The sequence below is a fragment of the Candidatus Paceibacterota bacterium genome (assembly GCA_041663045.1).
Classification (GTDB): Bacteria; Patescibacteriota; Minisyncoccia; order Phycocordibacterales; family GWA1-40-21; genus Bog-1340.
In genome coordinates this window covers 173015-228680 of sequence record JBAZRH010000002.1, presented here as the reverse complement: position 1 = coordinate 228680, position 55666 = coordinate 173015, and the positions used below count along the sequence as shown (strand labels likewise).

At 36.4% G+C, this 55666-nt stretch carries 64 protein-coding genes and 5 tRNA genes (2 of these 69 cut by a window edge); 44 read left to right on the top strand and 25 right to left on the bottom strand.

Annotation, left to right across the window (positions count from 1 at the left end; all coding sequences use genetic code 11):
• Nucleotides 1-576, bottom strand: the 5' portion of a protein-coding gene (locus tag WC631_03340; protein MFA6227480.1) for a hypothetical protein. 210 nt of this gene lie to the left of the window's left edge; the window shows 576 of its 786 coding nt (coding positions 1-576); it begins with the start codon at nt 574-576; its stop codon lies beyond the left edge, outside the window.
• A gap of 144 nt (nt 577-720) precedes the next feature.
• Between WC631_03340 and WC631_03335 the strand changes: the two genes are divergently transcribed.
• Together WC631_03335 and xerA are read left to right on the top strand one after the other, a co-directional pair.
• Nucleotides 721-1350: a hypothetical protein gene (locus tag WC631_03335; GenBank protein ID MFA6227479.1), complete on the top strand. Its 630-nt coding sequence runs from the start codon at nt 721-723 to the stop codon at nt 1348-1350.
• A 90-nt stretch (nt 1351-1440) separates the two neighbouring features.
• Nucleotides 1441-2400, top strand: coding sequence for a site-specific tyrosine recombinase/integron integrase (gene xerA / locus WC631_03330; protein MFA6227478.1), 960 nt, complete (start codon nt 1441-1443; stop codon nt 2398-2400).
• Nucleotides 2401-2464: 64 nt separating this feature from the next.
• On the opposite strand, the gene WC631_03325 is transcribed toward xerA, so the two are convergent.
• Nucleotides 2465-2944, bottom strand: a complete 480-nt coding sequence (locus WC631_03325; GenBank protein ID MFA6227477.1) for a hypothetical protein — start codon at nt 2942-2944, stop codon at nt 2465-2467.
• Between the two features lie 5 nt (nt 2945-2949).
• A complete protein-coding gene (locus tag WC631_03320; GenBank protein ID MFA6227476.1) occupies nt 2950-3312 on the bottom strand; it encodes a hypothetical protein in 363 nt (120 codons plus the stop codon).
• A gap of 149 nt (nt 3313-3461) precedes the next feature.
• Here WC631_03320 and WC631_03315 point away from each other — a divergent pair, with 149 nt between their 5' ends.
• From WC631_03315 to WC631_03300, 4 genes are all read left to right on the top strand, one after another.
• Nucleotides 3462-3695 (top strand): hypothetical protein, encoded by a 234-nt coding sequence (locus WC631_03315; GenBank protein MFA6227475.1) that lies wholly within the window; start codon nt 3462-3464, stop codon nt 3693-3695.
• Between the two features lie 232 nt (nt 3696-3927).
• Entirely contained in the window at nt 3928-4206 is a 279-nt protein-coding gene (locus WC631_03310; GenBank protein ID MFA6227474.1) for a hypothetical protein, read from the top strand.
• Complete coding sequence (locus WC631_03305; GenBank protein MFA6227473.1) at nt 4178-4420, top strand: plasmid stabilization system; 243 nt, start codon at nt 4178-4180, stop codon at nt 4418-4420. The genes WC631_03310 and WC631_03305 overlap by 29 nt, the downstream gene beginning before the upstream one ends.
• A gap of 70 nt (nt 4421-4490) precedes the next feature.
• Entirely contained in the window at nt 4491-5294 is an 804-nt protein-coding gene (locus WC631_03300) for an exodeoxyribonuclease III (GenBank protein ID MFA6227472.1), read from the top strand.
• Between the two features lies 1 nt (nt 5295).
• On the opposite strand, the gene WC631_03295 is transcribed toward WC631_03300, so the two are convergent.
• The 3 genes from WC631_03295 to WC631_03285 form a co-directional block, all read right to left on the bottom strand.
• Nucleotides 5296-5556, bottom strand: a complete 261-nt coding sequence (locus WC631_03295) for a type II toxin-antitoxin system RelE/ParE family toxin (GenBank protein MFA6227471.1) — start codon at nt 5554-5556, stop codon at nt 5296-5298.
• A 1-nt stretch (nt 5557) separates the two neighbouring features.
• Entirely contained in the window at nt 5558-5779 is a 222-nt protein-coding gene (locus WC631_03290; GenBank protein MFA6227470.1) for a hypothetical protein, read from the bottom strand.
• Nucleotides 5780-5948: 169 nt separating this feature from the next.
• Nucleotides 5949-6419, bottom strand: coding sequence for a hypothetical protein (locus WC631_03285; protein MFA6227469.1), 471 nt, complete (start codon nt 6417-6419; stop codon nt 5949-5951).
• A 1051-nt stretch (nt 6420-7470) separates the two neighbouring features.
• Between WC631_03285 and WC631_03280 the strand changes: the two genes are divergently transcribed.
• Nucleotides 7471-8241: a helix-turn-helix domain-containing protein gene (locus WC631_03280; protein ID MFA6227468.1), complete on the top strand. Its 771-nt coding sequence runs from the start codon at nt 7471-7473 to the stop codon at nt 8239-8241.
• A gap of 490 nt (nt 8242-8731) precedes the next feature.
• On the opposite strand, the gene WC631_03275 is transcribed toward WC631_03280, so the two are convergent.
• Both WC631_03275 and WC631_03270 read right to left on the bottom strand, forming a co-directional pair.
• A complete protein-coding gene (locus WC631_03275; GenBank protein ID MFA6227467.1) occupies nt 8732-9187 on the bottom strand; it encodes a YraN family protein in 456 nt (151 codons plus the stop codon).
• A 581-nt stretch (nt 9188-9768) separates the two neighbouring features.
• Nucleotides 9769-9839: transfer RNA gene (locus WC631_03270), tRNA-Gly, on the bottom strand.
• A gap of 301 nt (nt 9840-10140) precedes the next feature.
• Here WC631_03270 and WC631_03265 point away from each other — a divergent pair.
• The 8 genes from WC631_03265 (at nt 10141) to WC631_03230 (ending at nt 14725) form a co-directional block, all read left to right on the top strand.
• Nucleotides 10141-10212 (top strand) — tRNA-Arg (locus tag WC631_03265).
• 392 nt (nt 10213-10604) lie between these two features.
• Nucleotides 10605-12143 (top strand): HD domain-containing protein, encoded by a 1539-nt coding sequence (locus WC631_03260; GenBank protein MFA6227466.1) that lies wholly within the window; start codon nt 10605-10607, stop codon nt 12141-12143.
• Nucleotides 12144-12346: 203 nt separating this feature from the next.
• Nucleotides 12347-12420 (top strand) — tRNA-Pro (locus tag WC631_03255).
• An 87-nt stretch (nt 12421-12507) separates the two neighbouring features.
• On the top strand, nt 12508-13215 hold the full coding sequence (locus tag WC631_03250; GenBank protein MFA6227465.1) for a hypothetical protein: 708 nt from the start codon (nt 12508-12510) through the stop codon (nt 13213-13215).
• 1 nt (nt 13216) lies between these two features.
• Nucleotides 13217-13531 carry an RNHCP domain-containing protein gene (locus WC631_03245; protein ID MFA6227464.1) on the top strand — a complete coding sequence of 105 codons (315 nt, stop codon included), beginning with the start codon at nt 13217-13219 and terminating at the stop codon, nt 13529-13531.
• A 54-nt stretch (nt 13532-13585) separates the two neighbouring features.
• Entirely contained in the window at nt 13586-14254 is a 669-nt protein-coding gene (locus WC631_03240; GenBank protein MFA6227463.1) for a helix-turn-helix transcriptional regulator, read from the top strand.
• A tRNA-Gly gene (locus WC631_03235) sits at nt 14240-14310 on the top strand. The genes WC631_03240 and WC631_03235 overlap by 15 nt, the downstream gene beginning before the upstream one ends.
• A gap of 4 nt (nt 14311-14314) precedes the next feature.
• Nucleotides 14315-14725, top strand: a complete 411-nt coding sequence (locus WC631_03230; protein ID MFA6227462.1) for an NUDIX domain-containing protein — start codon at nt 14315-14317, stop codon at nt 14723-14725.
• Here the strand turns inward: WC631_03230 and WC631_03225 are convergent.
• Complete coding sequence (locus tag WC631_03225) at nt 14722-15480, bottom strand: hypothetical protein (protein MFA6227461.1); 759 nt, start codon at nt 15478-15480, stop codon at nt 14722-14724. The two genes, WC631_03230 and WC631_03225, sit on opposite strands and share 4 nt — an antisense overlap.
• 432 nt (nt 15481-15912) lie before the next feature.
• Between WC631_03225 and WC631_03220 the strand changes: the two genes are divergently transcribed.
• The 3 genes from WC631_03220 (at nt 15913) to WC631_03210 (ending at nt 17510) form a co-directional block, all read left to right on the top strand.
• On the top strand, nt 15913-16212 hold the full coding sequence (locus WC631_03220) for a hypothetical protein (GenBank protein MFA6227460.1): 300 nt from the start codon (nt 15913-15915) through the stop codon (nt 16210-16212).
• 1 nt (nt 16213) lies between these two features.
• Entirely contained in the window at nt 16214-16396 is a 183-nt protein-coding gene (locus WC631_03215) for a hypothetical protein (GenBank protein ID MFA6227459.1), read from the top strand.
• Between the two features lie 904 nt (nt 16397-17300).
• Entirely contained in the window at nt 17301-17510 is a 210-nt protein-coding gene (locus tag WC631_03210) for a hypothetical protein (GenBank protein ID MFA6227458.1), read from the top strand.
• A gap of 94 nt (nt 17511-17604) precedes the next feature.
• On the opposite strand, the gene WC631_03205 is transcribed toward WC631_03210, so the two are convergent.
• Nucleotides 17605-17877, bottom strand: coding sequence for an HU family DNA-binding protein (locus WC631_03205; GenBank protein ID MFA6227457.1), 273 nt, complete (start codon nt 17875-17877; stop codon nt 17605-17607).
• A 206-nt stretch (nt 17878-18083) separates the two neighbouring features.
• Nucleotides 18084-19613, bottom strand: coding sequence for a ribonuclease Y (gene rny / locus WC631_03200; protein ID MFA6227456.1), 1530 nt, complete (start codon nt 19611-19613; stop codon nt 18084-18086).
• Between the two features lie 302 nt (nt 19614-19915).
• Between rny and thrH the strand changes: the two genes are divergently transcribed.
• Nucleotides 19916-20521 carry a bifunctional phosphoserine phosphatase/homoserine phosphotransferase ThrH gene (gene thrH / locus WC631_03195; GenBank protein ID MFA6227455.1) on the top strand — a complete coding sequence of 202 codons (606 nt, stop codon included), beginning with the start codon at nt 19916-19918 and terminating at the stop codon, nt 20519-20521.
• Between the two features lie 87 nt (nt 20522-20608).
• Here the strand turns inward: thrH and WC631_03190 are convergent, their stop codons facing one another.
• On the bottom strand, nt 20609-21184 hold the full coding sequence (locus WC631_03190; GenBank protein MFA6227454.1) for an ATP-dependent Clp protease proteolytic subunit: 576 nt from the start codon (nt 21182-21184) through the stop codon (nt 20609-20611).
• Nucleotides 21185-21334: 150 nt separating this feature from the next.
• The gene (locus WC631_03185) at nt 21335-21730 is read right to left on the bottom strand and encodes a hypothetical protein (protein ID MFA6227453.1); all 396 of its coding nucleotides are present in this window, start codon (nt 21728-21730) and stop codon (nt 21335-21337) included.
• A gap of 133 nt (nt 21731-21863) precedes the next feature.
• On the opposite strand from WC631_03185, the gene WC631_03180 reads away from it, so the two are divergent.
• The 6 genes from WC631_03180 (at nt 21864) to WC631_03155 (ending at nt 25280) form a co-directional block, all read left to right on the top strand.
• Nucleotides 21864-22586 carry an RsmE family RNA methyltransferase gene (locus WC631_03180; GenBank protein MFA6227452.1) on the top strand — a complete coding sequence of 241 codons (723 nt, stop codon included), beginning with the start codon at nt 21864-21866 and terminating at the stop codon, nt 22584-22586.
• Nucleotides 22583-23329 (top strand): hypothetical protein, encoded by a 747-nt coding sequence (locus WC631_03175; protein ID MFA6227451.1) that lies wholly within the window; start codon nt 22583-22585, stop codon nt 23327-23329. Before WC631_03180 ends, WC631_03175 begins: the two co-directional genes overlap by 4 nt.
• Before the next feature lie 50 nt (nt 23330-23379).
• Nucleotides 23380-23452: transfer RNA gene (locus WC631_03170), tRNA-Lys, on the top strand.
• A 109-nt stretch (nt 23453-23561) separates the two neighbouring features.
• Complete coding sequence (locus tag WC631_03165) at nt 23562-24215, top strand: hypothetical protein (protein MFA6227450.1); 654 nt, start codon at nt 23562-23564, stop codon at nt 24213-24215.
• Nucleotides 24216-24299: 84 nt separating this feature from the next.
• The gene (locus tag WC631_03160) at nt 24300-24749 is read left to right on the top strand and encodes an NUDIX domain-containing protein (protein MFA6227449.1); all 450 of its coding nucleotides are present in this window, start codon (nt 24300-24302) and stop codon (nt 24747-24749) included.
• 9 nt (nt 24750-24758) lie between these two features.
• Nucleotides 24759-25280, top strand: coding sequence for a GrpB family protein (locus WC631_03155; GenBank protein ID MFA6227448.1), 522 nt, complete (start codon nt 24759-24761; stop codon nt 25278-25280).
• Nucleotides 25281-25316: 36 nt separating this feature from the next.
• Here WC631_03155 and WC631_03150 read toward each other — a convergent pair whose 3' ends face one another.
• Entirely contained in the window at nt 25317-26075 is a 759-nt protein-coding gene (locus WC631_03150; GenBank protein MFA6227447.1) for an HAD-IA family hydrolase, read from the bottom strand.
• A 73-nt stretch (nt 26076-26148) separates the two neighbouring features.
• On the opposite strand from WC631_03150, the gene WC631_03145 reads away from it, so the two are divergent.
• The 3 genes from WC631_03145 to WC631_03135 are packed head-to-tail and all read left to right on the top strand — an operon-like array spanning nt 26149 to nt 29919.
• Entirely contained in the window at nt 26149-27177 is a 1029-nt protein-coding gene (locus WC631_03145; GenBank protein ID MFA6227446.1) for a glycosyltransferase family 9 protein, read from the top strand.
• A complete protein-coding gene (locus WC631_03140) occupies nt 27164-29017 on the top strand; it encodes a glycosyltransferase (protein MFA6227445.1) in 1854 nt (617 codons plus the stop codon). Before WC631_03145 ends, WC631_03140 begins: the two co-directional genes overlap by 14 nt.
• Nucleotides 28999-29919: a glycosyltransferase gene (locus WC631_03135; protein MFA6227444.1), complete on the top strand. Its 921-nt coding sequence runs from the start codon at nt 28999-29001 to the stop codon at nt 29917-29919. The genes WC631_03140 and WC631_03135 overlap by 19 nt, the downstream gene beginning before the upstream one ends.
• A 16-nt stretch (nt 29920-29935) precedes the next feature.
• Here the strand turns inward: WC631_03135 and WC631_03130 are convergent, their stop codons facing one another.
• Entirely contained in the window at nt 29936-30487 is a 552-nt protein-coding gene (locus WC631_03130) for a hypothetical protein (protein MFA6227443.1), read from the bottom strand.
• Between the two features lie 87 nt (nt 30488-30574).
• Entirely contained in the window at nt 30575-31111 is a 537-nt protein-coding gene (locus tag WC631_03125) for an HD domain-containing protein (protein MFA6227442.1), read from the bottom strand.
• A gap of 79 nt (nt 31112-31190) precedes the next feature.
• On the opposite strand from WC631_03125, the gene WC631_03120 reads away from it, so the two are divergent.
• The 4 genes from WC631_03120 (at nt 31191) to WC631_03105 (ending at nt 35223) form a co-directional block, all read left to right on the top strand.
• Nucleotides 31191-31970, top strand: a complete 780-nt coding sequence (locus WC631_03120; protein MFA6227441.1) for a polysaccharide pyruvyl transferase family protein — start codon at nt 31191-31193, stop codon at nt 31968-31970.
• Between the two features lie 77 nt (nt 31971-32047).
• The gene (locus WC631_03115) at nt 32048-33055 is read left to right on the top strand and encodes an aldo/keto reductase (protein MFA6227440.1); all 1008 of its coding nucleotides are present in this window, start codon (nt 32048-32050) and stop codon (nt 33053-33055) included.
• Nucleotides 33056-33067: 12 nt separating this feature from the next.
• Entirely contained in the window at nt 33068-33979 is a 912-nt protein-coding gene (locus tag WC631_03110) for an EamA family transporter (protein ID MFA6227439.1), read from the top strand.
• Nucleotides 33980-34056: 77 nt separating this feature from the next.
• Nucleotides 34057-35223 (top strand): hypothetical protein, encoded by a 1167-nt coding sequence (locus WC631_03105; GenBank protein ID MFA6227438.1) that lies wholly within the window; start codon nt 34057-34059, stop codon nt 35221-35223.
• Between the two features lie 3 nt (nt 35224-35226).
• Here WC631_03105 and WC631_03100 read toward each other — a convergent pair whose 3' ends face one another.
• On the bottom strand, nt 35227-36546 hold the full coding sequence (locus WC631_03100; GenBank protein ID MFA6227437.1) for a hypothetical protein: 1320 nt from the start codon (nt 36544-36546) through the stop codon (nt 35227-35229).
• 70 nt (nt 36547-36616) lie between these two features.
• Here WC631_03100 and WC631_03095 point away from each other — a divergent pair, with 70 nt between their 5' ends.
• Genes WC631_03095 through WC631_03085 form a run of 3 tightly spaced genes read left to right on the top strand, consistent with a single transcriptional unit; the run spans nt 36617 to nt 38839 of the window.
• Nucleotides 36617-36757 (top strand): hypothetical protein, encoded by a 141-nt coding sequence (locus WC631_03095; protein MFA6227436.1) that lies wholly within the window; start codon nt 36617-36619, stop codon nt 36755-36757.
• A gap of 9 nt (nt 36758-36766) precedes the next feature.
• Nucleotides 36767-38434: an ATP-binding protein gene (locus tag WC631_03090; GenBank protein ID MFA6227435.1), complete on the top strand. Its 1668-nt coding sequence runs from the start codon at nt 36767-36769 to the stop codon at nt 38432-38434.
• 24 nt (nt 38435-38458) lie between these two features.
• Nucleotides 38459-38839 carry a hypothetical protein gene (locus WC631_03085; protein MFA6227434.1) on the top strand — a complete coding sequence of 127 codons (381 nt, stop codon included), beginning with the start codon at nt 38459-38461 and terminating at the stop codon, nt 38837-38839.
• Nucleotides 38840-38861: 22 nt separating this feature from the next.
• On the opposite strand, the gene WC631_03080 is transcribed toward WC631_03085, so the two are convergent.
• On the bottom strand, nt 38862-40184 hold the full coding sequence (locus WC631_03080) for a recombinase family protein (GenBank protein MFA6227433.1): 1323 nt from the start codon (nt 40182-40184) through the stop codon (nt 38862-38864).
• 180 nt (nt 40185-40364) lie between these two features.
• Between WC631_03080 and WC631_03075 the strand changes: the two genes are divergently transcribed.
• Nucleotides 40365-41465 (top strand): adenine-specific methyltransferase EcoRI family protein, encoded by a 1101-nt coding sequence (locus WC631_03075; protein ID MFA6227432.1) that lies wholly within the window; start codon nt 40365-40367, stop codon nt 41463-41465.
• Between the two features lie 3 nt (nt 41466-41468).
• The gene (locus WC631_03070; protein ID MFA6227431.1) at nt 41469-42551 is read left to right on the top strand and encodes a DUF262 domain-containing protein; all 1083 of its coding nucleotides are present in this window, start codon (nt 41469-41471) and stop codon (nt 42549-42551) included.
• A 75-nt stretch (nt 42552-42626) separates the two neighbouring features.
• Here the strand turns inward: WC631_03070 and WC631_03065 are convergent, their stop codons facing one another.
• The 7 genes from WC631_03065 to WC631_03035 form a co-directional block, all read right to left on the bottom strand.
• Nucleotides 42627-44462: a hypothetical protein gene (locus WC631_03065; GenBank protein MFA6227430.1), complete on the bottom strand. Its 1836-nt coding sequence runs from the start codon at nt 44460-44462 to the stop codon at nt 42627-42629.
• Nucleotide 44463: 1 nt separating this feature from the next.
• Nucleotides 44464-44673 carry a hypothetical protein gene (locus tag WC631_03060; GenBank protein ID MFA6227429.1) on the bottom strand — a complete coding sequence of 70 codons (210 nt, stop codon included), beginning with the start codon at nt 44671-44673 and terminating at the stop codon, nt 44464-44466.
• Nucleotides 44674-44687: 14 nt separating this feature from the next.
• Nucleotides 44688-45080: a hypothetical protein gene (locus tag WC631_03055; protein MFA6227428.1), complete on the bottom strand. Its 393-nt coding sequence runs from the start codon at nt 45078-45080 to the stop codon at nt 44688-44690.
• A 17-nt stretch (nt 45081-45097) separates the two neighbouring features.
• The gene (locus WC631_03050) at nt 45098-45877 is read right to left on the bottom strand and encodes a site-specific DNA-methyltransferase (GenBank protein ID MFA6227427.1); all 780 of its coding nucleotides are present in this window, start codon (nt 45875-45877) and stop codon (nt 45098-45100) included.
• The gene (locus WC631_03045) at nt 45837-47099 is read right to left on the bottom strand and encodes a DNA methyltransferase (protein MFA6227426.1); all 1263 of its coding nucleotides are present in this window, start codon (nt 47097-47099) and stop codon (nt 45837-45839) included. The genes WC631_03050 and WC631_03045 overlap by 41 nt, the downstream gene beginning before the upstream one ends.
• A gap of 69 nt (nt 47100-47168) precedes the next feature.
• Entirely contained in the window at nt 47169-47699 is a 531-nt protein-coding gene (locus WC631_03040; protein ID MFA6227425.1) for an ImmA/IrrE family metallo-endopeptidase, read from the bottom strand.
• Between the two features lie 10 nt (nt 47700-47709).
• Nucleotides 47710-48081: a helix-turn-helix transcriptional regulator gene (locus tag WC631_03035; protein MFA6227424.1), complete on the bottom strand. Its 372-nt coding sequence runs from the start codon at nt 48079-48081 to the stop codon at nt 47710-47712.
• Nucleotides 48082-48819: 738 nt separating this feature from the next.
• Between WC631_03035 and WC631_03030 the strand changes: the two genes are divergently transcribed.
• The 7 genes from WC631_03030 to WC631_03000 all read left to right on the top strand — a co-directional run.
• Entirely contained in the window at nt 48820-49392 is a 573-nt protein-coding gene (locus WC631_03030; protein ID MFA6227423.1) for a sigma-70 family RNA polymerase sigma factor, read from the top strand.
• A gap of 14 nt (nt 49393-49406) precedes the next feature.
• Nucleotides 49407-49808, top strand: a complete 402-nt coding sequence (locus WC631_03025) for a hypothetical protein (GenBank protein ID MFA6227422.1) — start codon at nt 49407-49409, stop codon at nt 49806-49808.
• A 10-nt stretch (nt 49809-49818) separates the two neighbouring features.
• Nucleotides 49819-50319 carry a hypothetical protein gene (locus WC631_03020; protein ID MFA6227421.1) on the top strand — a complete coding sequence of 167 codons (501 nt, stop codon included), beginning with the start codon at nt 49819-49821 and terminating at the stop codon, nt 50317-50319.
• A gap of 3 nt (nt 50320-50322) precedes the next feature.
• Nucleotides 50323-52227: an HlyD family efflux transporter periplasmic adaptor subunit gene (locus tag WC631_03015; protein ID MFA6227420.1), complete on the top strand. Its 1905-nt coding sequence runs from the start codon at nt 50323-50325 to the stop codon at nt 52225-52227.
• A gap of 5 nt (nt 52228-52232) precedes the next feature.
• Nucleotides 52233-53000, top strand: coding sequence for an ABC transporter ATP-binding protein (locus tag WC631_03010; GenBank protein MFA6227419.1), 768 nt, complete (start codon nt 52233-52235; stop codon nt 52998-53000).
• A complete protein-coding gene (locus WC631_03005; protein MFA6227418.1) occupies nt 53000-54223 on the top strand; it encodes an ABC transporter permease in 1224 nt (407 codons plus the stop codon). The genes WC631_03010 and WC631_03005 overlap by 1 nt, the downstream gene beginning before the upstream one ends.
• Nucleotides 54224-54497: 274 nt before the next feature.
• Nucleotides 54498-55666, top strand: partial view of a PKD domain-containing protein gene (locus tag WC631_03000; GenBank protein MFA6227417.1) — the 5' portion only. 217 nt of this gene lie beyond the right edge of the window; the window shows 1169 of its 1386 coding nt (coding positions 1-1169); the start codon lies at nt 54498-54500; the stop codon falls past the right edge of the window.

Here is a 55666-nt window from a genome sequence, read left to right as displayed (position 1 = left end):
TGCCAAATCAACTCTTAGATTATATTCTGCAATAATGAAATCTGCCCCAATCTTTTTATCGATAGCTCCAGAACTTGTAAGGCCTTCAATAACCATTGCATTCTGAATTAATGGCATTTTCTTAATCATATCAGCGACTTTCTCCATCTTGGTGAGTCCTTCGGGGGTCATCCCTAGTATTGTCTCCACCTCTTTTCTGCTAATATCAAGCATTCTCCTATCATGTTCAGACATATTCTCCGGTATAGCCACCGAATCTTTTTGCACCTCATTATTTTGCGGTTGCATGGGTGTTTCGGTTTTCTCTTCCTGCGCAGATGCTGTTTCAACTTGCCCACCCCTCGTTATTTCATTGACCAAATCTTGTCCTGTAATTTCAAGCTCGCCCCCCTCCTCGACAATGATTTTATTTTTTGCGGCCATTTCTGTAACAGTAAGCTTGGCCCCCGCCTTCACAATTATTTCACATTTCAAAAGTTGCCCGACACGCCATTCTTGGCCAGTAGGAATACTATCCTTCACTTTCGCAAGCATATCTTTTTCCAAGGTCTCTTTTGGTGGCATTTCAAAATTCATATTTTTGTTTTATTAAAAATAATTAATATAGTAATTGTATAATATTTTTGATAGAAACACTATTAATAAAGATTTGACTTATTTACTAAATTTAAGTAATTTAACTAATAGATAGCACAACAAAAACAAGGAAAGGTAGAGAAGATGAAAGAAATGCACAGTGCAGTAGGAATATTGTCAGACTTGGCACACAGAGCGAGGATGACAGAAGATCATGGCAAAGACTATCGTGTCCAGACATTACTGGGGGTGATTATGTCTCCTGGGTTTAATCCACCCGGAATCACATACCGCAATTTGCTTTCGCTGATACGCTCCGGCACGGATCGTTCTTTCTCAAGATTCCAAATCATTCGTAGTAAAGATTTGGAAACGAGGCGAAAGCTACTTGAAATATTGGGTAGCTCCGGCGTGGATCAGAGAATTCGGGAAGGGCTTGTCGGACGCAAACGGATCTTCTCGACCACGGAAGGCAAAATTCGCTTGACCCTTGGTATGGATCCACGATGGAAAAATGTTTCCGATGTCAGGCGGAATCGCGTGAAAAAGTATTTGCCGACCATCGGAGATGCACTCGCCTTCTGGGCGAATGAAGGCCACCGGAAAGCTATCATGCGTGGGGAATGCTTCATTTTTCCTCACACACCTTTCGGTAAGCCTGGCCTTGAGATGGTAACGGAGATAAACTTCCGCCAAGGAGATGAGCCTGTGCTTATGGGGCGATTTGTAAACTTACCCTTTGAAGTGCGGGATCATGTTCTTTTGGTGGAGTGATGTTGGGGCGGCGTTTTCTTGGGGGTATTCACCCCCAAGAAAACGCCGCTTTTTTATTCTCTCTTTTAAATGCTATAATTATTGTGCGACATGAATTTACAAGAACTAAAAACTCAATTCCTTGAATATATTGAGATCGAAAGAGGACGGGCGTTGAAGACTATAAAAAACTATGATCGTTACCTAACGCTCTTCTTCAAACAAAGTAAGGTTACAAATCCGAAAGATATTACTAATGAAAAAGTGCGTGAATTTCGTATTTGGTTGAATCGCCGACCTGGAGCAAAAACTCGAGGGACACTAAGAAATTCCAATCAGACTTTTGTCAGTGATAATATGACCAAGAAAACGCAGAATTATTATCTGATTGCTTTGCGCATATTCTTAAGATTCCTAACTAGACGCGGTATCACTTCCTTGTCAGCAGATAATATTGAGTTGGCTAAAGTCGGCGAAAGATCAATAGACGTAATCTCTCAAACTGAATTAAAACGTTTACTCACCGCACCAGATAAGGAAGAAAATCCGGAGAAAAAAGCAAGGGGACATGCGATTTTAGAATTATTATTTTCCACCGGCCTTCGTGTTTCTGAATTGTGCTCACTAAAAAATGATCTGGATATAAAGATGGACGAATTTTCTATTCGCGGAAAAGGAGGTAAAGTACGCGTAGTATTCTTATCAGACGGAGCCAAATCCGCTATTAAAGAATATCTCGCTCTACGCAAGGACATGTCTGATGCTTTATTTGTAAAAGTCGCTGAAGAAAAGATAAAAGGCAAACCAGCAGCTGATCCGGATGGTGGTCTTACTAGTAGGACAATTGAAAGAATTGTAAAAAGATACGCCACAATAGCTGGAATAACAAAGAAAGTCACGCCTCATGTCATACGCCATTGCTTTGCCACGGACTTGCTTTCAAACGGTGCCGACCTTCGCTCTGTCCAGGCTATGCTCGGCCACTCAAATATCGCGACGACGCAAATTTACACACATGTTACGGATAAACACTTGCGGGATGTTCACAAAAAATTCCATAATAAATCATAAAATACAAAATGCGGGGTTTTGGCTTCGCCAAAACCCCGCATTTTGTATTTTAAACAAGTCCAGTTTACAAAATCATCAATACCCCACCCAATATTATCCCCGTTACCAAAAATAGATATTTAAAAATCTTTTCAGATAAAGCACTTGGTGTATAAATAACATTTATTACTGAATAGATAAACATGGCAATTAGTAAAAGACTAAAATAACTAATTGAAAGCGTTTTATTAATTGAAGCCACCATCAAGCCGATTGAGTTTAATATAAGAATATTTGCTAAGTTGTTTGTGAACCATCCAAAAGTGTCCCAGAGTTTTGTCTCATGCCAGTACGCTATTTTAGAGTACGCCAAACTAGAGACAAATAGGAGTGGGAAAGCGAGAGTTATCTGAGATATTAAATTCAAATCAAATCTATCTGGACTTAATGTCCAAATCAAGGTAAAGATAAAAAGGAGACTGCCCATCATAAAAGAATTTATTGTGAGTTTATTTGATGCTTTTGCAGCATTTGTCTCAAAGATGTTTTTCCTATTTGTATCCATATATTTTATTTCAAAAAATTAAATAATCTTCCCACCACCGGCAAGGGCTTCGTCTCTTTTTTCATCACATTCATCACGCCCGCGACGAGTAAAGCAATCACAGCTATCTGCCAAATCCAAGAGAAAATCATTCCTATTCCGAAAGGCAAAATCCCAAAGCCAAAATATCCTGCCATCGATACAATAAAAAGAATAATCCCCTGATTAATATGAAAATTCAAAAACTGTGTTCTATTCTTCACAAAAATCATAGGCAGAAAAAATATAAAATATCCGAGAACCGCCCAAAGTTTTTCATTATCAATCTGCCCACTCCCCGCCCCGCCGTTATTCTCCAATGGATTTATTATCTTCTGTTCTTCGTTCATAGTGGTGAAATTATATCATAAAAATACTACGTTCTTACGATTTGACTTTTATATTCAAGTATGATATACTCGTAGTACTGGTGAAATGATAGTAACCGGTCGGCTAGCAGTCCGCAACTGCAATGTTCGTTCAAGAAAAGGAGTGTCATATGACACTGAGTAAAGAGCGGGCTGGTGAAATCGCAGTGTTGGTTCTCCAAGACAAAATGGAGAGAGATGGTGGAATCCGTCTGAATCCAAAGGAAATCAGGCGAGAACTCACCAACGGGGCAAAGAAACTCGGCATCCTTCCTTCGGAAATGGCCGAGCTTGCAAAGATGTTTCTTGCAACTACTTATCAAAAAGTTGTTGCGGAACTCGACTCTATGATCGACGAAAAATGACCATAAACCGACAAGGTTTGGAAGCATAGCTTCCAATAAAAGGGTAATTCCGGTTTGTCATTAGCTGATCTGCTTCGGCCGATCCGCCTTACACAAACCCAAGAGAACAAGAACCTAACCTCTCGGAGGCTACCTGGGATACAGCCTCGACCCAGACCCACTTGCTTCGGCGGTGGGTTTTTTTATATTAAATGATTTGACTTTAAGTTTAACTTAAGATAAACTTGTCTATATGAATACATTGGTAAAAAACCACATAAATAATATTATTCCTTTTAAGGATTTCCGCGTAAATGCCGACAAATATATCAGGGCCTTGGAAAAAGGTATGTCTTTTGTGGTAGTCAAAAGGTCAAAAGCAATCTTTCGTCTGGAACCAGTGGGTGAAAAATGGGAGACTTTGATTGATTTTACAGAGGGAGGTAAAAAAGAAGGGATTAGGGTCGAGAAACTCATTTCTATAATGGAAAAATTTAAGAAGAATGAACAAAATAGAAAAGTTTCTCTCTAAAATTGAGAGTCGGAAAAGGGATATTATTCTCGAATTACTCTATAAGATAAAGACAGACGACCTAAGGGGTCTAGACATTAAGAAACTACAAGACCAAGAAAATTGTTTCCGCCTAAGAAAAGGAAAAATCAGGATAATCTATAAAAGAGATAGTGGCTACAATAATATTGTCTCCGTCGAATATCGATCAGAAAAAACCTATAGAGATTTCTAAAAAATACCGAGGCGGAACCTTAAATCCACAGAAAGGTTCCGCCTCGGTATTTTTGTGTTATTATTGTCTTATGAAAATCATTTCCTGGAATGTAAACGGCCTGCGAGCTTTCCACAAAAAGGGGGCTTTTGACAGCATTTTTGAGGTTGATCCGGATATTTTCTGCCTGCAAGAGACGAAAGCTCATCCAGAACAGCTTCCCGAAGAAGTGCGCTCCCCCGCAGGTTATCACGCCTTTTTTGATCATTCAAAAGTGAAGAAGGGATATTCTGGCGTAGCAATTTATATAAAAGAAAAACTTCTCTCCTCTGTCATTCCGTTGAAGAACGGAACCCAGTCCCCAAAAGTAGAATATGGACTTGGAGTGGAAAAATTAGACCAGGAAGGTAGATTTCTCGCATTGCATCTCGGAGATACTGTCATCATAACTTGCTATTTCCCAAATGGCGGAGGTGGGCAAGACAGACTTGAATACAAGCTTGAATATTATGATGAATTTCTGAAATTTATAAAAAAATTGGAAAAAGCCGGAAAAAGCGTGATTTTCTGCGGAGATGTAAACACCGCACACAATGAAATCGACCTTGCAAGAGCAAAAGAAAATGCCGAGCATACCGGATTTTTACCGATAGAACGCGCTTGGATGGACAAACTCGTCGCCCATGGCTGGATAGACACTTTCCGCACACTTCATCCAAAAGAAATAAAATATAGCTGGTGGGATATGAAAACTTTTGCTCGAGAAAGAAATGTCGGCTGGCGTCTGGACTACTTTTTCACCTCACAAGATTTGAAATCAAAAATCTCCCGCGCCGAAATCTTAAATAATATGTTTGGAAGCGACCATTGCCCGGTACTGCTTGAATTGAAATAAATTATTTGTATATATCGTGTCCTCCAATAGCCAAAATATCGACATCTTTTTTAGAAGCATAGGAAAAAATGATTCGAAATTCATAATTTACAGAAAAACTATAACAATTTTTGAATTGCCCGTGTAATTTATGGACTTTCAGTATTTTGTGATTTCGAGCATCTTTAAATAATTCTATTTTCTCAATCACCTCATCCTGTAAATTCTCCTCTAGTTTATTAAATTTCTTTACAAAAATCGGTGCATAAATAAGATTTAGCATTTTATTTGAATCTTTTTGCTAATTCTCTTAAATCTCCGTGCAACCCTTTGCCCATAGCTATTTCATGCTGCGCTTGCAAGACATCCTGTATCGCCTCTTCTTCCGATGCACTTAAAATAGCTCGGCGAACAGCGTCGGCTTTGTTTGAACCATATCCAGACTTCACAAGATTATTCAGTTTTTCTTCCAATTTTGCAGGAAGTGGAACAGATATTGTACTCATATTTTATATATATTAAATTACTAACATATCCTATATTATCATATGATAATATAGGATGCAAATACCAGAAAGATGTTGGAAATACAAAAGAAAAGGCGGGGTTTGCTTCGCAAACCCCGCCCGATTTATTGAGTATCAACATCTATAAACACATATTGCAAGGAATAGGTTATGCGTTGAAATTAATTGTGTAAACCCTTTTGTTTAGTTGAGATTCCATAATCACACAGAGGCAATCAAACTTACTTCCATCAACAGGCTCTTCAAAACACATGTCCACTTCGTCAATACTGACCGCAATGCGCCAACCCACAGAAGTGATTACAGACCCTTTCTTTAAAGCTATACGAATAAAAGGCATCTTTTCACAGGTAGACTCACTAAACATAAGAGAGTTAATAATGGTCGCTTCGGGTAGACAGATATCTCTGTGAAAACCCGTAGGAGTGACAACTTTGTCACTAAATATTTTTCCTCCATGTTCTTCAGTCAACCGACTGACTATTCCTAGCTTTTGCTCATGGTAATTCGAAATCAAAAACATCTCACCATTCCACGGGGTCAGGCTTTTTTTGACCAGATAGTGACTGATCATCGAGGTCGCCACCACGAACAACACTGCGGATATGAATTGCCACATAACTTTCTCCTTTTCTCAAAGAACTCGTTTAGAAAAGCGTTTTGCCTTCCTACAAACTCACCACATTTTTGTTAGTGATGAATTTGATAAGAAGGGCAACCGTTTCGCTTGTGGGGCGAAGCGGTTGCCCGAAGTACTGCAGTCAACTACTTTAATATCATTGTAGATGATGCAGAGCCAATTGAGGCAAGTGATACCCCAACCAGAACTAGAACAATTCCGACCAAACCTATTTTCTTATTCGAAGGATCGCCCAAAGCGCCCACAGAAATGAGAAGCCCGGGAATGAAGGTAACCAAACCAGGTAAAACAAAATACATATTCATGTTTTTCCCTTTCTCAAAGAACCTGTTTAAGAAGACCCTATATCTTCCTACAAACTTACCACTTTTTGTTTTAGTGATGAGTTTGATAAGAAGGGGAAATTTGAAGTCTTTCCCCAAGAGTTTCGCCCTATCTCCGATTGAACAGAATGGTAACCGAATAATCCATCCGCCACACATCAAGAGCTACTGTTCGATATCTATGATCCATTGGCTTATGAAGCATGAGATATAATCCGGCGTCTGTGTTCTCAACTGAATAACAGAATAGTCCATCGTTCAGTTCAAATGTGACTTTAATGTCACGAAACAGTACACTCGGAATGTAGTGGCTATCTCCACCTGGAATAAACAAACCCAATACCACCGTCTCTTTCTTCAAGTCCACTTCATTGAATTTATTACAATTCAATGGGACTATAGTCTGTTTGTCTTCACCATCTTTTATAACCAGCATCAATCCGCCGTCCCAGATATGCATCTTATTCTTTATAATAATGTAGCTAATGCACGGGCACAGAATGACGAACAGTATGATCGCGATCATTCCATAATTCATACTCACTTCCTTTCAAAGACCTATAATCAAGGCGAAATTCGTTTGAATTCCTACTACCTTAATCATCTGACAACAATATAGCACCTTTGTCTAGTAATGTAAAGCTGTCGTCGAATCTCGACAAAGATAAATAGAGGTATATAATTAGACATATAATAAAGTTAAAGAAATGTTTACAAAAGTATTTCAAGAACTTGGTTTGTCTGAAATCACACAAAAAGTCTTCAATGACTTGGTGGCAAATGGAGCGACGCCTGCTAGTAAATTGGCAGATAGAGTGGGTATTCCCCGCCCATCTGTGTATGATCATCTTAAAATATTGATAAAACACGGCTTGGTAACAGAAAGAAAGGAGGAGTATAAGAAAGTATTTCAGATTGATAATGTGCGGAATATTCAGGAAATGCTAGCCGACAAAATCAAATCTTTGGAGAATGAGAAAAAGCAATTTGAGCTCTCGCTTCCCTCTTTATTGCAAAAAGTGGCTTTTGTAGAGCCACAGATTAAGTTTTATTCAGGAAAGGAGGGTATGAGACAAGTCTTGAACACAATAATGCTAAATAGAGATATAGAAACAGTCCTATTTTGGCCAATGAGTGAAATGATGAAAGTGCTTGGACCGGAATATTTAAGAGATTTAAATGAAAAGAGAGTAAAAAGAAATATTTTTTTGCGTGCGATATGGCCGAGTGATAAAGTCTTGGATACCGAGCAATATCCATATTTGAAAAGTGGCGAGGATACTCTGCGCGACTTGCGCTTTGCACCGGTTGGTATGACATGGAATATGGGTTATTGGCTGTATGAAGACAAAGTCGCTTTTCTTTCTTCCGAAAAAGAAGGATTTGGTTTTGTCGTCCATTCAAAAGATTTTTCCGACCTGATGAAATTACAATTTGAAAATATTTGGAAAATTTCTACACCTGCAAAAGAAAAATAACCAAGTCTGTAATCATCAATAACTTTCATAAATTAATAATACTCTTATTATTAGCCACGGCTCCTCTCTTTTATAAAGGACATTTTTGTTTTGAGTTATCCACAGGTATGTCCTTTACATGTCCTTTAAGAGGGATTAAAATATGTGAGGGGTGAAATAAGTTATTCGTCGGAAAAAGTTTTTAGAAATGCAACTCAAAAGCTTTCTCCACCGGCATTAACTTCGTTCTTTAAGGGAGTCTAGCTAACTCCGCAATAGAAAGGCTTACTTGGTGATACATCATTAGCTTTCCTCTCGAAAAACCTGTCTTGATCTTTTCTCAAAAAAGACGACTAGGAGTCGAGAATGTAGTAACACTGGGAATTCTCTTTCGACAACCGCTCATCTCAAAAACAATTTCGCTCAGAACTTGTATATAGAGGGGCGGTTTTTTAATACTTAAAAAGCCAAATTATGGCTGATTTATTGGGTTTTTTCACGTGAAACATGTCTAAAGTATCACATCTTCCAGCAGAAAAACCCTTGATACTCGCCTTTTCATATCAATATAGACAGTAATTACATTAAATTGCCACTCTGTTTCATCTGAAACATCTTTCTCCAGCAAATAGGTTTGAATTGTCCTAGATAGTCTTTGTAGCTTCCAGGGATGCATATTGTCTTCCGGTCTAAAACACCCATCAGATTGGGTGTTCGACCGATCAAATTCATTTGATTTAGGTCTAAAGCCACCCTTTTCACATGAAACACCATGTAAACTTTCACGGGAAACACTTTTTACCTCTACAAAATGCAATTTATTGACTTTTTGGGAAATTATGTCAATTTCCCCCCATTTTTTCCAATAATTTCGATCAATTATCTTAAAACCGTGTTTCACCAGAAACCTACACGCCAAATCCTCACCTAATTTCCCTATTTCATTGTTTTTTGTCTTGTCTTTCAATATGAGTAAATTATATCATAATTAATCAAAATATCACAAAAAAACATTCATTTCGTGTAAAAATCATTATATTCTTATAATTACTCAAGATTTTCACGTATTTTTACTTGTTTATTATAGATTTTTGAATTTTTTATTGATTTTTGTGTGTTTTTGGTCTCTTTAACACATTCTAATCTTTTCACACGAGACAAATTAAAACGTTTCTAAGAAACGTTTTTGATATAGGACAGATTGTATTTCAGACAATGTATTTTATGTCCTACCCTCACAGTTAGCCGTATTTTTAATAAAAGACATCTAAAAGGCTCGAATTTGCCAGATTCTATTGGTCGTCTTTTATACACATATTCACATAGTTATCCACAGTTTCATGTGAAAATACCCTTATATTAAAAGCTATAAATTATCCACTTATTTTCATATCTGCTTTTCATGTCATTATGTGTCTTTGAAGTAGGGAGGTGTGTCTTTGAGAGAAAGTCGTGTTTCATGTGAAAGGATTTAGTGTGAATGTTATAAAAATCATTGCGCCCGCACACATAGCAAAAAAGCGCAGTTACGCGCTTTTTTGCTATGTGTGCGGGCGTCGGGAATCGGACCCGAACCCAATCCTTGGCAAGGACTAGTTCTACCATTAAACTACGCCCGCAAATTTACTTTTTGTATTATACACAATTTTATAAAAAAACAAAATTGTTTTTTGATTTTTAGCCAATTTAGCGTATTATGATGAAATGCTCCCATGGTGAAATGGATATCACAACAGTCTTCGGAACTGTTGTTGTGGGTTTAAATCTTAGAAAGCAAGTAAAAGTCTTTACTTGCGAAAGATTTAAAGGACGGAGCGGGCCCTAAGCCAGCAGGATTGGAAGCGAGTCGGGGTCGAGACTTTGCGATGGCGACGGCCGAGCAAAAGTCGTGACCGAATCCTAATGGGGGAGTTTAATATTGCGCTCGTGGTGAAATGGATATCACAACAGTCTTCGGAACTGTTGTTGCGGGTTCGAGTCCTGCCGAGCGCACAAAATAAAAATATGAGTTAGTTTGACATATTGTCTAAAGGCTGATATTATTAATTAGTTATCAAAGTTGATGATTTTTACAGTAATCACACTGTGAAAAAAGCACATTAAGAAAGGACTGGACAAAATGCCTCCGACACCTCCGTTTACGCACGTACAGAACGAACAGCATCACGCAGAAGAAGAGTTCTTTAAGTCGAGAATATATCTCTTCCTGACCAACCGAGACAACGTCAAAGCATTTTCGATTGTGTTTCTGTTTATTGTGGGGATTGCAATCCTTCACTTCCTAACACACTGAAGTGCCTCTGATGTGTTTCATTCTCCAATCGCGCATGACCTCCGGGAAGTGCGCTTTTCTTTTTATCAAAATATCTGCTAAAATTCATCTAATGAAGAAAACTTCAAATAAAACAGAATTCGGGCCGATACCAAAGGAGGTTTGGGAGGCGTCGCAGACTTTGAAAAAGGCGGGTTTTGAGGCGTATCTCATAGGCGGATGTGTGAGAGATATTTTGCTCGGCATTATTCCAAAAGATTGGGACATTACGACAAATGCAAAGCCGGAACAGATTATTGCCACTTTTCCAAAGACTTTTTATGAAAATACTTTTGGTACTGTTGGTGTTGTAAATGAAAATACCGTAGACGAAGCAGTGAAGGTGATAGAAGTCACTCCATACAGACTTGAAGCAGAATATTCAGATAATAGGAGACCCGATGCAGTTATTTTTAGTGAAAAGCTAGACGATGATCTTCACAGAAGAGATTTCACCATAAATGCAATTGCATTGAATATCACAGAAGAGGGGAGTAAGGAAGGATTTTATAAAGGAAATATTGAGGACTATTATGGCGGGCAAGATGATTTGAAGAAAAAAGTCTTGAGGACTGTCGGCGACCCACATGAAAGATTTCAAGAAGATGGTTTGAGGATTTTGCGTGCAGTAAGGATTGCAAATTTTGTCGGTTTTGAAATTGATAAAGCCACGGAGAAAGCTTTGCTTGTAGAATCGGGGCTTCTTGCAAAAATCTCTAAAGAAAGAATACGCGATGAATTTACAAAAATAATAATGTCGGATACGCCAATGGAAGGCATAAAATCCTGCCAAAAATTTGGAATTTTGAAATATATTATTCCTGATTTGGAAAAGACTATCAGCATAGAACAAAAGGGTGCCCATATTTATGATGTTTGGGAACATTCTTTGAGGGCGCTTCAGGAGACGGCGGATAAAAAGTGGCCTTTGGATATAAGATTATCTGCATTGCTTCACGATATCGGCAAGCCTAAATCTCGCAGGGCAGGGGCCGAGGGCCCCTCCAAAGAGGCGGGCAAGGAAAAATGGACTTTCTATGGGCATGAAGTGATCGGCGCGAGAATGACAGAAAAAATTCTCACCGATTTAAAATATCCGAAAAAAGTTATTGAAAAAGTGGTTAAGCTTGTCAGATGGCATATGTTTTTCTCTGATACTGAGCAGATAAGTTTGTCGGCTGTGAGAAGGATTATCGCTCAAGTAGGCAAAGATAATATTTGGGATTTGATGAATGTGCGAATCGCCGATAGGATAGGTATGGGCAGACCAAAAGCCGATCCGTATCGCTTAAGAAAATATCATGCCATGATAGAAGAGGCGACTAGAGACCCGATTTCTGTGGGAATGCTGAAAATAGATGGGGGAAGACTTATGGAAGTCACAAAAGAAGCTCCGGGGCCAAAAGTTGGCTTTGTTTTGCATGCACTTCTCGAAGATGTACTTGAAGATCCAAAACTCAATACTGAAGAATATTTGGAAAATCGTGCGAAAGAACTTATGAAGTTGCCAATAAAAGAATTGAAGAAAATCGGCGAGGAAGGGAAAGAAAAAAAGGAAATAGAAAATGAAAAGGAGGTGAAAAAGATAAGAGGGAAGCATTGGGTACAGTGAGAGAGGCTTGTCTGGATAAAAATTTTCACGGGGTCCTGTCGACCTGCCCCTTTTGAAATGCACGGATATTTTCTTGCTAAAAAATTCCTCGTGCTCGCGCCGTCGCGCTCCCAAGGCATTTCAAAAGGGGCAGGCTCGCCACCCCTAACAAAAATTTTTATCCCTCGCTTCGTTACAACTTTTATGCTAATATCTTTTAATATCGGGGCGTGGTGTAACGGTAGCATCCATGCTTTGGGAGCATGTAGTCAGGGTTCAAATCCCTGCGCCCCGACCATAAAGATAGAAAAGGTATCGGTGTGATTATAGGTAATATCTCCGCCTGAGGCGGATAGTCAGGGTTCAAATCCCTGCGCCCCGACAAATGAAGATTCTAATCTACGGCGAGAATACAAAAGAAATTGAAAAACTTGCTGAAAAGGTGGGTCTTGATGTGGTTGAAAGTGGGACAGAAATAATCGCAAGCCACGAAAAATCTATCGATCTCGTGGCAAGCTACGGGGGTGATGGCACATTTATGAAATGTGAGAAAGACTTTCCTGGAATTCCGAAATTTATTTTGAAGAAAAGCCATACGACAAAAAAGGGTCATCATTTGCCAAATGAAGAGATATTAGAGAAGGTCGCGAAAGGGGAATATAGAACCGAAGAAGAAATAAAAATTGAGGGAAATACAAAAGACAGGCGAATTGTTGGGCTAAATGAAATTATCGTCCATAATAGCGACCCAAGACAAGCCATAAGATATGAAATCTTTGTAAATGGTAAGCAAATCGGGCATGAAATAATAGGAGATGGGGTGGCAATATCGACGCCGTTTGGTTCTACGGGCTACTATCGTGCTATCACAGACAGCTTCTTTGAAGTCGGTATTGGAATCGCTTTCAATAACAGTACGGAGCAATCTGACCATATGGTGATAAGGGATGATTCAGAAATAAAAGTGAAAATAATGCGCGGACCAGCGATGGCTTATGCGGACAATCACGCTGAAGAGATACCTTTGAATCCAGGAGATGAGATAATTATTAAAAAATCAGCGGAAAAAGCAAAAATAGTGAAGATTATTTAATATGACAAATCAGCCAAAGAAATTTCAGAAAAAAGTGGAGGACTTTGTTTGTGAAAAATGCGGAAATACCGTAAAAGGCACTGGCTACACAAACCATTGTTCGAAATGCCTTTGGAGTAAACATGTGGACGTAAACCCAGGGGATAGGGCGGAGGCTTGTGCAGGGATGATGTGCCCTATAAAGATAGAGACTGAAAAAGGGGAATTTGTGATTACACATAAATGCGTAAAATGTGGTTTTGAAAGGAGAAAGAAAATAGAAAAAGAGGATAATTTTGATGAAGTGGTGAGAGTAAGCAAAAAATCTCAGGCTTAATTCACTATTCGAACCTTGTATTAGTATCTAGTGTACTATATAATAGAGTTCGTTATGACAAAAGCTTATCTACGTACTGATGCAATAAAATTTAGAAAAGCTGGCTATTCTTATTCCTATATTCAAAAACAAACTGGAGTTTCAAAGAGCACTTTAAGTGAGTGGCTTTCTGATATACCATATAAACCGAATAAAGAAACTGCCGATAAGATAGTCAGGGCTAGATTAATGGCGAATGAAGCCCAGAGAGCAAAAAAGAGAAAATCTATTGAAGATGCAGAGAAATTAGCAACAAAAGATATCGGAAAATTCACGAAAAGAGATTTATTTATGCTCGGAATCGGTATTTATATCGGGGAAGGTGCAAAAACTAGTCATATTGTAAGAGTTGTAAACTCCGATCCAAAGATAATCAAAACTACTATATCTTGGTTTAAAAAGTGTTTTCATTTGCAAAATAGTAATTTTTCTATTAGAATCCATTTATATCCTGATACGAATCAGGGTAAAGCTATAAGTTTTTGGTCAAAAGAGACTGGTTTATCAAAAGATTCTTTTTTAAATTGCGTTGTTGATACTAGAACAAACAAAAAGAAGAAAAATCATGGTAAATTACCTTTTGGGACGGCACACATCTCCATAAAAGGTGCGGGAAACAATTTCTTCTTTAGAAGAATAATGTCGCTTATAGACAAGGTTCATCAAAATGCGGGCGTGGTTTAATGGTAGAATGACACACTTCCAATGTGTTGATCCGAGTTCGATTCTCGGCGCCCGCACAAAATGTCTAAAGACAGACCACAATGTGGACTTATATTAGAAAATACTAAAGGAGAGATTCTCTTACAGTTAAGAGATAATAAAAGTGCAATACCTTATCCAAATACTTGGGGAACTTTCGGTGGACAAATCGAGAAAGGAGAAACCCCGAAAGAAGCGATAATCAGAGAGATAAAAGAAGAATTAGGTTACACGCTTTTAGATCCAGAATATTTAGGCGTTTTCCCTTTTGACGGTTACGACATACATATGTTTAGAAAAGTAGATAATCAAATAAAATTAAGAAATCTAAAGGTCAAAGAAGGGCAGTGCGGGGAATTCTTCTCAGTGGGGAAGTTGGAAGGGTTAAGATTCGCTTTTAATTGTGAGAGTATTGTTAGAGAATATATCAAGAGATTCTCTAACAATAATTAAGGGAATAAGTTTTTATACTCTGAAATATTATAGATAAAATCTATTATCGATTGCATCGTCGTCGCTATAGTTTCATCTTTTATAACAACAAATTTCTTATTTCGCCTATTAAAGAAACAAATATAATCCTTAAATGACACAATGCTTGTCTGTATTTTAATATCAGAGATAAATCTAGCACTTCCACTTCTCTTTTTGAGTATTTCTGAAAGATTTCCAAGGCTTTTCTTAAAAATATCTAGACCCGTCGGACTACTTATACCTTTTAACACAATGCCTTTCCTGGCTACGGTTTCTTGCCAATGTTTCAACCACTCTTTCTCTGTATTCTTAAGTAGAACATCTATATCTTCGGGCGTTTCGATAGAATAAATCACTTCTCCTCTCTTTAATTTAAGAGCCAAATCCAAAAATCCATTCAAATCTTTGAAATAGGGCATTAGGCCACTATCAGAGTTTTTCTTTACTGGAAGATTAAGCGATTCAGATATCTGTTTAGAAGTCTCTTGGTATAGAGAGCGAATATCAAAATCTTTATTTATTACAAAAACAATTCTCTTGCCTTTCTTCTTTTTCGACAAAACTCTTCTTGCCGTCAAATCTTTTACTGCTGAATAAATACTTGGGCGAGCTAGACCTATATCTTTTGATAAGGAGAGGATATTTGCATGTCCGTTTTTATAAATAACCGATATAATCTCGGCTTCTCGCTTACTAAATGAAGCTTTTTCTATTATTTTATCCAATTTCTGCATAATACAAGTGTATATCTTTTATACACTTTTTGCAAGTTTATTTTAGTTTATGCTAATTTGAGCCTGGATATTGGTTATTTGAAAGGAGAGAAATATGTCAAAAAAGGTCAAATCAATTCCGTGTCCAGAATGTGACGGGCGTGGCTACACGACAAGTTACTCGGGAAGTTGGCACGCTGATAATACCCTGGTAAGCAGTTATAACGACTGTCGAAGGTGCGCAGGGAAAGGTGTTATCCTGATCGATGAAGTTAGGAGAAAAGATATATCAGAAATCAGGAACACACTACGCGAGAAACAAGATGAATTAAAACAGTATCGTTCAGAAGAAATTCCGCGCCTTAAACGAGAAATCAAACTCGTTAAGAAGACGCTTATGATTGTAGTGTCGAAATGTAAGTAAAAAGGACGAACTACTGGAAGGGATGAATTATGGGTATGTGGTATTCAAACGGGGAAGACGAGGAAGATCATTGTGTAATTCCAGACAGGGAAAGAGCAAGTAGAATATATGATTGGAAAGGGATGCTCAAACAGAACGCTGATTCACCATTACTAAAAGAAGAACTCTTAAAAAGGTTGTTAGAATTCACAGAGATCGTAAAAGAAAACGCCATTAACAAAATCACACAACGGCAACTCGAGGAGTTTCATCTTATTGGCGAAATTATAGAGGTTCTTGAATGGTTCAGGTATGAAAAGTGTTCTTACAAGAGGAAAAAGAAAGGATAACATGAGAATGAAAAGTATCTGTATAATAATTGGCGAAACTGGTAGGCGAACAAGTGTTTATGGCAAAGCTTTCGAGGATGGAAGGGAGGCGAGGCGGTTTGCAGATCATTGCCAAGACCAAGTTGGTTCTGCTTTCTGCGAATATCGTGTTAAACGTTTGAAATTGGTAAGAAAAAAAGGATAACATGTCAACGAAACAGAAAAGCAGTTCGAAAATATGTCCACGTTGTTATGGCCGTGGCGAACTGATAGAAAACACAGGAACAGGTCCTACGGGCTATAGTTACCAAAGATGTACGGCATGTAAAGGTAAGGGAGTTGTTAGATGCAAAGGGATTTCAAGAAAGAATGCCGTAGAAATACTCAAAAGGAAATTGATTGTAAATATGAGCAGAGTCCTGGGAAAATTATCGAGAACACAGGTGGGAGAACTGCCGGGCTCGATTCCCTCAGATATCAAACGAATTAACAATAACCTGGAATATTTCAATGATCGTTTCCCCGAATCATAGACAACAATCGGTTGTTTTGGGGGCTAGATAAAATCTAGCCCTCTTTTTTTATACAAAATAAAAACCACCTCAGAGATGAGGTGGCTTTAGTCCTCACTCGATCACAGACTAAGATGTGAAGAGTAGGACCATTGCGAGAAAGATAACGGGGTAGGTGATATGCCGGCTTGAGTGTAGCTCCCATCCGCCATTTCCAATCGGACGAATGTATACTGATGGCACATTACGTACGACATAGCTCACGAAGGCCGTCAGAATCATTGCGGATATGACACAGGCGCGCAATGACCACTGACCGTTGTTGAAGATAAAAATCAACCGAGCGAAAGAGGCAACCATCAAGCCAAGCCCCGCCAGCCACAGCACCGTCGATACGGTTATCATGTATCGGTAAACACTACGACTCTGTTCCTGAATATTCATCTTCTCTCCTTATGTTTTTTGTTCAGTTCCATACAGAATCTAACACCTACAGAAAGAATGTCAACATCAGCGTATACCAATACCATCTCTATTATTTGTTATAATTATATAAAATAAAAGTCGCATTTATTAAAAAATAATTCACAAATTATTATGTCAGCAAAAAATTGGTCTTGGGGAATTGCAGAAGCCGTAATATGGTATATCGCCGTCTATTATTTCCTTTTTGTTATAAAAAACGAGGTAAACTTATATTGGAGTGCTCTGATTCTCCTTGTGCTCTCATACGCTGGTATGATAGCTTGCCCTTGGTTTAGAAATACAAACGCATGGAAGGAATTACGTAGGAAAGATCAGATTTAAACAAATCAAAAAAGCGCCGAGTGGCGCTTTTTTCATTAATTTAGTAATTCAAAAATAAAAAAACACCCCGTTGGGGGTGTTTTTTTATTAAGAATTACTTAACTGCATCCTTCAAAGCCTTTGCTGCTCTGAATTTTGGAACCTTCATGGCCTTAACCTGAATGGTTTCGCCTGTTCTTGGGTTTCTTGCTTGTCTGGCTGCTCTTGCCTTGACTGAGAAGATTCCGAGACCTGCTACTGATACTTCTTCGCCTTTCTTCAAAGAAGCGACGATTGAATCAAATACTGTATCAACGACTTGTTCTGCTTGTACCTTTGTACCATTTAGAACGCCGTGTACTGCATCTACAATTGCTGCTTTATTCATAATGTTATGAATCTTGCGATTCTTTTAATTATTCGCGTATCAGGTCAGGGACACACGAAGCTTATAATATACGACCCCTTATGTGCTTTCCTTGTGCTTATTCTGGTTTCTCACTTCCTAAATAAGTACTCACAAAGGGTTTAGAGACCTGTGGGTATTATAATACGTTGCGAATTAAGTGCAATAGGGGAGAAAAGGTTGACAAATTATCTCGCGTATTCTATTACTCTTGACTCTCTTATCACCGTAACCTTGATTTCTCCAGGGTATTTGAGATCACTCTCTATTTTATCCGCTATATCTCTAGCCATTTTCTTGGCTTCAATATCCGTAATCTGCTCCGGAGTGACAAAAATCCTTATTTCTCGCCCTGCCTGCAAAGCGTAGGATTTCTCAACCCCTTGGAATGAATTTGCCAAAGCCTCAAGCTCCTGCAATCTCTTTATATAATTCTCAATACTATCGCTTCTTGCGCCCGGCCTTCCACCAGATATCGCATCCGCCACAGTGACTATCACAGCTTCAAGATTTTCAGCTGGATATTCTTCATGGTGAGACTGCATGGCTTTTATGATCTCCTCGCTCACACCGAATTTCTGTAAAATCCTTCTACCGATTTCGACATGTGTCCCTGCAACTTCATGATCGAGTGCTTTTCCGATATCATGCACAAGCGCACCGGCTTTTGCTACCTGCACATTTGCACCAACTTCTTCAGCTATCATACCTGCAATATGGGACATTTCTATGGAGTGTTGCAAAACATTTTGCCCATAACTTGTTCTAAAGTGTAGTCTACCGAGAATCTGTATAACCCTAGGGTCAAGATTCAAAATTCCGCATTCATATACAGCTTGTTCGCCTTTTTCTTTGATTATCTTGTTTATATCTTGCTGAGCTTTTTCAACTATCTTTTCAATCTTCGCTGGTTGTATTCTGCCGTCCATGAGCAAGTTTTCAAGAGCAACTCTAGCTATTTGTCTTCTGATCGGATCAAAAGAGGAGATGGTGATGACACCAGGAGTGTCATCTACTATAACCTCAACACCAGTAGCTCTTTCAAAGGCTTTAATATTCTTACCCTCTTTACCGATAATCTTTCCTTTCATTTCATCGGATGGAATACTGAGCATCGTAGACATAATGTCCGGTGCAACAGATGTAGAAAGTCTCTGAATCGATGTGACGAGAATCTCGCGAGCTCTGTGTTCCATTTTCTCTGCACCATTCTCTTCAAGCTTTTTCATTCTCCCAAGCAAATCTTCTTCATATTTTCTCTCCATCGCTCCAAGCAGAGAAGTCTTTGCATCTTCTTCAGTCATCTTTGCAATAGATTGCAAATCTCCAAGTTTCTGTGTCTCAAGTTTGTCGGCTCTATCGCGAATTTCCTTGATTTCAACGACTTTTTGCTTCAGACTCTCTACTTCTTTGTCTATATCCTGTTGTCTTCCATCCAAAAGTCCCTCTTTCTTTATAAGACGGTCTTCTGTTTGTTTAAATTTTTCTTCCCTCTGACGTGTTTCTTCTTTGATCTCTTTCATTACCTCGACGGACTTCGTCTCCGCGTCGATAATTATCTTCTTGGCTTTCTCCTCGGCGCTTAGCATCATCTGTCGGATCTCAAGTTCCATTGATCCCTTCTTACCGAGAGAGATGATAAGTCGCAAGAAGTAACCTATCGCAATGCCGAAAAGACCTGCAAGGCCTGCGAGAAGAATTACTATTTTTAATGACATAATTGCGAAAAAGATTTCGCCCCTTTAGAGTTTTTTCACCTGCTTTATGTTTTCACTAACTAATTTCATTTTTAACAACATACTGCTTGCTTAAAATCTGAAAAAACGGAATCTTTAAAATTAAATTGCTAACAGGATAATAGTATCGCATTTTGAGGGAAATGTCTAGGAAAATCAGCCGAGTCGGGCTTGCCGTCCCTACCAGTAGAAAAGTCATGGAAAACAACACAAAATGGCGGTTTCGCTTCGTCACGCCCTAGGCGGACAAGCCAAAACCGCCATTTTGTGTTATATATTACAGTATGAAATTAATATGCATGGATCTTGAAGGTGTGCTTATACCAGAATTCTGGGAAGAATTTGCTATCGTCACAGGCATAAAAGAGCTTGCTTTGACCACGAGAGATATTCCGGATTATGACAAACTCATGCAAATGAGGATTAAGATTTTGAAAAAAAATAAATATAATATTGAAAAAATAAAAAAAGTTGTAGCGAAAATGAAACCATTTCTCGGCGCGAGAGAATTTGTAAAGTGGATCAGAGATACCGGTGTGGCACAGCCTCTCATACTTACCGGAAGCTTTTATGATTACATAATGCCACTCATCGCAAAGCTCGGCCATCCGCTTACTTTTGCAAATACTCTTGAGGTGGATAGAAAGGGGAATGTTGTCGGATACAAACTCCGAGAAAAGGACGGGAAAATAGAAATGATACAGAGATTTCAAAAAGCCGGATATTTCACGATTGCAATAGGGGACAGCTTCAACGATTTGAAAATGCTAAAAGGCGCTGAAAAAGGAATACTCTTCAGGCCATCACCCAAACTCCTAAAACAAGAGAAGAATATTGAAGTAGCACAGACTTACATCGATTTGAAAAAAATAATTTCCAAAATACTCTAAAACACAACACAAAAGGCGGGCGCGCGAAGCGCGCCCGCCTTTTGTATTTATTCTTAATTCCTGAATCTTGAATCGTGAATCTATCTTCTACAACACCCTATCCACCACCCCATACTTCTTCGCCTCATCTGCTGACATGTAGTAGTCTCTGTCAGAATCTTTTTCTATTTGCGCAACTGTTTTACCTGTATTTTCAGCGATTATCTTCGTTAGTTTACCTTTCAATTTCAAAATCTGCCTCGCCGTGATTTCAATATCAGAAGCTTGCCCTTGCGCACCACCCATCGGCTGATGAATCATTATTTCAGAATTTGGTAAGGCAAATCTCTTTCCTTTCTTTCCTGAAGAGAGCAAGAGAGCTGCTGCTGAAGCCGCAAGTCCCACACAGACTGTCGAAATATCATTCTTCACATGATTCATCGTGTCCAAGATGGCAAGAGCCGCAGAAACAGAACCTCCAGGGGAGTTGATATAAAGCTGAATATCTTTCTTTGGATTTTCAAATTGTAAAAAGAGAAGTTGGGCAATGACGATATTGGCCGTTTCATCATCTATCGGCCCACCAAGGAAAACGATATTTTCTTTGAGCAATCTTGAATAAATATCAAAAGCTCTTTCGCCAAACTGGCTTTTCTCAATTACTGTTGGGATTAAGTATGACATATTTTTAAATTAAAATACTAATATACGAATGGTACTAATACAACGAATGGCTACGAATAAACAACCAATTCAAAGATACATCAAAAAAGGAAGTTTGACAAGAAAACGGGTCGTGCTACTTTGCACGACCCGTTGTGTTGACCACACAAATCAAACCTGAAAGAACTCCGAGAGCTTTTGAATGGCGTAATATTGATCCTGCCTGTCATTGGCACGGATAAACAAGTCAATCACTACCTTCTTGCTCTTGGCATGCCGTAGCATTTGAAGCCACAAAGCATGCCTTTTATACTTCGCCTCAATCAGCAATTCACCAGCCCTCATTGGGCAGGCATCAATAACTTGATCAATCTCTTCGATAGTTTTGGCCTTATTGAGCTGATCGTGCAGGTGTTGATCTTCTTCTTCGATTTCCTCGCGCTTGTCTTGTTCTCCCTTCGTCCACCTTTCCATTGCGAGGTAAATATCCTTCGTCGAGATGCCTGCGACATCTGACATAACCTTAAGGTCCACTCGTCGCCCATCAAACTTATAACTTGAACTCATAGCGATCTCCTTGCTTTTGAGTGAAATCACAATGATCTCACAAACATTGTCTAAAACCAGATTAGCATCAGTATTCCATAAGTCAAGACAAAAGAGATTTTGATTTTTTCGTTTTTCGTTCTACACTTCTGTTATGCGATTACACAGATTTTATATCAATCAAAGAATACAGGGGGATAAATTGAGAATTGACGATTCTGAGCTTTTAAACCAATGGGGAAAAGTTTTTCGCTTAAAAGCTGGGGACCCCAAGCCAAATAAAAATCAATTTGACGGGGCAAGCAAAATAATTATTTTTGATGGTACAGGTTTTGAATATGAAACAGAATTTGAATTGCTTACAAAAAAGGAAGCGATTTTGAAAGTGGGGGAGAAAAAAACAGTCGCCGAGCCGAAAATCGCCCTACACATTTTCCAATCGATAATTAAAAAAGATAATTTTGAACTTATAGTCCAAAAATGCACAGAAATAGGTGCAGCATCTTTTCACCCAATAATTTCGGAAAGGAGCGAGAAAAAAGATTTGAATATTGAGAGATTACAAAAAATAGCAAAAGAGGCGAGCGAGCAGTCGGGCAAGGGAAGAGTGCCAGAAATTTTTGTGCCGGCAGAGCTTGCTGTGGCGATTGAGGATTTTGACGGGACACTTTTTACACTGGATTTCTCGGACAAACCACTTTCGGCGACAAAAATTTCCGGCAATAAAATCGGTGTATTGATCGGCCCAGAAGGCGGTTGGACAGAAAAGGAACGGGAATTTTTTAAAGAAAAAAAGATTGAAGCGATTTCACTCGGTGAGCCAGTTCTCCGCGCAGAAACCGCAGCTATAGCTATAGCCGTAAAAATACTACTATGATTTACTTTTATTACGGGACAGACACAGAAAAGGCGAGCCGAAAAGCCAATATTACGGTGGATTCTTCGCTGAAAAAGCACGAGGGGGCAACACTTATAAAAATCGGTGATGAGCCACTTTCACAAGGAAGAATAGATGAACTTATCGGTACGCAAGCACTTTTCTATAATAAATATTTAATCTATCTCCATAAAACTTTTGATAATAAAGAGAATAAAGAATTGATTTTGAAAGATATAAAAGATATTGCGAAGTCTGAAAATATTTTTATATTTGCTGAAGGCAAGATGGACAAGACAAGTCTGGCGAAAATAGAAAAAAATGCCGAAAAAGTGGAAGAATTTATCAAGCCAGAAAAAACTCTGACAAAAAAGCAAGCACTGGCGCTGAAAGGCGAAAAAATAGATTTCTTTGAATTCGCCGATGCACTAGGAAAGAGAGATAAAAGGGGGCTTTGGGTGCTATATCAAGATGCTCTCGCCGAGCAAGTACCAGCCGAGGAAGTGCATGGGATATTTTTCTGGCAAATCAAAAGCATGCTCTTGGCAAAAAAGTGCAAAACTCCAGCCGAAGCAAATATGAAACCGTATCCATTTCAAAAAGCTCGTGAATATGGGAGAAATTTTTCTAAAGACGGTGAGCTAGAAACTATCGCCGAGAAACTTGTCTTTATGTATCACGAAGCGCACAGAGGAAATACGGATTTTTATGTGGCTTTGGAAAAGTTTATTTTGGAACTGTAAGTGGACTTTTGTTCAATTTCTTGTTATATTTTTGCGGTATCGGAAAATATGCCCTCATAGCTCAGTTGGTAGAGCAGCTCCCTTTTAAGGAGATGGTCGTAGGTTCGATTCCTACTGGGGGCACATCGTAGTGAGACCGACCGAGGTGGCTCAACAGAGCATTTCTTTCGTGTCGTCAAGTTAACCCCCGCTATTCCTAGCGGGGTTTTACTTGAATGATAAAATAGAATAAATGCATTTTCATACAGCGATTAAAATTCTTAGTCAATCACTTAAAGAAAAACAACCAAAAGAATTTAGTCCCTCTTGGATACTAGCTAGCACTCCTAATGTTTACCGTCATATTCAGAAAAATGTCAGAACGGAAAATAATTCTATAGATTGGGACAGAGTTACAAGTCATTTACACAGATATCTACAAAAGCGTTGGATACGATATCGTCGGAAGCAAGCCAAACCATATGATAATCAAGATGAGGTTGATAGGATACTGAATAAATATAAGGATAAACTTTATACATTCATGTCGCCTCAACACGAGAAAGACCGGCATATTCGTGATCGTATTATTGTTGCCCTTGTGAGAATTTCCCAGAAAGGAAATGCACTAGCCCAAAGAGAACTGATTTCTTGGATTAGATACATAGTTGATGATTGGATTGATAAATACCCTCAAATTTGGCGTTGGAGAGGTTATTCTGACCCCATAGAGGAGAAAATTGAAGGATGTATCCTTCGTTATCGTTATACGGGTTCATTTCTTGGATATTTATTCAAAACGCTAGAATATTCAAGTAAAGGTCTGAGGCCACTCTGTTCACTAGACGATCCAATACTAGGTGGAGCAAAAACCAGAATTGATTATGCGATACAAGAGCGGGAGTAATGTGTTATCATCTTCTTTAGATACATACCAGATGGTATGAGGAAAAGCAACCTTTATGATTTATAAATAATTTTTAATTAATCCATGTTTAGAAAAGGAGTTTCAGCAATTATCATCAATAAAAAGAACGAGTTTCTTTTAGTCAATTTAGAGTCTTTTGAAGACAAGTATTTTGCAATTCCTGGTGGAGGGGTTGAGCAGGGCGAAACACTAAAGGATGCGGTGTACCGAGAGTTAAATGAAGAGTTGGGAATTAAAGAAGAACATCTTAAGATTGTAGGCCAAAGCAATATCCCCGTCAGGTTCAAATTCAAAGTAATTAAGTTGAATCGCGATGGGATTGAATATGAAGGGTCAGTACGGTATTTTTTTGGATTTAGATTTATTGGAACTAATAATGAAATACAACCAAAAAAAGGAGAGGTTAGATTTTATAAGTGGATACCTTTTGAGCAATTGAAGGATTATCTGTTTTTTGATGGGCAATTAAAAGATACTCAGGAAAAAATAAAAGAAATTTTTACTGATCTTTAAATGTATTTTATGAACGATTCATCACATGCAATCTTAATATCTTATCAATCATCTTGGAAAGACAGATTTGAGACAGAAAAAAGTAAATTGAAAGAAATATTTGGTGATAAAGTAATCGCTATTGAACATATTGGCAGTACATCTATTGAAGGGTTAGCTTCAAAACCAATTATTGATATTGCAGTAATGATAGAGAATCAAAAAGATGCTGATGCTTTTATCAAACCACTTGAGGGATTCAGATATTCCTATGATAAGCTAAATTCCAGTGCGGAAAGGCACTTGTTTAGGAAAGGTAATCCTACAGAATTTCATCTTTCTATTGCCTATACTGACAAAGGAGGCTTTTGGGAAAGACAGATATTATTTAGAGATTACTTGAGAAAACATTCTGATTTGAGAGATGAATACCAAAAATTAAAGAAAAAGTTATTAAAGAATAATCCAACAGGAAAAGATTCGTACATTAGTGGGAAGAGTGAGTTTGTTAATGGAGTTTTAATTTTAGCCAAAAAAGAAGCAGGAAAATAAAAAGTTTGAGATCTAAAAAAGGCGGTAGATCCCCAATTAGATCAGATTTTTAATCTGAGTTAAATTATTAAGGTGTAGGTATTTATTCAGTTTCTTCCCATCCTTATCTTTTCTATCAATGATGGCGATGGCACATCCAGCGATTTCAGAGCCAACAACATCAGTATGATAACTGTCTCCTACAAATAACACATCTTTATTATGCAATCCCATTTTTTCAAATGTATATTCAAAGATTTTAGGATCAGGTTTGCTAAGCCCGACTTCACAAGAGATCGTTATATAATCAAAATATTCTGTTATGCCCAATTCATTAATAATTTCTCGGATTGTACCGTGAGCATTAGTTATCATTCCAATCTTAACCTTTTTTTTCTTTAGGAAAGAGAGCGTTTCTAAGACATCCGGATATAAACGATAGATAGAAGAATCTTTATACACAAGGTCAGAAATATCCTTATTTATCAATTCCAATATTTTCTTATCTTCTATTCCCAATGTCATAAAAACTCCAGAATGAAATTCAAGCCACCAATTTTCCATAGAGGGTATATCAATTTGCTGGCTGAAAGCCTCGATAAGTTCTTTGTCTGTATATTTTAACCATGCCCTAGAAAAAGCTCTGGCAATATCTTTTGGTGAATTAGTAAACCCGTATTTATTAAAAATTTTTTCATACACTTTTTCCCTTGATGGATAAAAATGGGCAATCGTAAAGTGAAAATCAAAAACTACACCTCGATATTTTCTACTTTCTTTGTCTGTTAGAACAGTCTCTTTTTTTAATTTAGGCATATGAAATATACATTAATTGCAATTAAGTATGCTACATGATATATTAGTTAATGTCAATAATAATGACACCCTTATGAATTACTTGATTACAACTTTTGATGGTTTAGGCGACGGAGTGATATATTATCCAATTTTTAAAGAAATTGGAGAGAAAATGCCAGAATCATTGTTTTTTTATACTACGAATCTTTTTTTTTCTGGCAATCTTACCCAAGGAAATATACAGGCCCCATCCAATTTCAAAATTATAGACAATAATTTTAGAAAGTTTCCTAGGAATTATTGGAAAGAAATTAGTGTGTTTCTTGAGCAAAACGATATTAAAGTCGTTATGAATTTACGTACTGTCGGTCGTCGTTTCGAGAAAGGTTATTATGATTTTAAAGATTGGTTTGTTACTCAAAATAGTGAGATTAACTTTTATGATGACGAAACATTGACCGCCGATGAAAAAACTAATACTAATATTAGAGATATAATTTTAAAAATCCTTCAAAAGGGAACAAATCAAAAACTCATTTATGATACTTCTATCTTTGAGTTATTTTTTCCTATAATTAATGATCCAGAAAGTATCTTGATTAATATGCATTCCGGTGGCGTTTTTAAATTATGGGAAGTTACAAAATGGGCAAAACTTATTTCTTCTCTTGTTTTATCTGATAGGAAGGTAGAAATATATGAGGGGTTTAGTGAAAATGAAAAATTATATACTAATAAAGTTATATCGGATTTACCAAGCTTTACCAAAAATAAAATAAAAATATTAAAACCAACGAACCTATATGAATTGGAAGAATCACTACGAGACATATTTTTATTAATCTCTGTGGATTCTGGATTAATACATCTCTGTGATTCCATGGGTATAAAATCGCTCGGAATTTATGTAACTACATCTCCATTGATGTGGGGAGGATCTTCAAATAAATTTAATTATGTAAGTAGCAAACACATGCTTTCTTGCAAGAATTTTTACCCATTTTTTGGTATGTGCATGAATGGTAAAAAGAAATGCGATTCTATCTTATTTGAAAAAGATGATATAAATATTGAGGAGGTTTTAGAAAAAGTTAATCAAATTTATCATGAAAAAAATTAATATTGCAATATTTGTAGACGGGGATTTTATTCCTTCTTATGATGGTGCTTCAAATCGCTTTCATTATTTATCACGACATTTAGCGTTAAACGATGTAAATGTTGTTATTTTTCATGGGTATCGAAAGTGGTCTGATATATCTTTAATAAAAAAAGAACCTTTCAAGACTTACATTTTCCCAATAAAAAACTATTATAATAATTTGGAATTGATCGCTTCCATTCTTAGAAAAGAGTCTATCGACATCATTCAATTTGATAATTTGGAACCAATTTTACTTCAAGGTGTACGTTTAGCACAATTAACTGGAACAAAATTAATCAGCGAGATGCATTATGTAATAAGAAATCTTGCCAAAAAACTTGGTGCGAACATGTCTAGGCTAAATGAGATTAAGAATATTGAGAAAGAAGTCGGTAGATCCATAGATCATCTAATCTGTTTAAGTGACCAAGATAAACCATCTCTTATGGAGTATATGAAAATTAGACCAGAATTGATATCTGTGATTCCGAGCGGTGTTGATTGTAAGGAGTTAAAGTATAATAAACCAAATTTCACTGCGAAAAATATAGTTTTCCTCGGTAATTTATATTTTAAACCAAATGAAGATGCTGTGCGTGTGATAAGGAATCAAATATATCCAGAGCTACAAAAGCATGGATTTAGATTTACAATCGCCGGTGATTGCCCTCCAAATCTTAAAAAAGAATGTACTGCACCCAGTTTTTCTTTTATAGGGACCATCCCTGATTTAAATCAACTCTTTAAAGATGCTACTTTTGCTCTAGCTCCTATTAATGAAGGAACGGGCATGCGAATAAAGCTACTGAATTATTTAGCCGCGGGTATTCCAATCTTAACAACTAGTATAGCTACCGCTGGGTTTAATAGAAAAGATTATTTTTTGATCGAGGATGACTATTCTAAGTATACGACAAAGATAATTGATCTATTAAAGGACAAAAAGAAACTTACTCGTATATCTAAAAAGGGATATTCTGCAATAAAAAAATACTATGATTGGAATATAATTGCTAAACAAACAATTAGGACATACGAAAAAGTTTTAAATACTCCTAATGTCAAAAGGCCAAGTAAAGATAATGAGGCGATGGCAAATAAAGAGCCTGTTTGGCTTCAAGAAGCTATTGAAAAGCGTCGTTTTAAAGAGATATCTTCAGATGAATTACCAAAAGATTTTTCTTTCTCTATCTTGAATCGAAATACAGTTGAGACGTATAATTTAGAAAAAATAATAGCTCTAGAGGGGATGCCCGGTGCGGGAAAGACGACTTTCATAAAGAATTATGTAAGCGATGAAAAAAAATTATTCATCCCCCAACTCCAAATAGAAGATGAGAAGATATTGAATAAGGATAATCTTGAAACATCAAGACAATTTTTAATTATAGAAAAGAATAAAACCGATTTTATTAATAATATTGATAGAAAATATTCGGAAGTTATTTTGGATAGGACTTTTATTACAACATTGGCTTATTGCTATGCAAGATCAAAAGTAAATAATACTCCAAATGAATACAAATCATTGCTCGAAGTTTATGAAAAAGTAAAACATACAATTACTTTTCCGACCCATCTGATATATTTAGATGTTTCGATTGAAGAGAGTCTGAAAAGAAGAGAAATTTACTCTAAAAATATTAAATATAAGAACTGGTTTGATCCAACATTTTTAGGTTATTTTAAGGAATTTTATAAAAATGAACTTAAAAAGTTTTTACCTATAAAAATTTCTTATATTGATACTACCGATTTAAAGATGAGGGAAGTAAAGATGAAAATTAAGGAAATAATATGCAACAAGAAAATTTAATAACTGTAATCATTCCTACATATAAGCATGAAGAAAGATTAACCGATCTCGTAGATTTAGTGTGTTCTTTATCAACGACTTCTAACATAAAATATATTAGGGAAATCATTATAGTAGATAATGGAAATTCTCTTTCTGTGGATTCAGGCACTTTAAAACTTAGAAACTATAATAAGGTCAAAATAATAGAAGAAAAAAGGGTTGGTTTGAATTATGCCAGGAATACGGGAATTACTGAAGCGGTGGCAGATATAATTTCGTTCCTAGACGATGATGTCATTGTGTCTGAACATTGGGCTAAAAACATTGTGTGTGGTTATAGTGAACAGGATATACTTTGTGTTGGCGGTCCAGTTTTTGTTAAAGATAAAGAGACAAAAAAATGGCCTGTTTGGTTTTCAAATTACTTTCTTCGATTCCTTTTACCTCCTAATTTCCCCAGACAAGCAGGACATCTTTATGCACCTTATTTTATAATAGGTGCAAATATGTCATTTAAAAGAGAGACATTTAAAAGATTTGGTATGTTTGATCCAGACTTAGATAGAAAGGGTGGTAATCTATTGTCTAATGGTGACACAGAATTTTTGATTAGAATTCCGCAAAGTATGGTTTGGTATGAGCCACAAGCAGAGGTCTGGTCGAAAATTAAAGAGAAGAGACTAACAAGAATATTTATGACTCGCAGATTATTTTGGCAAGGGATATCTGATTATATTATGGTAAAAAAAAGAGGTTTAGAGAATTTTTATGATAAAAAAGAGGTTTATCTTACGATTTATTTTTTTAAAGAATTGACTCAAGCCATTACCAAACTGAATTTTTTTGAGGCTTTCTGTAGATTTATTAGATTATTCGGTTATAAATACGCCTTTATATATATAAAGAAAAAAGAGAGGTAGAACTTGTCTGCCTCTCTTAGATAACTGCGAGAATTTGATCGATAGCATTTTGTGAGCCATCAATCCTGTTGTCGATTTCCAGTTGTATATGCTTTCGAAACTCGACTAAGCATCTCCGTTCCATTTCTTGTCTCAGATCATACTTCTCTTTGTCTTTGACAACTCCACGATGGCTCAGACGCTCGAGTCTTTTTTCTTCCTCACAGACAACTAGGAAGGTGTAATCCGGTTGGCGGTAGGTTGTTGATGGTGGTATTTTTACATCAAGTCCATACACTGTGTGATAACAGATGGTGGACCAAATGTATTTGTCGCACACGACACTTTGTGTTTCAAGAATCTTGCTGATCTCCCACGACGCCTGCACAACAGACGAGAGATAAAACAAAAATCTTGATTCTAGACACAAAGTCTTATCAACTTCCTCTCTGATCTTACGATACAGAGCCGGGGGAGTAGTGTAATATTGAGCAGAAATCTGCTGAGACAATTTTACACCAAGCTCCGTTTTACCACTTCCAGAAATACCTTCCAAAACAATGAACTTCGGTACCTTTTCATTTCTCATGAGCTTTCCTCCTTTCTAGTTACAGTATATACTAAAAATGGTATTGTGTCAAATCAAGATGAGCCAGTTTAAAAATACCCCCTTCGTCTATAGTAAAGCCTCCAGTTTGTTCGTTAAATCATAAACCACATTTTTTCCGGTTGATTCCTTACAACTAGCCAAAAAATCTCGTATGCTTGCAATATATTTATCATTATTAACGAATTTAGGATGGAGATGCTGTTCTCCTCTTTCATATACCTTAGCAAAATTTCTGAGGTGTGATGTAAAATCGGCCATTTTGATTAGTTTGGCCCCATCTGATATTTTCTTTATATCTTCATAGTATTTTATTTTCTGTTCCTGAGTATAATTCTTTGGATGAGATACTTCTTGTACTAAATCTGCAATCTGTTTTGAAAAAGTTTCTTCTATTTCTTTATATGTGGCCGAAGTGTCCTCCAGAGTGTCATGAAGGAGTCCCGCAATCAAAACATCTTGTTCAGGCACATTAAATTCGTTTTGTAGTATTGCAAAAACATCAAGATAATGATTCTTTTTCCCAGTTTCTGCAAATTTTTCTGAAGCATATTTTTTTGCTAATTCAATTTTATTATTATCTGCCTGTGTTTGTTTTGTGTCCATAAAAAATTATATTAAATTTAATAAATGTATTTTCTCGCCCGTACTTGTTTTTCGAGTACTTATCTACTATTATACATACATGGAAAAAATAGTAAACATCTATCGTAAAAACACATCTAATACAGGTGATAAATTTGGCACACCTACAAAATACTTTGATTTTTTGAAAGATGTTAAAACTTTAGATATTACTGAGTTGCCTATAGACAAATTTGTCAAAGAAATTGAAGGTAAGATTATTATATTTGGCGGAGGTGGTTTTATCGCCCAGGATTATTTCAAAGATTATATGAAAGCACTACTTGGAGCTAAGACCAAATTACTTATAGGGTGGGCACTTGGTCATAATGTTCATGGCGGATGTGATATATTATACGACGAATATAAAAATTCTAATGAGTTCGATTTGCTTGGGGTAAGAGATAGCACAAATTATCTCGAGTGGGTTCCTTGCCCAAGTTGTATGCACAGCATATTTGATAAAGAATTCGAAATCAAAAATAAGGTTGTGATCTATGAACACAAAAATTTTCCAATGAGGAATTTGGACATGGACTTTCCTAAAATGAAGAATGGCGATTCTTTTGAAGAGATAATAAGTTTTCTTGGAAGTGCTGAATTAGTTATTACTAATAGTTATCATGGGGCTTATTGGGCGACATTATTAAAGAGAAGAGTAATTGTGATGCAACCCTTTTCTACTAAATTTTTTGGGTTTCGTCATCCTTTAATAGTTGCTAATAATTTTGATATTAAGGACATTAAAAATGTACCGACTTATCCAAATGCACTTAAGGAAGCAAGGGAGGCGAATTTAAAATTTGCAGAGGGTGTTTCTAAAAAAATAAAAGAGATATAGTTTTCTAATATTATTTAAGCTATATTTCTCCTATAAATAAAAAATCTAAAATATCTTTATAATTACTTTAAATAATCATGAAATACAGAACATTAGGTAAAACTAATTTAAAAGTATCAGAGATCGGTTGTGGAACATGGCAACTTGCTAATGATCCACATTTTTGGGTTGGTGCAAATCCCGAAGAAAGTCTAAAAAGTTTGTACAGATTTATAGAACTTGGTGGTAATTTTATTGATACTGCCTGGATATATGGATATTCAGAGGAATTTCCCGACAAACATCCATCTGAAGAATTGTTAGGTAAGTTTCTTAGAGAATCAGGGAAGCGTGATCAAGTTATTATTGCCACAAAAATACCTCCCAAAAATATGAAATGGCCAGCCCAAAAAGGCGCACCTATTTCTGAGGTCTTTCCCAATGATCATATAGAAAAATGTGTAGATGATTCCCTAAAAAGCTTAGGGGTTAAGACACTCGACCTTGTCCAATTTCATGTCTGGCAAGATGATTTTGCCAAAGAGGAAGGCTGGAAAAATACTATTAAGAAATTAACAAAGGAAGGAAAAGTAAAGCATTGGGGTATATCTGTTAATGATTATGAACCTAGCAATTGTTTAAAGACTTTAGACACTGGACTTATTTCAAGCGTTCAGTTTATTTTTAATATTTTTCATCAAAAGCCAACCGAAGAACTTTTTGCTTATGCTAAAAAACATAATATTGGGCTGATTGCCAGAGTCCCGTTAGATGAGGGGGGTTTAGCTGGTAATTTTACTAAAGATACTGTATTTGAAAAAGGTGACCTCCGCCACGGTTATTTTTCTTGGCAAAGGTTACGTGATCTTATTAAAAGAACAGACTCACTTAAGGAAATAATGGGGGATGAAGCAAAAACACTTGCCGAGTTATCTCTACGATATATATTATCATTTGATCAAGTGTCATCTGTTATCCCTGGTATGAGAAAAGTAAAAAATGTGGAAGCAAATATGTCTGTTTCGGATGGCAGAAAATTATCAAAATCTCTTATGAAAGAACTAAAAAAACATTCCTGGGAGAGAAACTTTTATAAAAATGATTAAATTTAAAAAATAATGAACTGGTTTCTTATAGCACTAATAGGCCCCATATTAAATGCAGTAGCTAATCACACCGATAAGTATCTTATTACAAAATACTTAAAAGGTGGGGCTGTTGGTTCACTTATTATCTTTTCTTCTATATTTAGTGTTGTTGCTTTACCCATTGTTCTATTTTTTCATCCGAGTGTATTTAATGTCAGTCTTATTCACGGAATAGTTTTGGCTATAAATGGCATGCTTGTTGTCTTGGCTATCCTTTGTTATTTCTATGCTCTGCAAAAAGATGAGGCCTCCTACGTTGTGCCTTTTTACCAAACGATACCAATTTTTGGTTTTATCCTAGGTTATTTCATTCTAGGAGAAACAATATCAACTATTCAAATAATAGCTTCTTTAGTTATTATTTTTGGAGCAACTATCCTATCTTTTGAAATAGGAGGAGAAAAGATAAGATTCAAAAAAGAAGTAGTCTTACTTATGATAACGGCGTCTATTCTTTTTGCCGTCAATGGGGCTATCTTCAAATTGATTGCTCTGGATAATGGTTTCTGGTTATCCACATTTTGGTCATTAATAGGTAAAATAATATTAGGGGTGATTTTCTTTGTATTTATAAAATCGTATCGTTTCCAATTTATGGAAATGATTAAAGAAAATAAGATAGCTGTCCTTGGTCTGAATTCATTAAGTGAAACACTATTTATCGTTGCGGAATCTGTTACCCAATATGCAATTTTACTGGCCCCATTAGTTCTCGTTCTTTTAGTTAGCTCATTCCAACCACTTTTTGTCTTTGTTATTGGAGTTGCCCTTACAATATTTTTCCCCAATATAAGCCAAGAATCTATTTCAAAGAAGAATATACTACAAAAGATCATTGGCATCGGGCTGATTATTATAGGAACCTATTTTATTGGTATTTAGGCCATTTTTACTTGCTTTTACGGCGTAATATGATACAATATCAGGGCGTTTTATAAAGGGTTTTGAATACTTAACAAATGGATAAAAATACTGTAATTAGTTTCTTAAATAAAAATAAAGACATATGGCAAAATCAGACCCCTTGTTTTGTTGTTGATAAAGTCAGTTTAATTGATTTGATCAAAGAAGTTAAATTCTCACTTATAGGTGAGATCGCCTATTCTCATAAGACTAATCCCGAGGATGGGATTTTAGAAGTGATTTTAGCTGAGGGTTGTAGTTTATTAATTTCTTCAGTCGAAGAACTAGAAAAAGTTGCAATCAAGAAAGGTTATAAAAAGGATAAAATCATCTTTCAATCACCAAGTTTAACTAGGGAACAATATAAAAAGATTCGTCAATTTGGTGTTAGCCGTTTTAGTGTAGATTCTATTCAGCAACTTGAGATTTTGCTTGAAGATATAGCCATTGGTGCCTTTCTTGAAGTTTTAGTTCGTATTAATACTGGAGTTAAAGTTTCCAATGCTGAATTACCTTATAGCTCAGATTCTTTTTTAGGCTTTCATATTTCTGAGGTGATGCCAATTTTTGATAAGCTTAATATTTTACGTAAAAAAAATAAAATCAAGCTTGGAATTCACAACCATCTTCTTTCCCAGAATACTTTTATTGATATGTGGGAGAAAAATCTTGACTCAATAGTTGATTTTACTGGCAAACTTAAGAAAGATGGTGTTATTTTGGATTCGATTGATTTAGGGGGCGGGTATCCAGTTGCTTATCATCACTCTGTCCCCGAGGTTAAAGATATTGCAAAAGTAATAAAGGCTAAATGTGAGAAAATTCGTTCTCTTTACAAAGATATAAAATTCGTTTTTGAACCAGGTAGAAAATTAGTGGCTGAAGTTGTCACTTTAGTGACAAAGGTTACACAAACAAAGACTTTTCTTAATGAGAAGGTTGCCATATTAAATTGCTCTCTTTATAACGGTGCCATGGATACACTTATTGTTGGTTTATATCTTCCAGTGGAAAAAGTTAGTTTAAAAGCTACTGTAGGTAATGAAAAATTAGAATCCTACTTTATAAGAGGATGTACACCTGATTCACTCGATGTTTTTTCAAAGAATGTGAAACTACCCAATCTTAAAATTGGTGATTTTTTGGCCTTTCTCTATGCTGGGGCCTATTCTTTCAGTTCGGACTTCATATCGTTAAAAAAACCGCCATACATTCTAATTTAAGAACTATAGATAACCCCATTTTTTCAAAAGATCTCTGTCTTGCTCTATAAATTTTAGACCAATATCATTTCTGTAAAACATCTTTGGAATAAAGATTTTGTTTTTGAGTATTGAGTACACATTCTTTCTGGCTTCTTCTACAGTGTCTTTTACTGATGTGACATAGAGAACATACCCACGATCATCGGAAATATAGTAATAACCTTTACCCTTTTCTTTTTTTAAGGAGACATCCTCAAAGTGAACTTTTTTCATATCACTTCCTATTTTATCCGAGAAATAGATTTTTATACCACGAGGAGATATATACCGTTCAGCTTTTGTGAATGGAAATGGGTGACTAGTGGGGACAGTGACAACAACCACAACTCCAAAACCTTTTTTCCATTTTAAATCATACTGCTTACCATCAGCTACCGCCTTTAAAAAATCACACCAGTGGGAGTCATGTATTTCTGTCTGGAGATGGACGATTGGTGAACCAAAACGTGGTGTCGCTTCAAGAGGGAAAGCCCCTTTTTCATTTACGATACAATTTATTTCCATATCACCTCTAAAATTAATTCCTTGGAAATATGTTTTAAGTTTTGCAAGAGTTTCGGTAAATAATTTATTACTTTCATTATCATCATACCAAGCAACCGTACCCATTTCGCTTGTTGTGGGGCCAAGATCTCCCGGAAAGTATTTCTTATGCTCCAGATTAACTTCAAGAGGCCCAACCCAATCAGTACCGTTGAAGTATCTGCCTATACCAATTTCGACGCCCTCAATTTTCTCTTGAAGGGTAATTATAGAGTCGCTGTATTTAGTTTCAGATATATAATTCTCCAATACATCAATAACATCATCAGCATTATCGAGCATACCGACATAATTAAAACCTTTTAAGCTTGTACCAATGCTATTTTGTTTTATAACCCATTTTTTTCTATTTTTCTTAACGAAGTCAATTGCTTCCTGTAGTGAATTAAAGTTAATAAGGGGTACGGTAGAAAGGCCATATTTTTTAAAAATACTGTCACCATAGGCACGATCATTTTCAAGTTTATTCCCAATTTCAGAGCTACCAACCACGGAATAACCCTTTTTTCTGAGATTATCTTGTGTTGAACCATGGCCACAACCATCAAAGACAATGAGCCCATTCTTACCAACCCACGGAAGTTCTTTTCTCCAGGAACCAACTTTTACAACCATATTCTCAAAATTTCCACGCCTACCCTTGTCTTTTATGAATAGTTTCACTTCATTGCCTTCCTGGGTTAGAAGGTATGCAAGGTTTCCAGCGACTAAATCTTCAGAAATAAAGAGTATTTTCATAGTGCGATTTGTTATTATGCTACCATTTAAGGTAATTATATTATATACTTAATAGGTATAATATTCAATTATGAAAAAAATAGAAAAAGTTTTGCTTTCTTTATTTCTTGTTGCCGTTGTTTTTTCTCTCGCGTATGCTTTTTATAAAACAGTTATAAGAGGTGATTTTTCTATTGTCAATACTGAACCGACAACAGAACAATCTCAATAAATAAAAATTATGAATTTAAATATTTGCCCAGATTCAATACCAAGTTTCCTACACTTTTTTGATCTTTCTATAGCACCGCCACTTCTTTACTATGCTTATATACCAGCCATCCTGCTCTCCCTGTTTTTTGGGTTTTTTGTGTTTAAGAAAAATAACTATTCTCTACAAAGTAAGTTGCTTTTAGGAATTGCAATAGCGTTTGCTGTTTGGGTTTTTAACTTGATGTTTCAATGGATGGTTGCCTATGTAAAACCTGATATGTTTTCTTGGCAGATAACGCCATTTATTGAAATTTTTATACCAATACTGGTGATCTATTTTGCTTACGTTTTTCTCAATAAAAAAGATATCTCACTTATACCAAAGATTATTTTTTCCATTCTCATTTTAATTACGGCGATAACACTTCCAACAAAATTCAACACATTGTCTTTTGACCTTCAAAATTGTCAAGCAAATTACGGTAATATCTATTATTATTTTATTTACATTTTTGAACTATTAGCAATCTTCATCGTTGGGTATATTTCCTTTAAAAAATATCTTATTACCCCAAAGGGTGACCAAGTATCAAAACGAGAAGCCCTTATTTTTGGAGTTGGTTCAGTAATATTTCTTACTATTTTTTATCTTTCAAATATACTGGGTGAGATAACAAAAACATATCAGATTAATTTGTTTGGACCAATAGGGCTTATTGTCTTTATCGGTTTTATGTCATTCATGATTGTGCGTTATGGCCTGTTCAATATAAAATTAATTGGGGCACAGGCACTTGTGTGGGCACTAGTGATTTTGGTGGGTTCGCAATTTTTGTATATGCACCAAATGCCAACGTCTTCCTTAATTATTACCGGCATGACTCTCATTATTTCTGCTATTGTTGGGCTGATTATTATCAGAAGTGTCAAAAAAGAAATAGCACAGAAAGAGCACATTGAGAAAATCGCAGGCGAACTTCAAATAGCCAACGAAGCCCAATCTACTACCTTACGGTTCATTACCCACCAAATCAACGGTGTATTTACTAATACTAAAGCGGGGCTAGCACGATTAATTGAAGGCGATCTTGACCCGATTTCCGAACCAGTAAAAGAGTTGGCAAATGACTTATATAAGATGCAAGTGGGGGGAGTGGAAAGTGTTCAGGTGTTCCTTACTGTTTCTCAATTTGAGAGCGGGGGAAATCCTTGCATAATGAAACCTGTTGATATTAAGGAAATGATATCAGTGGTGGGTTCACAATTAAAGACAAAAGCTGAGAAAGAAAAGCATCTTACTTATGAAATAAACCTGCCAGATAATGGAAATTATATAGTTATGGCGGATAAGACATATCTGTCAAATTCCCTTTTCAACCTGATTGATAATGCTATAAGGTATACAGCTACCGGATCAATAAAAATTGGACTAAAAAAAATTGATGAAGATTCTGTCCTTTTTTCTGTGAAAGATACTGGTCAAGGTATTTCTGAAGAAGACCAAAAAGTAATGTTTACTAAATATGGACACGGCAAGAAATCTCGAGAAGTAAATGTAAATAGCAACGGTCTGGGGCTTTATCTTGTTAAACTAGTGGCAGAAGCTCATAAAGGCAAAGTATGGTTTGAAACTACAATTGGCAAAGGAACAACATTCTATGTTAAACTACCTCTGTCTGCTAAATTATCAGTCTAATTTATCGAAATAACAAAAATAATTATGAAAAAAGTATTATTTATTGATGAGGATAAGTTTTATTCAGGATTCATGTTTAAGAGGGTATTCAAAGTTCGCGCTCCACAGATAGAGTATTTCACGTCCGTAGATATCTCTACTGATTTATTGCAAGAGATCAAGAAGATAAAGCCAGATGTCATAGTGGTAGCTCTTGAAAATGAAGACCAAGTTGAATCAGGTATGAAAATCATAAAAGCTATTCGTCAGGTTGAAGAAATAAAAAATACAATCATCGCTGCCTTTATTAATTCATGGGCTAATGACCATTCGCCAGAAGCTTTAAAAGACCTAGGCGTTATTGAATTGTGGGATAAGATTGATATGATGCCGAAAGAAGTTGTTGAAAAAATAGTGGCTATATAAGCATAGTTTACTCATCGTTTGCTCAATTAATTATCCTCACTTCTTTATTATTCATCACCACCTTACTCCTCAAGCATGATAGGAGTTCTCGCTTTTCCCATAGTGCACCTTCTCGCAAAAGATATTTTGCATAATTACGGATATCAATGTCGTCAACTTTAACGGATTTTTCTTTGACTCCGAGAACGTTTGAGTTGAATTTTTTGTGTCTTTCTACCTCATCTTTTATTCTTTCTTTCATTCCAATCTCATCAAGATCTATTTTGTCCATGAGGATAGTTAGTTGTTCAATCAGTTCTTCTTCTCGTATATATCCCGACTTGCAATTCTTGTCGTGGAATCTGCTACATCCATAATATACATATCGATGCGTGTTTCCATTATTCTGCTTTTTGAATTTCTCATCTGCTGTAATACCAGAGCCACATAGTCCGCAAGTCATGAGTTTTGTGAAGGCAAATTCCTTGTGTTCACCCTTAATATTATAATCCACCATTTTTTCCTGCACGGCATCAAACAATTCTTTTGAGATAATAGGGATATGTTTGCCTGTATACCATTGACCGCCACCTCTTGGATATTCGAAGGCACCATAGTAGAAAGTATTGCGGAGAGTAATATATACATTACTCAAAGTTAGCGGTTTTCCACTTTTTGTATTGAATTTTATCTCATCCTTTAGCCATGAGTATAATTTTCTGCCACTGTATTTTTCATATGCCACTTTCTCAAACATTTTCTTAATGATAGGTGCCCTATGTGGATCAATTTCGACATGACATCTTTTTTCTGTATTCTTACTGTTAAAATATCCAGTTGGAGCAGTACAGGGCCAGAGTCCCATTTCGCATCTAGCTCGTAGCCCCCTTTTTACATTGACTACTTTATTATCATTCTCCAGTTTCGCTTGTGAACCCAGTATCATCAGTAGAAACTTCTCATTCGGATTATTGGTAAATCTCTGTCCGAAGGTACGGATGTCATGAAGTTTACCCGCATCCATCAGATCCACTATCCGACCTAAGTCCCCAGCATTTCTAGAAATACGATCAGCTGCCCAAGTTAGAATACCGTTGAATTTCCCCTGTTTGATTTCATCAACGATTTCATTAAAAACTGGTCTTTGCCCAGCTTCTTTTGCCGAGTGTGACTCTTTCTTAATTTCTATGATCTCCAGATGTTCCCGTTCTGCCATCTGTAACATCTCCTTAATTTGAGAGTCGATAGAAAGGATCTGGGCTTCCTCACTCTCCGTACTTTTCCTTGCATATAGGCAGTACTTTACCTTTATGGGGGCTCTCACTTCTCTCGCCATAGCTCCGACTGGCATTTGTGTTGTTTCCATATATCTAATGAATGACGCAAACCCTCAAGAGAGTCCATGAGGGGTAAGTTGACAAGAAGTTGGTAACTAATTTTCAAAAAAGCTTCATTAAAAATCATTTTTCTGCTATAGTTATATGGCACATAAGTTAATTGTTCCGGAGAGAAGTCTAACGGCTTTTTGCTATCAATCCTGCCCAGAATGGGCATCCTAGCAGGATCAGGATTGATAGCTTCGGCTGTTAACTTGTGTGCACCTGTCTGGGGTGCCTATTTTGTTTTATGGCATCTCAAAAAGATGCCTATGAAAAAAGAAACTGAAATAAAGAAAAGTAAATCTTCAAATAAAAACTTGCGTAAGGCGAGCACAGCTAAAAGTGATGAATTTTACACGCAATTGCCTTACATTGAAAAAGAGTTAGGTCATTATAAAAATCATTTTAAAAATAAGATTATATTTTGTAATTGCGATGACCCAGAAGAAAGTAATTTTTGGAATTATTTTGCACTAAATTTTGAACATCTTGGTTTAAAGAAATTAGTTTCTACTCATTTTGAAAATGAAAAACCTTCCTATAAATTGGAAATTGTAAAAGATATAAATAAAGATGGAAAAATAAATAAATCAGATACCATTAAAACTCCGCTAAAACAAAATGGTGATTTTAGAAGTCCTGAATGCGTTGAAGTTCTCAAAGAGGCAGATATCGTTGTGACAAATCCACCTTTTTCTTTGTTTAGAGAATATGTAGCTCAATTAATGGAATATAATAAAAAATTTATAATTATTGGAAATTTAAATGCCATAACCTATAAAGAAATTTTTAAGCTTATAAAAGAAAATAAAGTATGGGTAGGGGCTACTCTTGATGGCAGAAATATTTGGTTCAGAATACCCGACAGCTATGAAAAATATCATAAAATTGAAAACGGAATTAAATATGCTTTTGTGGCAAGCACAATTTGGTTTACAAATTTAGATTATTCAAAGCGACATGAAGATTTAATTCTCTACAAGATATATCATGGTAACGAAATCGAGTACCCTAAATATGACCACTACAATGCTATAAATGTTAATAAAACAAAAGATATTCCTATAGATTATAAAGGTGCTGTTGGCGTTCCAATTACCTTTTTGAATAAGTATAATCCTAAACAATTTGAAATTTTAGATGGACTAAATCGCTATAGTATTTTATCAGGGCCAACCGAAGAAACTAGGGGTAAATATTTAGCACAGGTTAATGGTAAGCCGTGCTATGTTAGGGTCGTTATTAGAAATAAAAAATATAAAAAATAATTTATGAAAATACAACTTAAAGAAATCACAATTAGAGAAGTCTCAAATAAATATATAAACGATGACGAAGAAGGTGTTGTTGGTTATGGTGGAAAATTAAATATTAGGCCTAAATACCAACGAGAATTCATATATAAAGATAAACAAAGAGATGCTGTAATTGAAACTGTGAAAAAGGATTTTCCGCTAAATGTGATGTATTGGGTTAAAAACGAAGATGGCACTTATGAGGTGATGGATGGACAACAAAGAACTATAAGTTTTTGTGAATATATAGATGGAAAATTTTCTTTAAATTTTCAGTATTTCCACAATCTTGAAAAAGAAGAGCAAGATCAAATTCTTGATTATAAATTGATGATATATTTTTGCGAAGGAAATGATAAAGAAAAATTGGATTGGTTTAAAATTATAAACATAGCAGGAGAAAAATTAATGGATCAGGAATTGAGGAATGCTATTTATACTGGGACATGGCTGACTGATGCAAAAAGATATTTTAGTAAATCGGGTTGTCCTGCTTATGCTATGGGAAGTGATTATTTGAATGGTTCACCAATTCGTCAAGATTATTTAGAAACCACTATTAGTTGGATTAGTGATGAAAAAATTGAACAATACATGGCAGATCATCAGCACAAACCTAATGCAAATGAATTATGGCTATATTTTCAAAATGTTATAAGTTGGATAAAAGTAGTTTTTCCTAATTACCGTAAAGAAATGAAGGGTGTTTTGTTTGGAATTCTTTATAATGAATTTAAGAATAAAGAATTTGATTCAAAAAAACTTGAAAAAGAGATAACAAAGTTGATGCAAGATGAAGATGTAACTAAAAAGTCTGGTATTTACGAATATGTTCTAACCAGAAACGAGAAATATTTAAATATTCGTTCTTTTACAGAAAAACAAAAGAGAGAGGCGTATGAAAGACAGAAAGGTATCTGTAAAAAATGCAAGAAACATTTTGAAATAGAAGAAATGGAAGCAGATCATATTAAACCTTGGCACGAAGGTGGAAAAACTGTTTCAGAAAATTGCCAAATGTTGTGCAAAAATTGCAATCGAACTAAATCTGGGAAATAGAAGATCGAGTATTGTTTTAAAGATAAGTCTTAAATATAACTACTGTGTAAGAGAGAGAGGGGGGTTATTCCAGAATTAAAATTCTCCCAGTATTTTTTTGAATTTTTGTTCGTGTTCCTCGACCGATTTTATGTCTGGTTTAATTGAGTCTATATCTATCAATTCAAAATCTTTGAATATTAACTTATCGTCGCGTTTAAGAATATCAAACTTGTCCGGCTGACTATCTTCTGCATCAGTATTAGTCGCCCGACAGATCGCCTTATTGATTTCTTCCAGATAGGTTCTCAACATCTTGATACGATCCGAAAGATGATACATTAAATCAACCTCGAATATTTTAGAAAGTTTTTTCAATATTCCTTCAAACGCAAGTAATTTTGAGTAACCGTCTATCAAATTTTGGCATCTTTCTCTAAAGACACTTTTATATAGTTCGCTTTCAAATTTTAGGAATTTTTTTCCTTTAATAGTCTCTTCCTCAAACATGTTCATTCCATTGGCTAGTCCGGATAAGATGGAGACAGACATTTCATATATGCTGAAAAAGGTCGGTTTCCCATCTTTATTTAGACTGCAAATTAAAAGTTCGCGGTCTAAGTGATCTTTCACTTGTTCTGGATCGTTATCGTTATACACTATACCCAGGTTTGGTTCGTATTCCTCAACTCTTTCCTTAAATTTCCGAACAAACTTATAATCTTTCTTGCAGGCATACAGGCTTTCGCCAGTAATGACCGGATTGGTGAATTTTTCAAAAGCCAACCTTTCCTCTTCCTCCGTTTTTTCTATAATTTCTTCGCCAACATTTTTCATAAATTTTCGGATATTCTTAAGTTCCGAATCACAAAGGTTCTTACTACAAAGTCTCGTTAGCCTATTTTCTTCCTTGCTTTCTTCTTGCAATCTTAAAACCCCGTCTTTAATATATCCTAGCAGCAGATTCTTTGCCTCTGTCCGTCTTGCCAACCATCTCTTAAGTAATTCGACATCATTACTTATCGCTAATGGCCGATATTTATCAAACAAGCCATTATCAATCCAACGCAGGCATGCTTCTTTTAGCATATCTTCCATACTAATACCGTGTTGCTTTGAATACTCTCCCATGGTTTTTGTGACTCTCTCACAAATATTTTCTGACTGTTCGTCAGCCTCTTGATTCTTTGACGAAGCTGGTCCTTTAACAACTATTCCTTTACTGGTAAGAAAATATCTGGCAATTTCTAAAATCGGTATACATGCAAAGTAGTGAAACAACTGATATTCTTTGGCAAATCCATTATAGGAATGTTCCGCCACAAGAGATGCCAGTTTTTCTTTGGCTTTCTGGTCAAGAGTATCTTTCCCATCAAATAGGACGGCGATAATTTCCTCTTGATCTAAGTATTGATGATCGAATTCGATGTCAGAATATAATTTATTCATCCTCTTTCTGTCGTCCTCATTTAACATTTCAAAAGCTAACTGATAGACAGCATAATCAAAGTCCAAACCACTTTTGAGTTTTGTTGCCTTTTGTTTAGCTACTATCTCTAGTGCTCCATTAATGGTAACCCTCTTTATATCTTTCAGCATTTTTATGCTTTTATCCATTCTCTGAAAAAGAGGGTAGTCCAATAATTTCAAAATAAATGGTAATTGTGCCATATACGACACTTGGGCATCTTTATATACAAACTCAGCCTCGATTTCTACCCGCCCACTATGTTTCCAAGCTTCATTCAAATTGTTCCATTCATTTGCCTCGGTGTTATTCTGAGCCTTCCAATTTTCCAAGGCCTCCTTATCCGCTGGAGTCAAAATATCTTTGCCAGTCTTTGACCGATGGATGTCATTCTGAATAAGAAGAATATACCTCTCGCGGGGAGTAAGGTTTCCTCTATTTAATATGTTAGAAATACTTTTCATTTTATTTTCTCTTTTTTAACGCTTGTTCAAGGAATTCGACCCGATCTCGTAGATTTTGTATTTCAATAACTTTAGATAAGGCGAGGGCTAGTCGGGATATAGCCAAGGCTCGACGAATTGTTGTCCTCCTTTCGGCTACATCTTTCAGGGTATCAGACAAAATAACGGCGGCCTCATCGATAGTCAAACTTTTTTTGTTTTCTTCATACATATTCTTTTTTTAAATTACATCCCCTCAATTATTTCCATCCAAGCCTTGATTTCCGCTGCTCGACCGCTCTTGGTTGCTTCGCGATAGAGAGCCGAGATGACATTTGGGGTAAGTTTTTTTGCCCAATCTACGATATCCTTCATCAGACCGCCATTCTCATTTATTCTTTTATTCCATTCGGTCAAAGTGCCCAGATCCTTGATACCAAAATGTTTAGCAAACTCTGTCTGGTTCTTTATATCCAAAAGCGACATGGCTATTTCATCATCAATGCCGAGTTTCTCTATAACATGCCTCGGTTGACCACGCAGGATGGATGGCATTGAACGCCAAAGGACATATGATTCGAACTCTTGTTTCTTGTAGACATTTATAGATTTTGAATTTTCGGCATCGTCTTTTGTCATAAAGATTAATCATCTGATTACACCAATTCCGCTTTTTGGCCGGTAAGTTTTTCCCAACGCTCAATAATGGTCGTGCAGTATGATTCTTCTAATTCGACCATAAAACAAACTCGACCAAGTTGCTCACAGGCGATCAGGGTTGAACCAGAGCCACCGAATGGATCCAAGACCACATCTCCGGGCTTGGTGCTGTGATATATAAGTCGTCGCAAAAGAGCCGGTGGTTTCATCGTCGGATGGAGTTTACTCTTGTTCGGTTTTGGGTAGAAGAGAGCAGTTTTATCCCTGTTGCCAAAATAAAGATGTGAACCGTACCAGCCGTAGACAATAAGCTCATGTTGCGGATGATAATCTTTACGACCGACAACGATGTGATTTTTAAGCCAAATCAGAATTGAGGATTTGGTATATTTCGTATCATATAAAGCGTTAAATAATTCTCGTATCTTTGTGTCTCCGTTGAAAATATAGAAAGCATTTTTATTTTTCAGATGTGGTTTAACTGCTTCCAACCACTTTACTGAAAATCCATAATAGTCAGCATCAACTCCATCACCTTGAATGGCTGAAAATTCTTTTCCTTTCCCGTCGTGATGAATAGTTTTTAGAAAATCTTGCTTGCCTTCAACATAACCGACGCCGTAGGGTGGATCGGTCAGAATTAGCGTGACTTTTTGTTGTTCAATCAGTCGGTCAAGATCTTCTTTTTTGGTCGCATCACCTAAAATAAGGCGGTGCTTGCCGAGCTTCCATATTTTAATTGATTTTTTTGGCAGTGTTGCCGGTGAATTGTTCATAACGTTTGATGATTAAGTCACAGAAAGTGGGGTCAAGCTCGACTAGGAAAGCCCTTCTTTTGAGTTGTTCGGCTGCGATCAAAGTGCTACCACTTCCGCCGAAGAGATCCAGCACGATCTCGCCTGGTGCGGTACAACGTTTTATCGGTTTTTCATTTAAGGAAATCGGTTTTTGCGTCGGATGTTCGTAGTCAGCTACGCTATCACGTTTTATCAACCACATTTGTACAATACTCATCAGGTCGTCATAGAGACCAACTGAATTGACATCTGTATTTAAGACCTCGGAAAGATTCTTTAGATTTGGATTAAGTGTTGGACTGCCCCTCGTCCCATACACACACGGTTCTATAACTTTATTGAAGGCGACCTGAGGGGTGGGATCAAAATTGTTTTTGACCCAGAAACAAATTCGCCTGTTAGTGATACCATTTTTACTGTATAGAGTTTGAATTAGCCAAACGTATTTTTCGTCGCACCAATAGAAGACATGCGTGTCAGGTTTACTTACCGACAAGGCATTTTTTAAAGATGTTTGAATGAAGGCCTCATACTCACTGGCTCTTTTATTATCGTTTACGTATTTATCCGGTGTATACTTGCCATTCGTGCCGATGCCTTTTCGGTAGTCCATACCAATGTTGTAAGGCGGGTCGCAATAGATCATACTGGCTTTATTCTCGCCCATAAGTTTTTTCACAATATTTTCATCAAGCGAATCGCCACAGGCCAATCGGTGTTCGCCAAGTTCATATATGTCACCTGGTTTAGTTTCTGGAACTGTAATCTTTGCTAATTCCTCTTTGACATTAAATCCGTCGTCAGAGATTTCAAGGATATCGTCGAAGAAATTATTGAGGTCATCAGGAGTAAAGCCAACATCAAGGAGAAGATTTGTATCAAAAAGCTTGAGAAGTTCTTCATCCCAGTTTCCTAAATTTTTATTCAAGCGTAAATTTAATTCCTGTTCACGTTCAATCTCGGGAATATTTAGGTATATAACTGGCACTTCGGTAAAGTGGAGAAGGGCGGCAACTTTGAGGCGAAGGTGCCCACCGATCACGATGTTTTTTCTCTCCGGCGCACTATTCACCAGTAGAGGGTCGCAGAGGCCGAAACGTTTAATACTCTCGGTCATGTCTGAGATAACTTTGTCATCCCATTTCCTCGGATTGTAAGTGGATGGCTCGAGTTCTTTAATTGATACTTGTTCTATTTTCATATGTTTGTATTTTATAAGCTACTAAGATGTGATGTAAAAGAAACTTTCTAGGCAAAAAAATATAGGGGTTTAACCAGCGTACAATTTAAATGGCAAATTCAATCGTCTGAGTTGTATTTCAGCAACTGGTCGGCTGACTTTGAAAGCTTTTGCCACGTCTCCGATGAAGGGTTTTGGATTTGATTGATACATAGTGCGAACTATATTTTCTGGCATTAAAATATCCCCGGCAAATTGATCGCACAACTGTTCGTCCCAACCATTTCCATTTGTTGAGCAGTAAACCTTTTTGGCTTGCAAGTTAAGGACAATATGTGCTAGCTCATGGGCTAATGAGAACCGTTGACGTTCGACGCATTCTCGACCGTTGATGGCGATAATCCAGCCATTATTCATATCCTTGGTAGAAAAGGCAGAAACTCCATCTGGAAAACCAAGTTCATCACTTATATGAGTGACAATATTTACATCCCCAAGATATGACTCGACCACCGATTTTATTGGAACTGACGTCTTTATTGTCAAACAACCAGATACCTCACTGAGGATTTCATTTACTTTGTTTCTGGCATATATTTTCCATTCGGTGGGAATAATCATGGTAAAAAATTTAGTCTCTTAATTGCTTCTTAAGAAGTTGGATATACGTTTCGACTGAACGAATCTGATTCTTGTCTAAATCATATTTAGCTCGGAGAAAAGTCGGAGTGCTGGCCGTCTTGATGTAATCCTCTTGGGTTATGCCGGCTTTGGATAGAATAAACTCAAGTGGCTCACTTAGACCTTTAGCGATTTTACGGAGTGTCTTAATGGATGGGGAATCATCAGTATAAGTACCTTTTTCCATTCGCGAAATATAGCCTCTAGTAAGGCCGGCATCCTCGGCCAGTTTCTCTTGGGTAAGCCCTTTATCCTCACGTAATGACTTTATGATCAAATGTAATTTCATTTTGTTTATAAATTGTTTTGATAATCTCGACATCAGTAAGTATATCACAGGCACTATTATGTGCACAATAGTATACAAGGGAAATTATACACCACAGAACAACAATACCAGTTTGTAAAGATTAGTGGGACAAGATTTACTAAATGCCAATTTTTCCTAAAATGAGACACGGAAATAAGACACGTTATTAGTGTCTCATTTGTCTCATTTGTCTCATTTCCTTATTTTAAGCCATATTCTGGAGGCGAATAAGACACGTGTCTCACTTCTGCGTTTCTCTAAAAATTGGCATTTGTTGGCATTTGATAGTTCAAATCGGATATCATAAAAGTGGCCTTTCTGTGTTCTGTTTGTTCTCTTTTTGAAAAATGACCGGAGACCGAGAGGGCTAAATGTGATATACTGAAATTATCCAAAGAACCCTTATGGGGCTTGACCTGCAAAGGTTCACGACCGATAGGGGGCACAGATACAAAAAATAGAAGCTTATGGCTTCATTTTTTGTCTGTGCCCCCAGAGCAAGGTCTGGGAGACCTTGCGTTAGGAATCGAAGACCTTTGATAGATTTTCTGAAGTGTCTGCACGAACAGGAAACAGAAAAGGTGTACAGCTCCTGTAAGGAGAGATAAGCGAAGCGGTCCTACTGGGGGCACAGCGAAGTCAGCCCTTATACTAATGGTTGTTTTATGACACCCTAATTGGAATCGAACTTCTTGTGAAGGTTTCATTATAAAAAATCTAAAGCTGTATCTATGCTAAAATACTTTTTATATGCAGAGAAGCGATGAGGAAATAATTCTAGAATATTTAAATGGAGATAAAAATTCTTTTACAGAGATTGTGAATCGCTATTTGAAATCAATATACAATTTTGTGTATAGATTTGTCGGAGACGAAAAAGCGACTGAAGATATCACTCAGGAGGTATTTCTAAAAGCATGGAAAAATATAAAAAAGTTTGATATTGAAAAAAGTTTTAAAACTTGGATCTTTTCTATTTCTAAAAATACTTGCATCGATTATTTGCGAAAAAGAAAAGATGTGCCGATATCGCTATTTGATAATGAGGAGGGAGGAAATAGTATTGAAGATAACTTGATTGATCAAGAATTAAAACCAGATGAAATATTTTCTCTTGAACATGATAAAAAACAAGTTCAAAAAGCTTTAAACGAACTTACTACCAAGCAAAAGGAAGTAATTATTTTAAAATATGTAAATGGAATGTCGCTTTCTGAAGTTGCCGAGATTATTGATATTCCTGCCGATACAATAAAAAGCCATCACAGAAGGGCTCTAATGAAACTGAGAAAAATTCTTAGTGCACCCAAATCATTAGATTAAACGTATAAACTAGTATGAGCAAGAATAATTTCTTCGAAATTATGGAGCCCAGTGAAAATCTAAGAAGCTCCATTATCAACAGGATAGAAATGGAAGAGAAAAGGGACGTAGTTTATAGAATAGTGCTTGGAGGCACTATATCTTTGGCATCTATGTCGATGATGATTGTTTATGTATTGAATATAATCAAAGATGCTTACCAATCTGGTTTGTCAGAATATATTTCACTTTTATTTTCGGATGGAGCTTTATTGATTTCGTATTGGCAGACGTACACAATGTCAATCATTGAGTCTTTACCAGTAGTCCCTATTACAATAGTTGTTGTATCGATTTTAATTTTTGTTTGGTCAATAAACATGATCATAACAAGCATTAAACAAGAGAGGTTTTTTTATAAGCTTAGTTTAAATTAATATAATCTATATGGAACACATAAAGGAAATTATAAAAGAATCGAAAGTAAAGAAGGTTGTTTTCATTTTAGGATGTTTTGTGGCCGCACTAATAATTTTTCAAGTTGGAATGTTTGTGGGTTTTAAGAAGGCGAGTTTTTCTTTTAGAATGGGAGAACAATATTACAGACAAATGAATGGAAGACCGGATGATATATTTATGGGTATGAATAGAGGTGATTTTGGTAATTCGCATGGAGCAATTGGAGAAATAGTCAGTATTAATTTACCTTTATTTGTAGTTGCTGATAAAGATGGCGTTGAAAAGACAATTGTAATTGGTACGAGTACTGATATCAGACAATTTAGAGACTCGATAGAAGCCGATGATTTGAAGATTAATAATATTGTAACTGTTATTGGAAACCCAAATGAAAATGCAGAAGTTGAGGCAAAACTTATTAGAGTAATGCCTGATCCAGCAAATATGCCATTTGGTGCAATGGGAACAGGAACAATAATCAAGAAATAAAAAATGAGTAATAAGATTTTTATTTTCTTTAGTGGAATGAAAAATTTTATTAAAGACCATCATATATGGTCGATAATTATTGCAGTTGTGATTATCGGTGGTGGTTATTATGCATATGGCAAATTCTTTCCAACTGCATCTACAATACAGTATACATATGGAAGAGTAATAAGGGGTGATCTTATAGTTAGTGTTACTGGGTCAGGTCAAGTCTCTACATTAAGTAAAATTTCTATTAAACCGACGACAACTGGACAGACACAAACTCTAGGGCAAATTATTTCTGTGAAAGTAAAAAATGGCGATACAGTAAAAGCGGGGCAAGTCGTTGCTATTCTTGATGGAAAAAATGCATTGCAAACACTTAATCAAGCAGAAGCAAGTGTTACAAGTGCTCAAGCTAGTTATGACAAACTCGTCAGCGGATTAACCGATAGCCAATTATTATCTTTAAATAATGCCATAACAACCGCGCAAACATCTTTAGATAATGCCAAACAAAACATTTTAATAAAGCTAAAAGGTGCATATACAACAGCATCAAATTCCGTTTATTTAAATACCGATTCATTTTTCACTAATCCAATGGGTAATAACCAACTTGCTGTGGCTGATGTTAATTTTGTAAATCAACAACTACAAAATAATGTCGAGCAAGGAAGGTATACTATTGGCCCAATGTTGAATAATTGGAGGGAGAAAATAATAAATCAAAAAATCTCTGATGATTTAGTTTCTTCTATAAATAGTGCCTTATCTGATCTAAATGTAATGAGAAATTATTTTGATGATATGACAATGCTTTTTGCAGTGTACAGTATTGCACCAGGCTCTAGTGGACAATCATCGATAGATTCAAATAAAAGTACATCAGCGAGTGCAAGAAGTAGTATCGATTCTTTAATTAGCGATTTAACATCTACTCTACAGTCGTATAATAATTCAATAATTTCATTACAGCAAGCAAAAGACAATCTGTCTGTACAACAAAAACCTCCTTTAGCGGCTGATCTAGCGGTATCAAAAGCCAATCTCGATAACGCAAAAGCAAATTTAGCAAATGCAGAAACAGCATATGCAAGTAGAATTATTACTGCACCTTTTGATGGACAAATTGGTGGGCTTACAGCCGATGTTGGACAACAAGTTTCTTCTTCTGATTCACTTGGAACACTTATTACATCAGAAAAAGTAATAAATGTTACATTGAATGAAGTGGACGCTGCAAAAGTTTCTGCTGGCAATTCTGTAATAATTACTTTTGATTCACTACCAAATGTTTCTATTACTGGCCACGTTGGTTATATAGATCCACTGGGAACTGTAACGCAAGGAGTGGTCAGTTATTCAGTACAAATAAAAATGGATGAACAAAATAATCTAATAAAAACAGCTATGACAGCATCAGTCTCTATTGTTACTACACAACAACCAAATACACTCATTATTCCTATATCGGCTGTGACAACAATTGGTGGAAAAAAGTATGTTTTGGTTGCTGATACCTCATCTACAATTATTAAAGATTTTGATCTAAGTTCTTCTACTCGAAATTTTGCTTCGACATCAAGAGGGAACTTTGCATCAACGACCTTTGCTTCAACAACAAAAGCATCTTCTTCAAGACAATTTGGAAATTATTCAGCAAGCAATACAAACTCTACTCAAGGAATATCGGTACAATATACTATAACTGAAATCGAAATAACAACCGGTATTTCAAATAACACAATGATGGAAGTGCTATCTGGTCTTTCCGAAGGACAACTAATTGTGACTAAAAAGACAACTATAAAGAATGGAACAACCGTAACTAAAACAACAGCCGCTTCAGCAACTACAAACACAAGAGGAGGTTTTGGTGATTTTGGTGGTGGTGCTGTAGGTGCAACAATGATAAGAGACTAAAGTCTATGATTGAATGTAAAGATATTATAAAAACTTACGTAAATGGCGATGCAAAAACTGAGGCCCTCAGAGGTGTTTCCTTTACCATAAATGACGGGGAGTATGTAGCGATAATGGGTCCATCTGGTTCAGGTAAATCTACACTGATGCATATTTTGGGTGCTCTTGATACCCCAACAAACGGCCATTATTTCCTTGATAAGGAAGATGTTTCAAAGCTTTCAGATGATGAACTAGCGAATATACGAGGAAATAAAATCGGTTTTGTTTTTCAATCTTTCAATCTTTTACCGAGAGCGGAAGTTATTCGAAATGTGATTTTACCGCTAGTATATTTGAAAGTTACTCCAGAGGAAAGGATTAGAAGAGCAGAACAAGCTTTAAAATCCGCAGGACTTGAGGAGGAAAGATGGCGCCATCTTTCAAATCAGCTTTCTGGGGGACAAATTCAGCGCGTGGCTATCGCTCGGGCGCTTGTAAATAATCCTTCACTTATTATGGCAGATGAACCTACTGGAAATTTGGATACTAAAACTGGTGAAATTGTTTTAAAGACATTTCAAGATTTAAATAAAGATCATGGGCATACAATAATACTTATTACTCACGAACTTGATGTTGCCGAACACGCAGACAGAATTATTCATATAAGAGATGGCCTTATATTGAGTGATGAAAAAAATAAAAATAAAAGAATAAGCAAAATAGATTTGTGTGCAAAAGAAGAAAAAGTTACTGCTCCATGTAGTGAAGTAATTAATAATAAAAGATAATGACAATAAAAGATTTACTACAAGAAACATCTTCAGGATTACTATCAAATAAAGTCCGTACTGGTCTTACGATGCTAGGTATAGTCATTGGTATTGCATCTGTTATTGCAATGCTTGCAGTTGGTAATGGGGCAACCAGCTCAATCCAATCTAGTATTGAATCAATCGGCTCAAATCTTGTTGTTATTTCTCCTGGAGCGCCCAGAACTGTTGGAAGCCAAGTAAGAGCCAGTCGTGGTTCAGCGAATACCTTAACAATGTCAGACGTTGAAGCAATTAAAAGCGGAGTTACAAGCGCAAAATATGTGGCACCAACAGTTTCTTCTCAAAAACAAGTTGTTGCTGCTGGAACAAACACAAACACCTCAGTGATGGGAACAACACCTTCGTATGTTGATATTAAAAATCTAGTTCTAGATATCGGAACTTTTTTTACCGATGAACAAGTTACTCAACTTGCTAGAGTTGCTGTTATTGGTCCTACAACGAGAGATGATCTTTTTGGAACGGGTGTTGATGTTGTCGGTAAGACAATAAGAATTAGTGGAAATGAATTCACCGTAATTGGTATCACTCAAGCAAAAGGAGGAGCAGGTTTGGGAAGTGCTGATGATATTGTATATATACCAATCTCTGTAGCTCAGCAATTTTTTACTGGAAATAAATATGTTTCAACAATCAATATTTCCGCACAAACTGCAGATTTGGTAACGGACGTGCAGAACCAAGCAACAGATATATTACTTTCAAGACACAACATTGCCGATGTCACAAAAGCAGATTTCAATACAATGAACCAATCAGATATGTTGGCAACTGCATCTTCTATTACTGCCACCATGACATACCTACTTGCAGCAATCGCCGGAATATCTTTACTTGTCGGAGGTATTGGAATTATGAATATGATGCTCACAACCGTTACTGAAAGAACTAGAGAGATTGGTTTGAGAAAAGCTGTTGGAGCAAAGAAGAGAGATATTCGGTTACAATTTTTAGTTGAATCAATTGTATTAACAACCATTGGTGGAATAATCGGAATAATTACTGGTTTCGGTATCGCGTGGATAATTACATTAACTGGATTACTGACTGCAACAATATCTTTTACTTCAGTTATATTATCCTTCGGAGTTTCCGCAATTATAGGAATAATCTTTGGATATTATCCAGCCGCTAGAGCCTCAAATTTGAGTCCAATTGATGCTTTAAGATACGAATAAAGAAAAGGACTTGAATAGTTATTACTTCCTCATCTCCCTTATATACCTCGACTTCCCAAACACCCCATCCATATAGTTCCCATCACTCAAAATAGTTATAATAATTTCTTGTTGGGAGCACCGACACAGAACTCAACGGCTTTCTCAAAGCCAAAAAAGAAGCTTCGATGGCTTCTTTTTTTATAACGGCCATAATCTAAGCCGTGTAACAACAGCCCTTTCAATACGTCTACATAAGTGAAGAGGGACATTTATCTATATATTTCTATACTTAATGACAAAAGAAACAATAAAAAATAACAGACCGAAATTCCCCAAATTATCCTCGACTCTGATTATAGTCTTTTGTTTTTTTATTTTTGGAGCCACCGTAAATATAGCCCGCGCCGATTGTACTCTATCTTGGGATGAAGCATTCAGTGCCTACGTCCATGGGGCGATTAATATTTCTATGTTCAAAATAGATGACACTCATGTACAGACAACAGTAGATAATGGGACTGATTGTGCATTACCAACGGTTATCGGCTCTTATCGTGTTTATGACAATATATCTCCTATCACGCAGACACCGATCGATGAAAGGAGCTCACTGATCATCCCCGCACAGTCTTCCCATACTTTTATCTCAAATATAGCCACATGTTTAACCCAGGTGGACATTTGGTATTCGATGGATTTTGCCGAACTTTTCGAAGGACATATATTTGGTATAGATGGGAGTGTTTTTGATTCGGTACCTTCGGCTCAAGGATTATTTTGTACTATTGCTCCACCGCCACCCCCACCAGCTCCTACTCCAGACTTAATAGTGTCTTGCTCGGTTAGCACATCAAGTGCACCTATAAATACTTCTGTCGCTTGGAGTGGAAATGCTAGCGGTGGTACTGGGACATACACATATTCTTGGACTGGTACTGATAGTTTGGCTGATACAAGTTCTACTACTTCAAAAATATATTCTAACTCCGGCACAAAAGATGCGACTGTCGTGGTAACTTCTGGAACAGCAACATCAAGCGTAACCTGCACTACCAATATTTATTCAGATTCCTTGCCAAGCGAACTTTCAGCCTCTTGTTCTGCAAGCCCATCGTCTGTATATACTGGTAATTCGATCATTTGGAGTGCAATAGCTTTAGGTGGAATGGGCAACTATACATATTTGTGGACTGGGACAGACTCACTTTCCGGAACACTTAGCACAACTTCTTTGACATATTCTTCATCTGGCACAAAAGATGCGACTGTCGTAGTAACTTCTGGGACCAGCACGACGACAGCAAACTGTAGTGCCGTGGTAAATACTCCGAGTGGGGGCGGAGGGGGTGGTGGAGGAGGGGGTGGTTCATCATTTACCCCCATGGTTAGTAATAGCGGGGGTGGAAATATAGGTTATGCAGTTTATGATAATTCCTCTCCTAAGAGTACTCAACCGATCGT

What these genes read in the sequence shown, in the direction of transcription:
- WC631_03335 (MFA6227479.1), top strand. Translation starts at nt 721, where the DNA reads ATGAAAGAAATGCACAGTGCAGTAGGAATATTGTCAGACTTGGCACAC.
- xerA (MFA6227478.1), top strand. Translation starts at nt 1,441, where the DNA reads ATGAATTTACAAGAACTAAAAACTCAATTCCTTGAATATATTGAGATC.
- WC631_03325 (MFA6227477.1), bottom strand. Translation starts at nt 2,944, where the DNA reads ATGGATACAAATAGGAAAAACATCTTTGAGACAAATGCTGCAAAAGCA.
- WC631_03320 (MFA6227476.1), bottom strand. Translation starts at nt 3,312, where the DNA reads ATGAACGAAGAACAGAAGATAATAAATCCATTGGAGAATAACGGCGGG.
- WC631_03315 (MFA6227475.1), top strand. Translation starts at nt 3,462, where the DNA reads ATGACACTGAGTAAAGAGCGGGCTGGTGAAATCGCAGTGTTGGTTCTC.
- WC631_03310 (MFA6227474.1), top strand. Translation starts at nt 3,928, where the DNA reads ATGAATACATTGGTAAAAAACCACATAAATAATATTATTCCTTTTAAG.
- WC631_03305 (MFA6227473.1), top strand. Translation starts at nt 4,178, where the DNA reads ATGAACAAAATAGAAAAGTTTCTCTCTAAAATTGAGAGTCGGAAAAGG.
- WC631_03300 (MFA6227472.1), top strand. Translation starts at nt 4,491, where the DNA reads ATGAAAATCATTTCCTGGAATGTAAACGGCCTGCGAGCTTTCCACAAA.
- WC631_03295 (MFA6227471.1), bottom strand. Translation starts at nt 5,556, where the DNA reads ATGCTAAATCTTATTTATGCACCGATTTTTGTAAAGAAATTTAATAAA.
- WC631_03290 (MFA6227470.1), bottom strand. Translation starts at nt 5,779, where the DNA reads ATGAGTACAATATCTGTTCCACTTCCTGCAAAATTGGAAGAAAAACTG.
- WC631_03285 (MFA6227469.1), bottom strand. Translation starts at nt 6,419, where the DNA reads ATGTGGCAATTCATATCCGCAGTGTTGTTCGTGGTGGCGACCTCGATG.
- WC631_03280 (MFA6227468.1), top strand. Translation starts at nt 7,471, where the DNA reads ATGTTTACAAAAGTATTTCAAGAACTTGGTTTGTCTGAAATCACACAA.
- WC631_03260 (MFA6227466.1), top strand. Translation starts at nt 10,605, where the DNA reads ATGAAGAAAACTTCAAATAAAACAGAATTCGGGCCGATACCAAAGGAG.
- WC631_03250 (MFA6227465.1), top strand. Translation starts at nt 12,508, where the DNA reads ATGAAGATTCTAATCTACGGCGAGAATACAAAAGAAATTGAAAAACTT.
- WC631_03245 (MFA6227464.1), top strand. Translation starts at nt 13,217, where the DNA reads ATGACAAATCAGCCAAAGAAATTTCAGAAAAAAGTGGAGGACTTTGTT.
- WC631_03240 (MFA6227463.1), top strand. Translation starts at nt 13,586, where the DNA reads ATGACAAAAGCTTATCTACGTACTGATGCAATAAAATTTAGAAAAGCT.
- WC631_03230 (MFA6227462.1), top strand. Translation starts at nt 14,315, where the DNA reads ATGTCTAAAGACAGACCACAATGTGGACTTATATTAGAAAATACTAAA.
- WC631_03225 (MFA6227461.1), bottom strand. Translation starts at nt 15,480, where the DNA reads ATGCAGAAATTGGATAAAATAATAGAAAAAGCTTCATTTAGTAAGCGA.
- WC631_03220 (MFA6227460.1), top strand. Translation starts at nt 15,913, where the DNA reads ATGGGTATGTGGTATTCAAACGGGGAAGACGAGGAAGATCATTGTGTA.
- WC631_03215 (MFA6227459.1), top strand. Translation starts at nt 16,214, where the DNA reads ATGAGAATGAAAAGTATCTGTATAATAATTGGCGAAACTGGTAGGCGA.
- WC631_03210 (MFA6227458.1), top strand. Translation starts at nt 17,301, where the DNA reads ATGTCAGCAAAAAATTGGTCTTGGGGAATTGCAGAAGCCGTAATATGG.
- WC631_03205 (MFA6227457.1), bottom strand. Translation starts at nt 17,877, where the DNA reads ATGAATAAAGCAGCAATTGTAGATGCAGTACACGGCGTTCTAAATGGT.
- rny (MFA6227456.1), bottom strand. Translation starts at nt 19,613, where the DNA reads ATGTCATTAAAAATAGTAATTCTTCTCGCAGGCCTTGCAGGTCTTTTC.
- thrH (MFA6227455.1), top strand. Translation starts at nt 19,916, where the DNA reads ATGAAATTAATATGCATGGATCTTGAAGGTGTGCTTATACCAGAATTC.
- WC631_03190 (MFA6227454.1), bottom strand. Translation starts at nt 21,184, where the DNA reads ATGTCATACTTAATCCCAACAGTAATTGAGAAAAGCCAGTTTGGCGAA.
- WC631_03185 (MFA6227453.1), bottom strand. Translation starts at nt 21,730, where the DNA reads ATGAGTTCAAGTTATAAGTTTGATGGGCGACGAGTGGACCTTAAGGTT.
- WC631_03180 (MFA6227452.1), top strand. Translation starts at nt 21,864, where the DNA reads ATGCGATTACACAGATTTTATATCAATCAAAGAATACAGGGGGATAAA.
- WC631_03175 (MFA6227451.1), top strand. Translation starts at nt 22,583, where the DNA reads ATGATTTACTTTTATTACGGGACAGACACAGAAAAGGCGAGCCGAAAA.
- WC631_03165 (MFA6227450.1), top strand. Translation starts at nt 23,562, where the DNA reads ATGCATTTTCATACAGCGATTAAAATTCTTAGTCAATCACTTAAAGAA.
- WC631_03160 (MFA6227449.1), top strand. Translation starts at nt 24,300, where the DNA reads ATGTTTAGAAAAGGAGTTTCAGCAATTATCATCAATAAAAAGAACGAG.
- WC631_03155 (MFA6227448.1), top strand. Translation starts at nt 24,759, where the DNA reads ATGAACGATTCATCACATGCAATCTTAATATCTTATCAATCATCTTGG.
- WC631_03150 (MFA6227447.1), bottom strand. Translation starts at nt 26,075, where the DNA reads ATGCCTAAATTAAAAAAAGAGACTGTTCTAACAGACAAAGAAAGTAGA.
- WC631_03145 (MFA6227446.1), top strand. Translation starts at nt 26,149, where the DNA reads ATGAATTACTTGATTACAACTTTTGATGGTTTAGGCGACGGAGTGATA.
- WC631_03140 (MFA6227445.1), top strand. Translation starts at nt 27,164, where the DNA reads ATGAAAAAAATTAATATTGCAATATTTGTAGACGGGGATTTTATTCCT.
- WC631_03135 (MFA6227444.1), top strand. Translation starts at nt 28,999, where the DNA reads ATGCAACAAGAAAATTTAATAACTGTAATCATTCCTACATATAAGCAT.
- WC631_03130 (MFA6227443.1), bottom strand. Translation starts at nt 30,487, where the DNA reads ATGAGAAATGAAAAGGTACCGAAGTTCATTGTTTTGGAAGGTATTTCT.
- WC631_03125 (MFA6227442.1), bottom strand. Translation starts at nt 31,111, where the DNA reads ATGGACACAAAACAAACACAGGCAGATAATAATAAAATTGAATTAGCA.
- WC631_03120 (MFA6227441.1), top strand. Translation starts at nt 31,191, where the DNA reads ATGGAAAAAATAGTAAACATCTATCGTAAAAACACATCTAATACAGGT.
- WC631_03115 (MFA6227440.1), top strand. Translation starts at nt 32,048, where the DNA reads ATGAAATACAGAACATTAGGTAAAACTAATTTAAAAGTATCAGAGATC.
- WC631_03110 (MFA6227439.1), top strand. Translation starts at nt 33,068, where the DNA reads ATGAACTGGTTTCTTATAGCACTAATAGGCCCCATATTAAATGCAGTA.
- WC631_03105 (MFA6227438.1), top strand. Translation starts at nt 34,057, where the DNA reads ATGGATAAAAATACTGTAATTAGTTTCTTAAATAAAAATAAAGACATA.
- WC631_03100 (MFA6227437.1), bottom strand. Translation starts at nt 36,546, where the DNA reads ATGAAAATACTCTTTATTTCTGAAGATTTAGTCGCTGGAAACCTTGCA.
- WC631_03095 (MFA6227436.1), top strand. Translation starts at nt 36,617, where the DNA reads ATGAAAAAAATAGAAAAAGTTTTGCTTTCTTTATTTCTTGTTGCCGTT.
- WC631_03090 (MFA6227435.1), top strand. Translation starts at nt 36,767, where the DNA reads ATGAATTTAAATATTTGCCCAGATTCAATACCAAGTTTCCTACACTTT.
- WC631_03085 (MFA6227434.1), top strand. Translation starts at nt 38,459, where the DNA reads ATGAAAAAAGTATTATTTATTGATGAGGATAAGTTTTATTCAGGATTC.
- WC631_03080 (MFA6227433.1), bottom strand. Translation starts at nt 40,184, where the DNA reads ATGGAAACAACACAAATGCCAGTCGGAGCTATGGCGAGAGAAGTGAGA.
- WC631_03075 (MFA6227432.1), top strand. Translation starts at nt 40,365, where the DNA reads ATGGGCATCCTAGCAGGATCAGGATTGATAGCTTCGGCTGTTAACTTG.
- WC631_03070 (MFA6227431.1), top strand. Translation starts at nt 41,469, where the DNA reads ATGAAAATACAACTTAAAGAAATCACAATTAGAGAAGTCTCAAATAAA.
- WC631_03065 (MFA6227430.1), bottom strand. Translation starts at nt 44,462, where the DNA reads ATGAAAAGTATTTCTAACATATTAAATAGAGGAAACCTTACTCCCCGC.
- WC631_03060 (MFA6227429.1), bottom strand. Translation starts at nt 44,673, where the DNA reads ATGTATGAAGAAAACAAAAAAAGTTTGACTATCGATGAGGCCGCCGTT.
- WC631_03055 (MFA6227428.1), bottom strand. Translation starts at nt 45,080, where the DNA reads ATGACAAAAGACGATGCCGAAAATTCAAAATCTATAAATGTCTACAAG.
- WC631_03050 (MFA6227427.1), bottom strand. Translation starts at nt 45,877, where the DNA reads ATGAACAATTCACCGGCAACACTGCCAAAAAAATCAATTAAAATATGG.
- WC631_03045 (MFA6227426.1), bottom strand. Translation starts at nt 47,099, where the DNA reads ATGAAAATAGAACAAGTATCAATTAAAGAACTCGAGCCATCCACTTAC.
- WC631_03040 (MFA6227425.1), bottom strand. Translation starts at nt 47,699, where the DNA reads ATGATTATTCCCACCGAATGGAAAATATATGCCAGAAACAAAGTAAAT.
- WC631_03035 (MFA6227424.1), bottom strand. Translation starts at nt 48,081, where the DNA reads ATGTCGAGATTATCAAAACAATTTATAAACAAAATGAAATTACATTTG.
- WC631_03030 (MFA6227423.1), top strand. Translation starts at nt 48,820, where the DNA reads ATGCAGAGAAGCGATGAGGAAATAATTCTAGAATATTTAAATGGAGAT.
- WC631_03025 (MFA6227422.1), top strand. Translation starts at nt 49,407, where the DNA reads ATGAGCAAGAATAATTTCTTCGAAATTATGGAGCCCAGTGAAAATCTA.
- WC631_03020 (MFA6227421.1), top strand. Translation starts at nt 49,819, where the DNA reads ATGGAACACATAAAGGAAATTATAAAAGAATCGAAAGTAAAGAAGGTT.
- WC631_03015 (MFA6227420.1), top strand. Translation starts at nt 50,323, where the DNA reads ATGAGTAATAAGATTTTTATTTTCTTTAGTGGAATGAAAAATTTTATT.
- WC631_03010 (MFA6227419.1), top strand. Translation starts at nt 52,233, where the DNA reads ATGATTGAATGTAAAGATATTATAAAAACTTACGTAAATGGCGATGCA.
- WC631_03005 (MFA6227418.1), top strand. Translation starts at nt 53,000, where the DNA reads ATGACAATAAAAGATTTACTACAAGAAACATCTTCAGGATTACTATCA.